Below are 55,673 nucleotides of genomic sequence, written 5' to 3'. Positions count from 1 at the left end.
TCGAGACGGCACGTGGACTCGTCGACCACCTCGATATCGACCAGGATGGGGATCTTTGCGGCGACCTGGGCGGCGGGAGCGTGCACGAGTACCTGGGCGCGGTACGTCCAGGCCGCTTTGCTGACGCGTCCGACGACGTAGTCGACGACATCGTCCGCCGGGATCACGCGCGGCGGGTACCGCGCGCCCGTCGGTGCGGGCGGACCCATGCGGTCGACACGAAAGACCCGCCAGTCGTCACGGTCGATATCCCACGCGAGGAGGTACCACAGCGGCCCCCAGGTCACCAGCCGGTGCGGTTCGGTATGGCGGGCCCCTGTCGTGGCTCCGGGTTTCGTGTATCCGAACCGGAGCCGTTCGTGGCTGCGGATCGCGGCAGCGACCGTGCCGAGAACCGAGAGATCGAGCGGCGGCTGCGTCCCTGGAACGACGCTCGTCGCCTCGCGTACCGCCTCCACGCGCCGACGCAGGCGCGAGGGCAGCACTTGCTCCAGCTTCGCGAGCGCGGTGAGCGATGTCTCTTCGACTCCGAGCCGTTGGGTCGCGACCGCACCCAGTCCGACCGCGACGGCGACGGCCTCGTCGTCGTCGAGCAGCAGTGGGGGCATCGCCGTCCCGGCGGCCAACCGGTACCCGCCCGCGACGCCGGCACGTGCGTCCACGGGATAGCCGAGCGAGCGCAGCTTGCCGATGTCGGCGCGCACGGTCCGCGTGCTCACCTCGAGCCGGTCGGCGAGTTCGGAGCTCGTCCAGTCGCGCTTGAGCTGGAGCAACGACAGCAGTTCGAGCAGGCGTGCCGAGGTTTCCAACATGTTTTCGATCATTGCAGTAATTGCGGAAGCTAGCCTGCCGCATTACCCGGGAAGGTGGGTGTCATGAACAAGAACAACGCACTCACCCCTTTCCGCATCGACATCCCGCAGGTCGACGTCGACGACCTGCGCACCCGGCTGGCACACACGCGCTGGCCGGACCCCGTGCCGGGCCGAGAGGATCGCACCGACTTCAGCCGAGGCATCCCGCCGGCGTACTTGAAGGAGCTTGCCGAGTACTGGCGCGACGGGTTCGACTGGCGCGTGCAGGAGGCGAAACTCAATGAGTACGAACAGTTCACGACGGTCGTCGACGGCCAGAGGTTCCACCTCGTCCACGCGCGATCGGCGAATCCCGAGGCCACCCCGCTGCTGCTGAACCACGGCTGGCCGGGCTCGTTCGTCGAGTACCAGCGACTCATCCCGCTCCTGGCCGACGAGTTCCACGTGGTCATCGCGTCGCCGCCCGGCTTCGGGTTCTCCACCCCGCTGTCCGGGACCGGCTGGGAGCTGGCGCGGACAACGGATGCCTTTGCCGAGATCATGACGCGTCTGGGCTATGAGAGGTTTGCGGCCCACGGCACCGACATGGGTTCAGGTATCACCGGTCGCCTGGCGGCGCTCTACCCCGAGCGTGTCATCGGCACGCATATCGGCGCCGACCCCCGGTGTCTCGGGTTGGTCGGCGATAAGTTCCCGCTCCCGGACGGTCTGTCCGATGACGAGATCGCCCAGCTCGAGGCGGTGCGCATCGCGGATGCGGCCGATCACGGATATCTCTTGATGCAGAACCACCGTCCTGACACGATCGGCGCGGCGCTCGCAGACTCGCCGGTCGGTCAGCTCGCGTGGATCGCCGAGAAGTTCAAGACCAGGCCCATCGGCGACCACCGGATGCCGGACGAGTCGGTCGACCGCGACCAGCTCCTCACCAATGTCACCCTCTACTGGTTCACCCGCAGCGGCGAGTCGAGCGCGCAGTTCTACTACGAGGCCGAACACTCCGAACTCGCTTTCGTCATGGCCTCCGGTGTTCCGTCCGGATGGGCCGTGTTCGACACCCACCCGCTCATCCGCCGCACGATGGACCCATGGAAGGCGGTCGGCCACTGGAGCGAGTTCACCGAGGGCGGCCACTTCCCCGCAATGGAAGAGACCGAACTGCTCGCGCACGACATACGCACCTTCTTTCGCGGCATTTCCTGACCCCGCGTCAGGGCCCCGGAATCCTGAAGCTGGCCTGAGCCGCAAAGTAGCATCGCGCGCAGGTTGATTCGTCTACTGTTGCCGGGCGTGCGTCAAGAGTGGTCGACCGAGGATTTGATCGGGTCGTGGACGCTGGTCGGGGATGACTGGCAGCGGGTGGGGAACAAGACAGGCGCGACTCGTCTCGGGTTCGGTCTGTTGCTGAAGTTTTTCGAGATCGAGGCTCGGTTTCCGGACGGGCCGGAGGAGCTGCCTGCTGTCGCAGTGGCGTATGTGGCGGAACAGGTGAAAGTCGATCCTGGCCTGTTTGGTGAGTACCGCTGGTCGGAGTTCACCCCGCCACGGTGCGCGGAGCTTGACGCGCTGCTGGTCACCGACGCCTCGCTGGGAGTTGGGTCGTGGGGTCCAGGCGGCCGGAATCCGGCGCTAAGGAGTTAGCGCAGACAAATGCCGATTATCTGCGGTAGCTCCGGCGTTGACCTGGGAAGATGCACCCGCCAGGCGGTGCCGACTCCGCGAATTATCTGCGATCGTGGGCTTACCGCCGGATTCCGGCGGTTTGGACCCCACGTGCCGTTACCCGCGCGTCCTACTTTGCGGCTTGTGACAGCTTCAGGAGTTCCGGGCCGAAAAGTAGTGATTCAGCAACCGCTCTTGAATGGGAAACGTCCGTGCTCATCGGTGGCCGGCCGTTCTACTCCGGCCTGCTGGGGGTCCCGGTAGACGGCTCGCCGTCTCGAAACCTTGGTAATGAGACTGTGGCCAGTCATCCGCACTGTCGGTGGGAGCTGATTAACTAGCCGGGTGTTCGAAACTCCAGACGAGCTCCACAGCCTCCAAGTCCTGCTCGACACGTCATTGGCCGCCTCCAGCAGCCATCTCAAGTCGATCATCCGGCCAGGTGAAAGCACCTTGGACGCCGAGCAGGTCGTCCGGGTCTGCCAAGGCATGTGCACCCTGGCGATTGCCACAGTCACCCGGCGCGGTGAACCACGCATCAGCGGCGCCGACGGGCACCTCCTGCACGGCCATTGGATCGTCGGCACCCACCGTCAGGCCGCTAAAGCTCGCCATCTCGCGGCGCGGCCCGGCATCAGCGCGACTTTCATGCGCGGAGAGCAGCTGGGCATCTTCACGCATGGACATGCCGTTCCGCTGAACCCGGAGGGAACGAGCAGCGACCCGACTTGGCCGACAATCCGCGACTACCTCGTCAACCACTACGACGGCGACGGTGACGACCCGTTCTGGGGCGAGAACGTCTGGTATCGCATCGACCCCAGTTGGATGGTCGCCTACAGCGCCGACCCCGTCGGGCTGCTCGACCAAGAACCGTCAGTCTGAAGAGAAGGCGTTAATCGAGGCCCGAGCAGTCGGCGGGGGTCGAGGAACATCGGGGCGAAACGTTCCGGTAGACACCTGCTCGGCCTTCCCGGAGGCCGAGAGCCGCGACGGACCGGGGCCGCTACCGCACATAGTTTGTTGAGTCGACCGTGGCACCTGGGGCAGTTGCGCCAGCTCGGAGACTGAGTTGCCGCACATAATATGTCACTATCTGCGGTAAATCCTTAGCGCCGGATCCCGCACGGATGTTCATTCCAGCACCGAAATACCAGGTCACCACCCGCCGAGCTGCTTCCCCAGCTCCCCTGCGGGTGAGATCCTGACCTTGGGGGCGTGGAATCGGAAGGAGAAGTGCGATGTCGAAGTCCCGCAGCAAAGGTGGTGCACACTCCGGCGGCGGCAAGATGACCGCCAGCAGGGCCTCCGCGATCCAGTCGGCGGGCGCGCGCAATCCTGGCAGCAGTACAGCCTCGTCAGGTTTTGCCAGCAGGGCGCAATCGGCGGCCGCGACCAACGCCAACAGCGGATCCGGAAAGAAATAGCAACGGCCACAATCATTTACGTGATGCTCCGGGGCCAACCCCGGAGCATCACTGCGTTAGAGCCGGATCCCGTTCAGTTGCACCACTACTGCCGTGCACGAGTGGAACACCGCCACGCACGTTCAGGACAACGAGTCCGATCCGAAGAAGCGAGCGTTCACCAAGGCAGAGCTGCACGCGTTCTTCGGCCACTGCTACGACGAGGTCGCCCGGATCCGGGCTTTCGGGCGCAAGGGTTGGCTGCCGGCGTTCCGCGACGCCACCATGTTCAAGACCGCCTACGCATTCGGGTTGCGGCGCAACGAAACTCGGATGCTGGATGCGGCCGACTTCGGCACCAACCCGCACGCTCCGGAGTTCGGGCAGTTCGGATACTGCCAGGTCCGGTTCGGCAAGGCCAAGAAGGGATCGCCACCGAAACGGCGCGGCGTTCTGACCATGTGGGACTGGACCGCCGATGTCCTCGACGAATGGTTCACCGAGGTCCGGCCGCTGCTCGGCGCCGACGGCAACCCGGCGGCCTGGCCGTCCGAGCGTGGGCTCCGGATCGGCTGCCAGCGCCTGAATTCCCGATTTGTCGCCTACCGTCGCACCCTGGACCTGGACGAAGGGCTCGATTTCCATTCACTGAGAAGGTCCTACGTCACGCATTTGATCGAGGACGGCTGGGATCCTCGGTTCGTGCAGGAACAGGTCGGCCATGAGCACGCGAGCACGACCTCGATCTACACCTGCGTCTCCTCGGACTTCCGCACCCGCACCCTGCGCCGGCGACTCGATGCCACCGTCGCCGCGGCCCTCGAATCCAGGAAAGGCGAACACGCATGAAACGAGCGATCGGCTACACCTGGCGACTGCGCGAAATCATGGCCAGCCAAGGCGTTTTCACCGCCACCGAACTCGTCCCGCTGCTGCGCGACCGCGACATCAATCTGCCGGCCTCCCAGGTACACCGACTGGTCTCCGGCACCCCAGAACGGCTGTCGTTGCAGTTGCTCTCGGCGCTCTGCGACATCCTGGCCTGCACACCCTCGGATCTGGTGATCACGACCGCCGAGAACGCCGGAGTCCGCAGGACCGGAACCACCGACGCCGCCGGAGGACCGCCGGTGGTCGCCAAGCTGCGGCCACGGCCAGCGCGGATCCTGCCGGACGAATGAGCAATCGCACCGCGCCCACCCGTGAGCAGTTGGAGCGGTGGCAGAAACGAGACTGCGCCCGCTGCGGTCGCCACGCCAACGCTGCCGCATGGTGGCCGGACGGGCAGGTCTGCCGGACCTGCTGCGACCGGGCACTGCGGATCCGGGGACGCTGCCCCAGCTGCGGCGCGGATCGGGCACTGCCCGGCATTCGGTCGGTTTACGAACGGCCGCAGCCGATCTGCGGCGACTGCGCCGGATTCGCCACCTCCTACCGCTGCTCACGCTGCGATTACGAGGGAAAGCTGCACGGCGGACGTCTCTGCTCCCGCTGCACCCTCTCCGACAAGCTCCACGAACTCCTCGATGACGGCACCGGACACATCAGCCCGAACTCGTTCCGCTCGCTGAACACCTCCTCGTCATGAACAAACCACTGTCGGGTCTGACCTGGCTCTATCCTCACAAGGGACACGGTCGGGCACCGGCCGAGCATCTGCGGGAACTGTTGATGGCCTGCGGTGTTCTACCTGCTATCGACAAGCAGATCTGCGGGTTCGAACGCTGGCTGATCGGCCACCTCGCCACCATCACCGACCCCGACCACGCCCAGGTCGTCCGCCGCTTCACCACCTGGCATCTGCTGCCCAGACTGCGCGCCAAGGCCGAGCGCAAGCCGATCACCCCACCCATCCGCCGCTTCGCTCGCGACCAGACCCGACAAGCAACACGCTTTCTGGAATGGCTTGCTGCACAAGGACTTACACTCGCCAGCTGCGGCCAATCCGACATCGACCTTTGGCATGCCGAGCACGGCGCTCACCACCGCGGCTGCCTGCGTTCGTTTCTGTTGTGGTGCATCGACAACAAGCTCACCCGACGATTCCACCTGCCCACCACCGAACCGCGCCGGGCAACCCCGATGCCACCTCAAGACCGCATCGAACTGCTCGGACGCATCCTGACCGCCGAAGACCAGCCACTGCGCTCCCGCACCGCGGCCGTGATCGCGTTCTGCTCTACGCCCAACCACTCACCCGCGTCGTCCGGCTCACCATCGACGACGTCATCCGTGACGACGACCAGGTGCTGCTGCGACTCGGCGAACCTCCGTCCCCGGTCCCGGAACCGGCCGCCGACATCCTGCTGGCCTGGATGAACAACCGCACCAACATGAACACCGCAACGAACCGTGATTCCCGCTGGCTGTTCCCTGGCAGACGGGCGGGGCAACCGATGCACCCTGAGACGCTGGGCGGGTTGCTGAAAGTCCTTGGCGTTCGGAATGTTCCGGGCCGGACATCGGCCATGCGCCAGCACGTCCAGCAGATGCCCGCCCCCGTCGTCGCCGACGCCCTCGGCTATCACCCCGTCACCACTACGAAACTCGCTGCCGAGGCCGCAACCACCTGGAGCCGCTACGTCACCGCACCCCGATTCCGATCACCCGAGGGCTGGAAGCCATCGACAACCCGCGACAGTTGAATAGGCGATCTCACCAGTCGGCGACCCCCGGTCGCGGGGAGTGCCTGATATCAATCGAGGTGTCCAGTGAAACGTCAGAACAGGGACTGGGCGTCCGCGGCGATCGTGAAGCCGTGCTTGCCGTTGTCACAGCGGACGCCGGATTCCATTGAGGTGCAAGCCATGGAACGGACGATTATGGTCTGGCCGTATTCGAGTACTTTGCCGCCGCCAGTGGTGCCGCCGTTCGGCGGTTGGCCGACGAAGACGCCCTGGTTCAGGCAGAGGTAGCGGGCCTCGCCGCTGTAGCCGACATCGGCCGCTACGGAGCGGTCCGGTTGCGAACCGCAGTCGGCTAGTTCGGCGGGTACCACCGAGGCGTGTGCGAGCTGGCAGCCGACGCCGAAGCCATCGGCATTGATGAAGCCGCACATGATATTTCCGTTCGGCGACTGGAAGTAGAACTTGTCGCCCTGTTGGTAGTCGCGCGCGTCGACATTCGCATCGTCGCGGTTCGGAAGCGCGCTTGCCACCGGCATGCCGATCTCGCCGTATCCGGCGAGTGCCCCCGTCACGGCGACCGCCGCGATCGCCACAGCCATTGCCTTCATGAACGTCCTCCCAGGTCGATGTCATGAACTCCATCAACCGCGGAAGGTGTCGATCACTGGGCCACGGAGGCTCCGGCGTTCCCGATCTCTCGGCGGACACCGTCGAATGGGAATACTCCGCCTGCGACGGTGACCTCGCCCGCGATCGAATTCCCCATCACGGTGGCCCGCCAGTCGGTTTCGATCCGGATGGGTTCGGTCGTCAGGGTCCGGCTGGAGATCCGGCTGCCGTCGACCGTCCCAGAGGTGATCGTCGCAGTAATCCCGTTCGCCTTGTTGGTCGCCGAACCGGCGACGCCGTCCTCGCCCGCGGTGATGACCAGGGTGAATTCCTGGGCGCCCGCCGGATGCCGCATAGTGACGTCCCACGTTCCCTCCGGCGAACCGAACCCCTCGGCGTCGGGATCCGGGCGGTCGGCCGCAGGTGGCGGGGCGAGATCGGGCAGTTCACCCAGCGGGGCCCGGCCTGGTTCGGGCTGCACACCGGCCGAGTTCAGGAAGCCGGCCATCATCTGGTAGTGGCCCACGACGTAGATGATTTCGATGATCTCGTCGTCGGTGTAGACCTCGCGCAGCGCTGTCCACGTGTCGTCCGATATGCAGTAGTCCGAGCACAATTCGTCGGCCGCGCGCAGCAGTGCCGCATCCCCCGCGGACCAGGTCGCGGATTCGTCGGCTACCGCGGCGATCTCGCTCATGGAGGCGCCGCCGGCGAGGGCACCCAGGACATGATTGCCCCATTCGTATGTCGATCGCGTGCGCAGCGCGACCCGCAGGATGGCCAGTTCCCGATCGCGAGCCGACAGTTGTCCCGCGGTCAGCAGCAGCGCGCCGATCGGCCCGATCGCCCCGAGGATGTCCGCGCGGCGCACGAGAGTGAGAATGACGTTTTGGGCCCCGATCCCGGCAAGCCGACGTTGGGCAGCGGTCAGCGAGGTCGGGTCGAGTGGGGTGATACGCGGTTCGGCGGGTCGGGCAATATCGCCGAATTGTGTTGGTGTAGCCATGGATTTCCTTTCTCAGGGGGTTGCGGGGCGTTGCGGTCAAGTGCGATACCCGGGTCGGTACGGCGCCAGGAGCTGATCCGCCGCGTCGACGAGTTCGTCGCCGATCGGTCGGCGCCCGGATACCGACCACGCCACCGAGGCGCCGAGCAGGCAGTAGTGGAGCTGGCGCGCCAGAACGGCCGCGTCGGCACCCTCGATCTCGCCGTGGTAGAGGGCGTGGTCGAGTAGTGCGGTGGAGCGGTCGATCGCGAGCGTGAAGCGTTCGTCGAGGACCCTTCGCAGGTCCGGGTCCTCCCCGACCTCGGTGAAGACCGACATCGAGTTGGCGATCTGCGCGGGCGTCGTCACGAATGCCACCGATTCGCGGATCATTTCGCGCAGTGCGTCGAGGGCTGACCCGTCCGGGGCGGGTTGCCCCGCGGAGATCTCCCGGATCTGCCGGGTACCCCAGGCGTGGAAGGCGGCAAGCAGTTCGCGCTTGGAGCCGAACCGCTGGCGCAACGCCGCCGGCGTGACCCCGACCTCCTCGGCGACCAGGTTGACGTTCAGCCGTGCGAGACCGACCCGCATCAGCACTGTCGCCATCGCGGCGAACACCACGTCGTCCTCCACCCGCCGTGGACGCCCCAGTTTCGCTGCGGCGGTACCCGAGTGTTCCGTCATACCCACCTCGCCATTATTTCTACCTACCTCAGTAGATAGTAATCCAAACCGGAGCAACAGCCAATGACAGTGCCCGCGCGGGCGCGGGTTCCTGGCGGCCGAGAAAGGTCTGCTGCACATCGACGCCGGATGTGCCCTGGAGAACCCCATCGTCACCCGCTACGCCGAAGTTGACCCTGACCTGACTCGCCCCGATCGAACAGCGGCAGAGGCAACCCGCCGACCTGTCAGCCCGTGGCTGACAGGTCGTCCCGCGTCGAGGTTGACGCCGGGGATTGCTTGCCGGGCCGTTCTACTGACAGGGCCGGATGATGATCGCCGCGCGCCTATACCAAAAATTGGCGGTGTTTCCTTCATTGCCCATATAACCCTCGATTTCCGACGCGAACGGCTCCGGCGTCGACTTCGATGTGCCCGTACACAACTCCTCATCCCGGACCTCTCGCACAGCGGGCTCACCAGCTGTCCCTGACCGGTCGATCAGCCACGTCAATGTGATGGTCGACCAGCGCAGCTCGCCGAGATCTTCCGATCCCGGGACCAAAGGAAGGCTCGAGCGCACCGGAAGGCTCGCGGGGTCATCGGGCACAGGCCCCACCATTTCCCCGTCTTCATCGAACTCCATGTCAGCGCTTTCGACGCATTTCCAGCCGTCCGCAACGCGCTCCCAACGCTGACGATAGATCCCCATCCACGAGGCGTAATCCTCCGCGTAGCAGTCCTCGACCTCCGCGAGCGCCAGCGACATGTCATATCCGGCGATGCCGGCCGCCGCGAGCATCATCCCAGTACGGGCAGCATCGCCGCCCTTGAGCTGATCCCACCCGAATCCGTGTTGGGAATACTGATGATCCAGCAGGTAGACGAGTTGATGGGGTGGGCATATCGCCGGCCCGCCGTGCAAACGCCACGTCGGCACTTCCACCGGTGTGGTGAAATGCGCCCGTAACTGCTCGGCCAGTAACGCGACCGACGGATGCATGGCGAAAGCGGCGGCGTCCGGGCCGGTACGCCCCTTCGCCACCAGGTTGTAGGTCAGCGTGATCCGGAAACCGTCGGTGACCGGCAGCACCTCATGCTCGCAGTCGCCATAGAACGCGACGAAGGACAGCTCCTCCGGCGAACCCTGGTCGGTGACCCTGGTCCCCCGCTGCTCGATCACCAGCTCCCCGCCGGTGAACGCCGAAGGCAGAGTCACCACCAACGTGCCGATCATGCCGTCGGCCTTCTCGAAATCCTGATGGCGCTTAAAGAATTGTCCCGACTCATACACCAGCATCGAATGCAGCTCCGCCGACAACTCGCAGTCCGGCGCCAGACCTAGCTCGGCCCGCAGTATGTCCAGCATGGGCAGCAACGTCTCGCGCCACTGCCGCTCGTCGACCGTTACCCGGTCCCGCGGAACCTCCCAGGTGTCGCGCACATTCGCGTCCAGTAGGGTCTGCTCGCGCAGACCATACCGCGCCGGCCGCGCGACCTCGCACAGTCGCCGCGCCTGAGCCGGCGTCACCGGCAACCGGATCGGCCCCACCCCATCTACCTCGATCACCAGGTTCTCCGCCGCGCCCGTCCGACGCGCAGCAAATGAACCCGCCGGCGGCACCGAACCCATGAGCTCGCCGATCACCCGTAAAGTCTTGTCCGTCATGCACTTCTCCCACGTTCGACAACGTTCGCGGGCATCCTCGCAGGACCCACCGACGATCCAGCCCCCGATGCCGCATCTTCGGGACATCGGGGACTGTGAGCTGATGGGGGACGCGGTACACGCGATGCCACCCCTGGGTGCCCACGGCGGCAATACCGCATTGCGCGATGCGGCCCCGCTGGCCGCAAAGCTGGAACATGCTGTCGCGCAAGGTGAATCACTTGAGCATGCGCTATCGGTCTATCAAGACGAGATGGTGCCGTACGCATTCCGAGCAGTCGACGACGCATCCAAACAGGTACGCCGGCTGACCGGCAGCAATCCGGTACAACGATGGATCCTGCTGCGAGCGCTACCTCGGCTACATCGTGTAACCGTCTCCTGAAGGCAGCGGACCTCGGACGTTCTGCGCGACATCGACCCGCGAAAATCATTGTGGCCGTGCTAATTCCGGTAGAATGATCAGCGCCATGCGTAGTAGGCGACCAGGGCTATCACGATGGCGAACTGCCCGAAGATCCCGAACAGATTGAGCATGTCCATGAAGGGCTCTCGGCGGTACCCGTAGCGGGGTCGGCGGCTCATGGCTGGAATCCTTCCGTCTGCCACGGGTCGATAGTGGGCACTCCGGCAGCCTCAAACGGTGACCGGTCGCGGGTGGCGACGGTGAAGCCTGCGGCGGCCGCCGTAGCGGCAATCATCCCGTCGGCGACGGCGATAGCGAGTCCGGCGGCGCGGGCCTGCGACATCAGGCGGGCGTATTCCACGGTGGCGTCCAGGTCGTAGGCCAGGATGCGCCCGGCGAACGCGGGCACGGTGTAGTTCTCGAGCCAATCGGCGAACTCGTCGCGGCGGCGGCCGGCGGGCATCGTCGCGATGCCGTACCGGAGTTCGCCGACGGTGACGGCCGCCAGGTAGAGGGTTTCGCTGGCCTGGGCGTCCAGCCACGCCGTGACCCGCTCGTCCGGGGCCTTGGTGGTGGATTCGCTGATGACGTTGGTGTCCAGGATGATCACTGGCCGAACACCATCGGCTCGTGCGGGGTCTTGTCGCGACCGAAGTAGGTTTCGCGTTCGTCGTCGGTGAGCCGGTTCTCTTCACTGATGACCCCGGACAGCAGCGTGCCGAGCTTGATCCGCTCGGGCGGTTGTACCGCCTCGGTGAGAATGGCGCGCATCTCGGCCTCGATGCTGCGGCCGTGCGCGGCCGCGCGCTGGTGAATGGCGCGATGTACTTCATCACTCAGTTTCCGGATGGTCACGTTCTTCATGCGCTATCATCGCCTTTCTGTACGCCATCATTGCTGGCAGCGTGACGCCATCGGCCATCAATGATGGCACCTAAAGCATACCTGCTATCACTCCCTCATGCCGGCCCCCTACAGGGCGCTTATAGGCGGTCAGCCATATGGGCACTATCGGCAATACCGGCGCTATTGTTCGACGATGGGATCGCGCGCCGGGTCGAGTTGACCGCCTCGGTCGACGTCACCACCCGCACGATCGCGGCCGGGCTGTTGCGCCCGATGGGGACGAAGGCGGTGGATGCGTGGCTGCTGCTGGCGCGGATGCTGGTGCCCGAGCCGATGCGGCCCGGCCGGCCCGAGGAGCCTGTAGCCGCCAGCGCCCGGGCGACGGGGATTGCAGAAAGTAGCGCAGTGCTCGCCGCCGGTGTGCGCGCGGGTGTTCGCGGACGAGGAGTTGGCGCGCCTCTATCGAACGACGTCCTCGGGCGGCGCCTATCTTGGCCTGCGCAGATTCCGACGCCGGCCGGGGGATCTCCAGACCCTCAACGTTCGGGGCCACGCCCATGCCCGACGGATGCAGCCCATCCAAACCCGCGACAGTTGAATACGCGATCTCACCAGTCCGGAACCCCGACTGCTACGAGTCCCAGACACCCTCTTCTGACCCATTTACGCAGCCGAATCCCACTGCCGCGAAAATCCTGAAGCACCGACGAGCGTGCGCTAGTTGTGGCGGAAAGAAGGGGTCCGATCACTCATTCCGTGGTGTCGATCGGTTGCGAGTTCACCCATGGGCGGACTGCTCGGCGTGCTGCCCTTCGGCAACCTCGGCGGGGGTGAAACGCATGAGCAGGACCACGAGCCCTGCGGCTACTGCGATCGCAGCGCAGCAGACGAATGCGACGCTGTAGCCGTCGGAGAGCGCTTGAATTTGCCGCTCGGATAGGTCGGGTGCAGGTCCGGTGACCCCACCGCTGGCCATGATTCGTGACGAGACGACGGCACCGACGGCCACCAAACCCACAGCGCCACCCAGATTCTGAGCGACCTGGGCCAGCGCGGATAGGGGGCCGATCTCGGTTGCCTGCACCCCGGCAACGATTGACAGCGTAAGGGGGACGACGGCGAAACCGACACCGAATCCGATAGCAAGGACCGGCGCCGCGATGTCAGGGAAGTAGTCAGGGTGCCCGTTGGTGACCGCGGCCGCGTAGAGGCAGCTCACGAGGATCACCGCGCCACCGGCGATCACGAGCCACCGCGGTTGGACCTTCACCGCCAGCCGCGACGACAGCGCAGCGGCCGCGCCGAACCCGACCGCGAACGGGATGACGGCAAAACCGCTATGTAGCGGTGAATACCGCAGCACGCCCTGCAGATACAGCGAGATGAACACCGCGAGGCACATGATCACCGCCCCGGCGAGAACGATCGCGGTCAGCGCCGCGCCTCTGCTCGGATTGTGGAACAACGTGAACGGCAACAGTGGATTGGCGGCTCGACGCTCGACCCAGATGAACGCATACAGGGTGATCGCCGCGACAGCAGCCGGAATGACCACGATCGGGCGGATCCAACCACCTGGCCCCTCGTTGATCGCGAACACCAGAAGGGTGATTCCCGCGGTGGCCAGAATGGCACCTACGAGATCGAGTTGCGCGCGAGGGCCTTCGGTTTCGCGAAGGCAGACGACAGCTCCGATCGTCACGAGGGCGCCGATAGGTACGTTGACGAGAAACACCAGGCGCCACGACATTTCGGTGAGTACGCCGCCGGCGATGAGACCGGCGACCGATCCGACCCCACTGAGCGCCGCATAGATCGCAAAGGCCTGGTTGCGCGGTTTACCTGGTGCGTAGGTCGTGGCAACCAACGCCATCGACGTTGGTGCCGCTACAGCGGCCGCCATACCTTGCAGCGCTCGCCCGGCCACCAGACTGGCTGGGTCCCAGGCAAGACCGCATAGAAGGGACGTGAGCGTGAAGAGCGCCACGCCCGCGATGAACACTCGTTTGCGCCCGAACGCGTCACCGAGCCGACCGCCCAGGAGCATGAGTCCGCCGAACGCGAGGACGTATGCGGTGATGATCCAAATTCCCGCTTGCTTCCGACAGGTCGAGTGCGTCGCGGATCCGGGGCAGAGCCAGAGCAACGACAGTCCCGTCGAGGACAGTCAGCAGTTGCAGACCGCCGAGGACGAGGATCGGTAACCCCCACACTCGGCTGTGTCCGGCACTGGTCGGCATGTCCGAAGAGACGATCACGACGGCTGACGCTACCTGCGATTCACCATCTTCTGAACCCCTGACCAATCTACAAAGCCCTTATCGCTGGGCGAAACCGACGGCCGTGCCCTGTTCCGCCGAGAGGCTGTCGATTTCCTTGCCCGAGCGCGAGCAGGAGTTGCAACTCGGGGTATCGGCACAACCCCCATATCCATCGAACCGCATGCGGCAGTGCGAGTCCGGTAGCCTCGCGAAGATGCTTGGACAACGTGTGTTCGCGGCGGCGAGGCTGCGACGGATCGCCGCCTTCGTCATCGGATCGACAGCGCTGGCTTCGACGGCGGTTCCGGCCGCCGCACAGGAACCGGACGCACCCGCGGTCACGAACGAACTTCGGGTATGCACGCCGGGTGACTACCCGCCGTATTCGGTGACCGACGGGGCAGGCGAATACCGTGGCATCGACATCGAGCTGATCCGCGGGTTCGCCGATCTGATGCGCCGCCCGGTCGCGTTCGTTCCGGTGACCTGGGCAACCCTGGCAACGGATTTCGCGTCGAAACAATGCGACGTCGCGGTCGGGGGCATCTCCGATCTGCCCGCGCGTCGCACATTCGCAGACTTCTCGATCTCCTATGGCACCGATGGGAAAACCCCGATCACCCGCCGCGCGAACGGCGCCGACTACTCGACGATCGAACAGATCAACCAACCCGATGTCCGGGTCATCGCGAATCGTGGTGGCACGAACGAAACTTTCGCGCGGGCAAACTTTCCCGACGCGCAGCTGACCCTATGGCCCGACAACCTCACCCTCTTCGATGAACTCGAGCAGGGACGGGCCGATGTTTTCGTCACCGACGCGGTCGAAGGGCGCTATCGGGTCCGCGAACATCCCGGTCTGCAGGTCATGCACCCGCAGTCCCCGTTCGATTCGTTCCAGAAGGTACTGCTGCTACGAAAGAATGCCCCGGCGCTGGCGGCATTGGTGAATGCCTGGCTGGTAGCCCAACTCGCCACCGGTGGCGTCGATCGCGCGTTCGCCGAGTGGATCGGCTGAGCGCGCCGGACTCGGTTAACGACCGAATGTTGTTGCGTCGCAGCGTTATCTCCTACTATGAGGACAGAAACGTTACCGGGACGAGGAGTACAGGAATGACCGACGGCGCGAATGTGATCGACCAGTCCAAGCCCAGTATCGCTCGCGTCTATGACTACCTGCTCGGCGGCAAGGACAACTACCTCGTCGACCGGGAGATCGGGGACCACTTCAAGGTCGATCTGCCGGGTTCGGTGGCGATCGCCGTCACCAATCGGCAGGCACTCATGCGCGCGGTGCGCGCCATGGCCGATGACGGTCTTCGGCAGTTCATCGACCTGGGCAGCGGTCTGCCGACCGCCGATAATGTGCACCAGGTCGCCGAAACGTACGCGGCCGACGCACGGGTCGTCTATGTCGACAACGACCCCATCGTGCTCGCACACGGCCGCGCGCTGCTGGCCACCAACGACAACACGACCGTCATCACCGCCGATGTCCGTGACCCGCAGTCGATCCGCAATCATCCCGAAGTGGCCAAGCTGATCGATTTCGATCAACCGGTCGCCGTCATCTTCAGCGCGATCCTGCACCACCTCAACGATGACGAAGATCCCGGGCAGGTCGTCCAGTATTGGAGCGACCAAATCCCTTCCGGCAGCCGCGTTTTCATCTCCCACTTCCGTTCCGGCCACAACGAGGAAACCAGCGCCGCCGAAGCGAAACTCCAATCCACCTTCGGGCGCGGACGCTGGCGCACCGATGACGAAATCCGCGCTCTGTTCGGCGAACTCGAACTCCTCGCCCCCGGCATTGTTCCTGCCGCCCGCTGGCGCCCGGACCTGGCCATCGTCGGGAACGCCGACCGCGAGTCCACCGTCTGGGAGCAACTCATCGCCTCCGGACTCGCCACCAAACCCTGAGCGAAATGGTCGCGCGGCGCTGCACATCCCGGCAACCGCATCCCGGAATGTGCAGCGTTCAGCGACGCCGAAGCTCGAAGATTCGGAATCGACGGCGCCCGGAGAGCTCGTATTCCATCTGGTACCCGGGCCAGAATTCCACGGCGAGGTCCCAGGCACGTTTGCGGTCCACGCCGGTGACCTCGGTGACAGTGACCTCGACGTATTCATTCCTGGTACGCACGGTCGCGGTACTCGCGGCGCGCAGATTCGCCGACCACACGGGATGGGTCTCGCCACCCCAATTAGAACCGAGAACCAGGAAGTTCTCGCCGTCCGGGACATAGAGCAGCGAGGTGGTGCGCGGCAGCCCAGTTTTGCGGCCCGCGACGGTGATCTCGATCGACGGCAACCCCGCCAAGTCCAGGATGCCCCACCTGCCCCGGCTCACACGCCGCACCAGTCGTTCCAGCAGCAGCACCACCGGCGCGGTGCGCATGACCCAGCGCTGCGCGGCGAGCCTACGGGCGAACGCGGACAGCGGATTGGGCGTCATGCTCGAATCCTGACAGAACTTCACAAACAGGGCCCACCTCGGGAGTGATCCACGTCACTGGCTAATGCTGTCAGGAATTCGGGGGCTGTCTCGTTCAGGGAGCACGCGAACCAGACAGGAGCCAACCATGCAGCACCGCATCGTCATCCTCGGGGCCGGATACGCCGGAACCTTCTCCGCCGGATACCTGGCCCGCCAACTCCACTCCGACGACTTCGAGATCACCGTCGTCAACGCCGAACCTGATTTCGTCGAGCGGCTGCGCCTGCATCAGCTCGCCGCCGGGCAGGATCTCCGCCGCCGGCCGCTGGCGGAGGTGTTCGCGGGCACCGACATCCGGCTACGGCTGGCGCGGGTAACCAACGTCGACGCCGAGCACCGGACTGTCACAGTCGCCGACGGCGACGGTATCGACCGGCTCGAATACGACACCCTCCTCTACGCGCTCGGCAGCACCACCGCAGACCACGGCGTTCCCGGCGTCGACGAGCACGCCTACCATGTGGCAGCGCGGCCGGCCGCGCTGCGCCTGCGCGCACGCCTGGACGAGCTGGACGAGGGCCGGCACGTACTGGTGGTCGGCGGCAACCTGACCGCGATCGAAGCCGCCACCGAGATCGCCGAATCCCGTCCAGGACTTCGGGTCAGCCTCGCCACCAGCGGCGAACTGGGCGGCTGGCTGGGCCCCAAGGCCCGCCGTCACATGCTGCGCGCCTTCGACCGATTCGGTATCACGGTCCACGAGCACACCACCATCGAGCTCGTCGAGGAGGCTGTGGCGATCGCCGCCGACGGCACCGCGTTCACCGCCGACGCGACCGTGTGGGCCGCAGGCTTCGCCGTTCACCCGATTGCCGCCGCCAGCGGCCTCGAAGTGGTAACCAACGGCCAGATCACGGTCGACCGTCAGATGCGGTCGATCTCGCACCCGGATGTCTACGTTGCCGGTGACAGCGCCTTCGTCATCGGCGAGAACGGTCGGCCGTTGCCGATGTCCTGCGCTTCCGCGGGAGTAACAAGTATGCAGGCGACGGCCGCGATTATCGGGGACCGGACCGGACGCAAGATCTCGACGACCTCGCTGTCGTATGTCGGCAACCACATCAGCCTCGGCCGGAAGGACGGGCTCTTCCAGCTGGTCGACGGTGACGCGCGATCGAAGTCGTGGGCCCTATGTGGCCGGACGGCCGCGCGCGTCAAGTCGGCAATCCTCGATACTGCCGCCTGGAGCCTGAGCCACCCGACCTTCGGAAGACCGGGTCACCAATACCGCTTGGCCACCACTCGAGAGCACTCGCCCGATGTGGTCGCCGCATAGAGTCGGGCTCATGGACACTGCCACCGTGGCGCATTTCGAGGCCAGCCGGAATCGGCTGGCCTCGCTCGCCTACCGTCTGCTCGGCTCGGCCGCCGACGCCGAGGACACAGTGCAGGACGCGTTCCTACGGTGGCAGGCCGCCGACCGGGAGTACGTCGAGGTGCCCGAGGCATGGTTGACCAAGATCGTCACCAACCTCGCGCTCGACCGGCTCCGTTCGGCGAAGGTGCGGCGCGAACGCGCGGTCGGCGCCTGGCTGCCCGAACCGCTCCTCGACGGCGACCCGATGCTGGGCCCGGCCGACACCGTCGAGCAGCGCGAATCGGTGACCCTGGCGGTGCTGACGCTCATGGAGCGTCTGTCGCCGGTCGAACGGGCCGTTTACGTGCTGCGCGAGGCATTTGCCTACAGCCACGCCGAGATAGCCGAGATTCTCGGCATCACCGAGTCCGGGAGTCAGCAACACACCCACCGAGCCCGGCGTCGAATCGCCGCCGCTGGCAACGGCACTGACATCGACCATGCCTCCGCGCGTCGAATCGTCGAGGCGTTCGTCGATGCCGCCTCCTCGGGCCGGACCGAACGGCTGGTGGCGCTACTGACCGACGACGCGACCGGCATCTCCGACGGCGCCGGGCTGGGCCTGGCCGAAAAGCTGATCCGGTACTCGACCCCGGAGCGGATCGCCAGCGCGATGCGGGCCGGCTTCAAACCGTCTCCGGCCAAGCGCAGACTCGCCGGTGGCTCACCCTCGATCCATGCCGTCGTGGTCAATGGCTGCCCGGCCATACTCGCCGCGCTCGACGACCGGGTCGTGGGCGTCGTGATCCTGGAGATCCGTGACGACAAGATCGCAGGCGTGCGCGGGATCGCCGCCCCGGACCGACTCGGTCGCCTCACCGAGGAATGGCAGCGGCAGCAGCATGATGTCCCACTGATCGAATCGTGGTAACCGGCCGTCCGACACTCGATCTCACGTTCGCCCGTCAATTCGGGGTCCCGGTAGTAACCGTGCGAAAAACAACGACAATGGCTTGACCAGCGGTGACGTCGGGCTTCCGCTCAAGGAGTACGGCGCGATGCGCCGCACCGTCTACGCCTGCCGATATCTGACCAATCCCGACTACCGACGCAAGATCTCCCGACAGCTCAACAACGGCGAATCCCTGCACGCCCTGCGCCGGGCCCATGGGAAGACTGGCGGTACGGCTACCTCGATCGGCGGCTACGGCGTTCCGAACCACTTCGCCAGGGTCTCATGCAGGCCGTCGGGGGCACCGTCCGCCCAGGCCAGGTATCCGTCCGGGCGGACCAGTGCGGACGGGCCGGAGCCAGGGGTTTCGGCCACATCGACCCATTTTCGCCACGGCCCGGTTATCGCGGCGAGTTTCCCGTCGTCCGTGCTATCGACGAGGACGGCCCTACCACCGCGCAGGGGCTCGATCAGTGCCGCCGCCATGTGCTCGTCCAGGGCGTCCGGCGCCCAGGTGCCGACCAGTGGGCCAGGCCCATAGGTCACGTCGGCGCCTTCCATAAGCGTCGCCAGGTGAGTCAACGGACTCGGGTATCGCAGCAGTTCAGCGAGGACTTCGCGCAGGGCGTCGGCGTTCTCGCCCGAACTCGACAAGGCCGCCTGCGCCCGGGTGTGTGTGATCGCGCGGCGGCCGGCGGGGTGGCGTTCGGCATGATAGGTGTCGAGCAGGCCCGCTGGGGCTGTGCCTTTTACCGCGGCGGCCAGTTTCCAGCCGAGATTGACTGCATCCAGTAGCCCGGCGTTGAGGGCGGTGCCGCCTGTGGCGAATAGGTGCGCGGCATCACCGGCGAGAAAGACCCGTTCGGCCCGGTAGGTGTCCGCTTGTCTGCTGTTGCCGACGGTGCTGCGCAGCCAGCGCGCGCCGGTGATCGGCAGGTCGGTGCCGAGCACGCGCCGGACACTGGCACGCAGCTCATCGAAAGTAAGGGTGTCCGGCAGGTGCGGCGGACGAGGTTCGGAGGTCGCCAGAATGTACACGTCCGGGTCGACCGACGGGTCGAGAATTGACTGCGGAGTAATGGTGATCGAGCCGGTCGCGGTGCGGTTGGGTCGCACCAGCGCCAGTTGGACGCCGCGCACTGCCAGTGTTCCATCGGCGATAGCGACCTCATCGGCCGGCATAGTCACCCGCGCGATGCGGGCGACCTCGTCGCTGGTGATGCCTGGGAAGGCTATGCCCGCGTGTTTGCGGACGAAGCTGCGGGCGCCGTCGCAGCCGACGAGATACCTCGCTGTGAGCCGGTATTCGCCGGTGGGGCCCTGAACTCGCACCACAAGCCCCTCGTCCTTCTTCTCGAACCCGACCACTTCGTGGCCACGCTGTACGGTCGCGCCCACTCCGGCTGCGGCGTCGTGCAGCAGTTCCTCGAGGTCGCGTTGTGGGATGGGCAGCACGTGCAGCGGGCTGGCTTCGAGCCTGTCGAGTTCCAGGGACAGCGGCCCGAACGGGAATCGGGGCACTGCCATGGGGTGGAAAGATGTGCCGTCGAGCAAGCCGCGATAGGCGAGCACTCGGGTGATCTGACCGACGAGCCCGTTGGCGCGGGGTTGTTCGTCGGGTCGTTGCGCCTTGTCCAGCACCAGGGCGGGTACGCCGGCAAGGCCCAGTTCGTAGGCGAGCAGCAGCCCGGTGGGGCCGGCTCCTGCGATAACGACATCGAGATTCACCGCAACCTCCTCCAAGAGTGTCAGTTTGAACTGACATGATCAAACTCCGTCAGTCTGTATTGACGCGCCACGGTTGTCAAGGCAGACTGACGGGCATGACCACCGAAGATCTATCAGCCCGGATCCGGACCACTGATCCGGCGGTCGGGCTGCGCGCTGTCGGCGCCCTGCATCGCCTCGCGGAGCAGGTCGAGGCCGTGCACGTTGAACTCGCGCGCCGTGAGGGCTGGTCATGGGAACAGATCGGCGACGCACTCGGCGTGACGCGGCAGTCGATACACGCCAAATACGGAAAGGGACGCTGAGATGTTCGAACGGTTCGCTGCGGCGGCGCGTTCTGTCGTACGAGAAGCCGCTGAAGAGGCTCGGCAGCGCGGCGATCGGCGGGTCGGCACCGAGCATCTGCTACTGGCCGCGCTGAACGAACCGACCAGCTCCGACCTGCTCGGTGTCACCGCTGAAACAGCACGCGCGGCAGCCGATGAGCTCGACCGGCAGTCCCTGGCCGCGATCGGTATCGACCTCGGCGACTTCCGGCCCATCGGCACCCCCGGCGCAGGCAAGCGTCCCCCATTCAACTCGGGGGCGCGTCAGGTCCTGTCACGCACGCTGACCCTGGCCGCAGCGGAGAGATCCCGCCGCATCGAGACACGACACCTGCTGGCTGCGCTATTGGAACGCGACCGACCCGATCCGATCGTCGCCCTGCTGTCCGCCCTGGGCATCGACCCGTCGGCAACACGAGCCCGGCTGCAGGGTTGACGAAAGAAGAAACCGAAGTCGGCAGCCAAGCCGACTCATGTCCGGTAACGATCATTCGCGAGACCCCCTCGGCCGTAGCGGGTTCCCGCAGGCCGGACCTGTAAAGGTTGCCGTGTACGCGCCAACGTCAACCTGTCGCGGGTTCGCAATACACTCCGCGCCATGCGAATCGGCTACGGGCTGGCCGCCGCCCGCGCCCGTGGCCGCAGCGGCGGGCAGAAACCGAAACTCGGCACCCGACAAGTGGCTCCGGCCCATTGTCGTTGTTTTTCGCACGGTTACTACCGGGACCCCACTTCCCGTCGGACCATTCGGCGAGCACCGCGGCTTAGCCTGGTCGACGTCGTGGGTGGCGGTGAGCAGGGTGACGTGGTGTTAGCGCGGCCACGCGAACGCGACACCGCAATCGGCGCCGATATCCGATGACCACGAATACAGGGCCGAGGCCGGCACTGCTCACATATGTTGAATCCCCCACTGCACGAGCTTTTCAACCGGCAGGTCCCATGCCCATACGGCTGAGTTGGGAACGAACGTCGTGATCTCCGGGATTTCGTCCAGTTCCGGGACCGTGGCGAGAAAGTGGAGATAGCGGCCATCTTCGAGCCGGGTCGAGAAGGGCTGATTGGGACGGTCGGGTTCGGCGTCGAATCGCACAGCCCCAGCCTGGCCTGCCACTCAAACCACACCGCCGTCACGGCACCACGCAGACTGGCGTACGTAGCAGCGAATCGTTTTCTCCCACACCTAAACTCACCTGAACTCGACGCCATCCGGATATCCAACCCGGCGCCGCCATAATCGCGATACCCGATCGCCGCGGCACACCCACCGGGCCAGACGAGCCACAATCAGCAGACCCACGCAATCCAGGCTCAGCAACATCGAAATTCGCCGGTTCGACGATGACCTCAGCGAGGTGTAATGCTGTTCAGCCCTTGGGATTCCCCTCATCGACGGTTGCCGGTGGCCGGTCGATGGCCGGCTCCGGCAACACGCTCCGATATGCCTCGATCTCGACGAGTGCGAGCTGGCCGGTGCAGCCCTGGCTCAGCGATGACGCACCGCGATCGGCGGTGAGCACGTTCGGGTTCCCGTGCCGACAGAAACTGGGGTCGACCGGGTCCGGGTCGTACCAGGCTCCCGTGGACAACTGCGCGACGCCGGGAGCGACCGCATCATCGCACACGAGGCCCGCCAAACAACTTCCGCGACTGTTGAAGATCCGAACGATGTCACCATCACACAACCCGCGCGCGCTCGCATCACCGGGATACAACCGAACCGGTTCTCGCCCACCAATTTTCGCGGATCGACTGTGCGCGCCGACATCGAGCTGGCTGTGCAGCTTGGTGCGCGGCTGGTTGGCGATCAGCTGCAGCGGGAACTGCCGGGCCAGCAAACCACCCAGCCATTCCTCGGGCTCGATCCACACCGGGTGGCCCGGACAGTCCGCGTAGCCGAAACCATCGATGGTCTCGGAGAATATTTCGATCCTGCCACTGGGAGTCGCCAGCGGATGCAAGTTCGGGTCCGCCCGGAAGTCGGCCAACAGCACCTGGTCCGGGTCCGGTACCGGCAACTCGATCCGCTCGCTGTCCCAGAACTCGTCGAACTCCGGCAGCTCCGCGCTCACCTGCGACTGCCACTCCTCATACAGGTGACGCAACCACTCGTGCGAGGTGCGGCCCTCCGTGAATTCCTTTCCGACACCGACCCTTTCGGCCAATTCGGTAAAGATCACATAGTCGTCACGCGACTGCCCATGCGGCCTGGTCAGCGCCTTCATCGGGAAGAACCCCCGATCGTTCTGCCCGGCCCCATAATCGTCACGCTCGATGGACATCGTCGCAGGAAGCACGATGTCAGCGTGCCGAGCCGTCGCTGTCCAGAAGCCATCGTGCACGACCACCGTCTGCGGGCGCGTGAACGCCATACGTAGTCGCGCCAGATCTTGATGGTGATGAAAGGGATTTCCGCCGCACCAGTAAACGAGCTTGATATCGGGGAAGGTCAGGCGCCTACCGTCGTAATCGAACGAAGCACCCGGATTCAGCAACATATCGGCAATCCTGGCGACCGGGATGAACCTATCGATCCCATTACCGCCCTGCGGGAATCGCGGCACCGAAACTCCACGAGACGGTTCACCGACATGCGAGCTCGAGCCGTAGCCGTGGCCGAATCCGCCGCCGGGTAACCCGATCTGGCCGAGCATCGCCGCCAGCACCACACCGAGCCACAACGGCTGCTCACCATGTTCGGCACGCTGCATGGACCAGCTCACGGTGACCATGGTGCGCGCGGCGGCCATCTCGTGCGCCAAACCACGGATCACCTCGGCAGGCACACCGGTGATCGCGGCCGCCCACCGTGGATCCTTGACGACCCCATCCGATTCACCACGGACATACCGCGCGAACCGCTGGTAGCCCACGGTGTATCGGTCCAGAAAATCATTGTCCGCCAAGCCATCCGCGTCCAATACCTGCGCCAGCGCCAGCATCAGAGCGGCGTCGCTACCCGGCCGGGGCGCAACCCACGTGGCTTCGGCCTCGGCGGGGATGTCGTCACGCAGCGGGCTGATCGAGACGAAACGGCAGCCACGGTCGCGCGCCGCCGCGATCCACGTCCTCGTATTGTGCCGCGACACACCACCCGGCGACACCGCGGAATTCTTCGGCGACAGCCCGCCGAAGGCCACCACCAGTTCCGAATGCTCGGCGAGCACCTTCTTCGACGTCGCATGGCCTTCGATCACCGACATGTCGGCGATGACATGCGGCATCAGCACACTCGCGGCACCGTAGCTATAGCTGTTCACGTGCCGCACGTATCCGCCCAGACAGTTCAGGAACCGATGCAGCTGCCCCTGCGCGTGGTGGAACCTGCCCGCACTGGCCCAACCGTAGGAGCCGCCATATACCGACTCCGCGCCGAATTCCCGATAGACACGGTTCAATTCCTCCGACAGCAGCTCGAACGCCGTCTCCCACGACACCGGCACGAATGGTTCATCCCCGCGCCCGGCGCCGCCCGGACCACGATCCAGCCACCCCTTGCGCACATACGGTTGATCGATCCGCGTCGGATGATGCTGCGCTGATGCCACATTATCGATCAGCGGCATCGGCTCCGGATCACCCCGCCACGGCCGAACCGATGTCAACCGCGTGCCGTCGCTGTCTGCCTCGAACACTCCCCAGTGCGTCAGATGCGTGGTCATCCGTCCACCGTAACCGCCACCACCGACAGTCCCGAACCCAGCAAGTGGGGCACCCCACCATCCAGAAGCCCCACATCGCGTAGTCAATTCACCAGAAACATCAACAGATCACAATTCAACCGCCCCCGATGCGTCAAATACCGCCCATGCGGCGCAATCTCATACACGACTCGAATTCCCTCCAGCAACCCAGCGTCCGCGCCGCCCGGGCGGTCGCGCACCGGACCACCGACGGCAATGTGGTGGCCACCAACCCCAGGCCCGCACCAGGTCGGAACCATGACGGGTCAGGTAGCGAACAATTTCCATCCCGCCCAAGGAGTGCCCGACCCAGCTCACCCCAGTCGCCACTTCCCCAATCGCAATCGAAGAGCTCGGTGTTGTCGTGAGCCCGGAAATACGGCATGTATCTGGTCCTTCGCAGTTCGGCGATACATGCGGGAAAGACCGAATGACCGTGCCGGTATTCCCATGGCCGCAGCCGAAGCCACCGGCTCGTCATTACAGTCAGTGACATGTCCCTCGTGCAGACCGCACTCGATCGCATACCGGAGCCATACCGCTCGAAGGCGATCCAGCACCGCGAACTACTGAAGTTCGCCATCGTCGGCGCCATCACCTGGTTCATCGACACCGGCCTCGTCTACACCCTGAAACTGACCGTTCTCGGCGACAAGCCGCTCACCGCACGACTCATCGGCGTCCTCATCGCGACCATTGCTTCCTACATCCTCAACCGCGAATGGTCCTTCCGCACCAGGGGCGGACGGCAACGCCACCACGAAGCGCTGTGGTTTTTCGCGATCAGCGCGCTCGGCGTCGGCGTCACGGTAGTGCCCCAAGCAGTTTCGCTGTACATACTCGATCTGAGAGTGCCCCACGTGAGCCCTCTCAACCAGGCCGTAGCCAACTTCGTGACGGGTCAGATCCTCGGCGTCCTACTCGCAATGGCCTTCCGCTTCTGGGCATTTCGCCGCTTCGTATTCCCCGACGACCTCCGCCAAGCCGAGCTGCACACGCCGATCGGCTGAATTCTCAAACGGTCCCGCTCCAAATCGATGAGTACCTTGGTGCAATCACCTCGCGAGACCCTAGGAGCCTATTGATGTTTACGCGGTGGGGCGACCTCGTCTACCGACTACGCTTCGCCGTGATCGGCATTGTCGTGGCCGGACTATTCGCACTCGGCGGCTACGGTCTCGGCGTCGAAGACCACCTCAGTTCCGGCGGCCTCGACGACCCCACCTCCGAATCAGCCCAGGCAGCGCGCCTGGCCGACAACGCATTCGGCCGCAATCACAACGTCGACGTCGTCGTGCTCTACACCGCGCCCGAAGGCAAAACCGTCGACGATCCCGAATTCAGTCGCAAAATCGTCGACAACCTCAACAGCCTCCCACGCGAACACCCCGACGAAATCGCGGGCATCAACGCCTCGTACTGGCGCACCGACAACGGCAAACTCAGCGGAGCCCAAGCATCCACACCGGACAAAAAGCACGCCGTCGCGGCCATCGCCATCGTCGGCGACAATGACACCGACACCTCGCGCAACTTCCGAAATATCAAGAACGCCTTCTACATTCCCGGCATCGACGTCCAAGTCGGCGGCCTCCAAGCCGTCGCCGGCACGCTCAACGACACCATGGCCGACGACGTCCGGCGCATGGAAGTTCTCGCCATCCCCCTCGTCGCGGTACTGCTGTTGTTCATCTTCGGCGGCGTCGTCGCGGCCGCGCTGCCACTGATCGTCGGTGGACTGACGGTAATCGGCGCCAACGGCATCGTCCGATTCCTCACCAACTACACCGAGGTCACCTCGTTCGTCTCCCCCGTCGTCTCCATGATCGGACTCGGACTCGCGATCGACTACGGCCTGTTCGTGGTGAGCAGATTCCGTGAAGAACTCGCCGAGGGCTACGACACCAAGGCCGCCGTCCGGCGCTCGGTCATGACCGCGGGACGCACCGTCGTGTTTTCCGCGACCATGATCATCGCCAGCCTCGGCGGCATGCTGCTGTTCCCCCAGGGCTTCCTGAAATCCGTTGCCTACGGCGCCATCGCGACCGTCTCGCTGGCCGCGCTCACCGCGATAACCGTGCTGCCCGCCATGCTCGCAATCCTCGGCAGACGTGTTGACATGCTCGGACTGGAGCGATTCCGCAAGACCAAAACCGCCGAGGAAATCGAGGAGGGCTTCTGGGGTAAGACCACCCGCTGGGTCATGCGGCGCCCACTGCAGGTCGCCGCCCCGATCTGCCTGATCCTGTTACTGCTCATCCTGCCGGTACGCAACCTCGTCTTCGGCGGATTCAGCGAACGCTATCTGCCACCGGACAACACCACCCGCCTGGCCCAGGCCGCGATCGACGAGATGTTCCCCGGAAAACGATCCGACCCCATCGAACTCATCTTCGTCTCCGAAGATCGCAACGCGATCGGGCAACTCCGCAAGCAAGCCAACCAGGCGCCCGGCCTCACCAGCGAGTTCGAAATTCCGGCCGGATCGACCACCGACCCGACTGTATACCGCACCAAGGCAACTGTCCCCGACTCCGACCACGCGGGCCCGACCATCGAATATCTCCGGTCACTCGACATCCCCGACGACGTCACGATGCTCGTCGGCGGCATGCCCGCCATGCAGAAAGACAGCATCGACGCACTGCTCACCCGAATCCCGCTCATGATCGCCCTGGTTCTGCTCGTCACCACAATGCTCATGTTCCTGACCTTCGGCTCGCTCGTGCTGCCGATCAAGGCCGCAGCGATGAGCGCACTCGGCCTCGGATCGACGCTCGGCATCCTGACCTGGATCTTCGTCGACGGACACGGCGCGGGGTTGCTGAACTTCACACCGCAGCCGATTCAGTCGAACGTCCTGGTTCTCATCATCGCGATCATCTACGGATTGTCCACCGACTACGAAGTCTTCCTGCTCTCACGCATGGTCGAGGCTCGCGCCAAGGGAGCGAGCACCAGCGAGGCCATTCGTACCGGAACCGCGCACACCGGCCGGATCATTACCGCCGCCGCGCTCATCCTGCTCGTCGTCACCGGCGCGTTCGCGTTCTCCGACCTGGTGATGATGCAATACATCGCCTACGGCATGATCGCCGCGCTGTTCATCGACGCGACCATCCTGCGCATGCTGCTTGTGCCCGCCATCATGAAACTGCTCGGCGACGACTGCTGGTGGGCGCCGGCGTGGATGAAGCGCATCCAGCGCACAGTCGGTCTCGGCGAACCTATCCTGGATGACGAACGCCCCGGCACGGACGAACTGCACGACATGGTCAAGTCCACTCCGTCACGGATCCGATCAGAATGAAGTTGCCCCGGTCATCGGGGCACACTCGGAGCAGGGCTGGTCCGGCAGCGCAGTCGTCGAAACTTCTCGACGACACGGTCGTGAGCGGTACGTTCACCGCCCGAAAGCGTCACCCCGGCCACTGGACCGAAGGACGACCACCGATGAGCAACCACCGACTCGATGCCGAATACGCCGATCCGATGCCGCTACAGGTGCGCATCGACACCCATCAGCGCTACTCCGAAAAGCCCGATGACCCGATCGCCGACGTACTGGCCGCAATCGAATTGACCGGCACCGAGCACTTGGCCGACATCGGTTGCGGAGACGCGCGATTCCTAGCCTGCCTCGCCGCCGCCGGGCATCGCGGCACGCTCGTCGGCGTCGACACCGCACCGGCTATGGTCGCGGCGGCAGCGGCGATTCCGCAGGTCACCGCCGTACTCGGCGCCGCGGAGCGGATCCCGTTCGATGACAACACCTTCGACGTACTCACCGCGCGCCACATGCTCTATCACGTGCCCGAACCGACAACCGCGCTCACCGAGTTCCGCCGCACCGTCAAACCCGGTGGCACGGTCGCGGTCGTCGTGAATCACCCAACCAACTGCGCGCGTACCGCTGAACTCGTTGCCGCCCACGCGGCCAGTTACGGCCTCACTGCCGCCCATGCCGAACACTTCACCGTCGACTCCGGCACACTACCTGCGATGATGTCGGAGATATTCGGCATGGTTCAGATCTATCGAACCGACAGCGCGCTCGTCTTCGACCGGCCCGCACCGCTTGCTCGTTTCGCCGAAGCACTGCTCACCTTCCACGGCGTCACCCCCGATCACCCACACCGGCAGGCGATTCTGGCGGACCTCCGCGCGGACATCGAGGACTGGTTCACCTACCATCCCGGCGCGAGCTGGCGAGACCCCAAGGGATACATCGTCGCAACGGCGACAGGCTGATCGCACCCGCACCACCCAGCGAAGTCGCTCACGAATACCGATGCCACACAATCGGATTCGCCTCCTCGTCTGTGCGCTTTTAGGTTTTGTGTAGTGCAGGTTGCTACAGAAAGGAGGTGAGGGTTCGGTTGAAAAACGGACTACATAGATAGATGCGCATATCTACGTAAGACAATTAATTTGGATGCACTCCTCCCGCCGTCTCGTTCACACAGTCGAATGGCCTTGGCGCTCACGAACTTCCCAACCACCGGCAAACCCAGCGCCACTGTCTGTCCCGCTCCCCTCTCGCGCTTCCCGAATCGGTGCGGGCAGCTCCCCCTAGAACCGGCCCGATCGTGGTAGCCCTGTCCCCCGGTTACTCTGTTCACGGGGTACCCGCCCGCCCCGGGGCGCCGGAGGTCCATGAGCCCCCGTCACCTTCCAGAAAGCAGGAGTTCGATGCGAGCGTCCACTCGTCGCCACGTTTTGGCCGCCGCCGCGGCCACGACCGCCGCACTGCTACTCAGCACCACGCCGGCCTCGGCGCGGCCCGCGCCGCCCGCTCGGGTAGCGCCGCTCGACGCCGACTTCCTATGGGGCGTGGCAGCTTCGGGGTACCAGTCCGAAGGACACGCACCCGACAGCAATTGGTCCAGGTACGTCTCCGCGGGTGGAACCGACGACCCCTACCTCGACTCCGTCGATTTCTACTCCCGCTATCGCTCCGATATCGACTTGGCCGCGAAGCTGGGAGTAAAGGTCTACCGCATCGGCATCGAGTGGGCGCGGGTGCAGCCCGAACCCGGGAAATGGTCCGAGGAGGGATTGCGCTTCTACGACAACGTCATCGCCGCGATCACCACTGCCGGAATGCGGCCGATGCTCACCATCGACCACTGGGTCTATCCCGGCTGGGAGGTCGACCGCGGCGGCTGGGGGAATCCCGCGATCGTCGAGGACTGGCTCGCCAACGCGCGTACCGTGGTGGACCGCTTCGCCCCCTCTGATCCGCTGTGGGTCACCTTCAACGAGCCGAGCGCCTCTGTCCTCAACGAACTGCTTCACGGCGGCCTCTCCCCCACCGACGCGCCGGCCATGTACGACCGAATCGCCCAGGCGCACAACGCCATCTACGACCACATTCACAATGTGCAACCCGGTGCCATGGTCACAAGCAACGTCGCGTATATCCCTGGCGGCGAAGACGCGGTGAACGGCCCGCTTATCAACAAGATCGCCGCCAAGCTCGACTACATCGGCATCGACTACTACTACGGCATCTCACCCGACAACCTCACCGGGATGGCCAACCTGACCGAGTTGTGGAAGAACCCGCTACAGCCCGAGGGTATTTACTATGCGCTGCAGCACTATTCGCACGCCTTCCCGGGCAAGCCGCTGTATATCGTCGAAAACGGCATGCCCACCGATGACGGCCTGCCGCGCGCCGACGGCTACACCCGTGCCGAGAACCTGCGCGACACCGTCTACTGGCTGCAACGAGCCAAGGCCGACGGCATGAACCTCATCGGCTACAACTACTGGAGTCTCACCGACAACTTCGAATGGGGTTCCTACCGACCACGATTCGGCCTCTACACCGTCGACGTGCTCACCGACCCGACCCTCACCCGCAGGCCAACCGATGCCGTCGCGGCATATTCCGGCATCACACGAGCGGGCGGTGTCAACCCCGACTACCGCCCGACCCGAGCCCCGGCTGCCTGCTCATTCGTCGACGCCATCGCCAGCTGCGCCGACCCTGTCACCGTGCCGCGGTGATATTACCCGAGGTTCACTTTGACAACCGGTCTACTTGTTGGTTGCGATGAACCCCCCTCGGGCTCAACCGTGAGAGCCAGCGCTTCGGATGGGTCGAATTCCGTCATCACCGGGCCACCCGTGGTCGGCACTTCGGGGAGCGCCGGGCCCGGACGAACGGTGCCGCTCGGCGCGACCAGCCACAATTGGTAGGCGTATCCGGGTGGTGGCGCGGATACCTCCGCGAAGGTGACCGCGGCGGCGCCTAGCCGCGGGGAGGTATTCACCGTCACCATTCCGCCGCCGGGGACCAGCACGGATGTGGCACGGGTATCGGGTTGTTCCAGCACCAGCTCCGCCGTCAGCTTTTGCGCGGGATGTTCGCCGGAACGGTCGGCAACCGCCGCTGTCCCGACACACGCGGCCAGCACGACAGCCGTGATGGTCGCCAACCAGCGCACCCGGTACTCACGCCGCACCAGCCGTGTCCGGCTGATCCAACGAGGCCGGTCGCTGACACCTGACGACTCGTCGAGTGCGCGCTGAATCGCCGCCTCGACCGATGGCGGCGGATTCAATGTGTCGAACGCCGTCATCGAGACCAATGTTTCGCGTACGCCATAGACGGTGCGGGCAAATTCCGTAGCGGTCGTCGCGCTCGCCGTTTCCAATCGTTCCTCGATCGCGCGACGTTCGTCGGGCGTGAGCGCGTCCAATGCATAGGGATAAGCCAGGTCGAGCAGGTCCTCGCCGGGCTGCTCGGGGTCGCTCATCTGGGCTCACTTTCTGTCAAACACGTCTGGAGCCGTTTGAGACCGTTACGAATGCGGGCTTTCACCGTGGACAGCGGGACTTCCAACTGGTCGGCCACCTCACGGTAAGTTCGTCCGCTGTAGTACGCCAATGCGACAGCCTCCCGCTGAATCGCGGTCAGCGTCGTCAAGCAATCGAGCACCGACTGCTCCTCGAGATGCTGGCCAACCTCCTCGGCGACGATGTCATGGTCACGACCCAAATGCGCGTGACCATAGACAATGTCCCGTTCGATCGCCGACTGCTGCGACCGCACCCGGTCCACGGCGCGACGATGCGTCAGCATCATCAGCCACCCGATCGGACTAGACAGCTGTGGGTCATATCTATCGGCGATCGACCAGACCTGGAGATACACCTCCTGGGTGACCTCTTCGGCCGCACTGCGGCTGCGCAGGACTCGCGTCGCGAGTCCATAGACCCGATCACTCGTTTCTCGGTAGAACTCTGTGAAGGCATCCCGGTCTCCTGAGGCAACCGCCCCGATCAGGCCCGCCAACCGCACTGCCCATTCCGCACCTTCGCCGTTACTCCGGCGAATCGGACAGCCGGGCAGCGCGGCCGGCGTGCGGTTGCCTTCGTCGCGATGAAGGCGGATCGGACCGAACTCCGGCTCAAAGGTCATAGAGATGTCCCTCCTGTACAAAAGGAGTTTCGGCTCACAATAGGGACTGAATTGGTATCGAAGACAAAGTCTTGCGCCTACCTGACGCAACGTTAGAGGCTGTGCCCCCACGGATGGATTTACGCAGTCCGTACCCTCATCCGGATTTCGCTCGAACACCTCACGCTGGTCGCAGAATATCGTGTCGACAACCACACGACACGCCTTTCGAACATGAATGTTCGCCGACTATTCGCTGTAGGCGGGCGGTTCCAGGGAACCAGGACGATTTTTCTGCGGACTCGGCCCGATTCGCTCAACTCCTGGGCCTTCGCCACCTCGACCATCGGCAATACCTGATCGATTTTCGACGCGGAAATCTCGGCAGTCGACGACTGCGGCGATCTCTTGCAGGTCAGCGCCCGAGGGCACAACATAATGACGGTGGTAGCGCGGGTCGGATTCGGCGTCATTGCCCTGAGCGTCGATGAGGCGACCTCCGGGCCGCAGAACCGTTAGGGAGTACTCGCTCACCGACCTGGGCGCCAGCCACGCCATGGGCATGTGGTCGTTGCAGCACAACGACGAAATCCTTGATGCGCGAACGCAGTTCGATGAACGAGCCACATGGGTATCCGAACCGCTGTCACCCAGGCAACGGTCGGCTGACGTCGCCGGAGCTTGTTTTCCGGACAGTTGTGACTACACAATAGTTGTGTGAACACAATCGTTGAGGAGCTGACGCCACGTCGGAAGATCCTGGTGCTGGCGACTTGTTGCCTGAGCCTGCTCATCGTGTCGATGGACTCGACCATCGTGAACGTGGCGATCCCGGCGATCGGTGACGATCTGGACGCACCACTGCCCCGGCTGCAATGGATCATCGACATCTACACCCTTACCCTCGCCAGCCTGCTGATGCTCTCGGGTGCGGCAGCCGACCGTTACGGGCGACGGCGGGTGTTCCGGATCGGGCTGGTGATCTTTGCCCTCGGCTCGCTGGCGTGCAGTCTCGCACCCACCATCGAAACACTGATCGGTGCGCGATTCCTACAGGCCGTCGGTGGTTCGATGCTCAACCCGGTGGCCATGTCCATCATTACCCAGGTCTTCACCGGCAGAGTGGAACGTGCTCGCGCCATAGGGATTTGGGGTGCGGTAGTCGGAATTTCGATGGCGCTGGGGCCGATGGTCGGCGGCGGCCTCATCGACCTGCTCGGTTGGCAATCGGTGTTCTGGATCAACCTGCCGATCTGTCTGTTGGCCCTGGTCCTCACCACAATCTTTGTGCCGGAATCGAAATCGGCTACCGCGCGCGGACTCGACCCCATCGGCCAGGCGCTGGCCATCGTCTTCCTCTCCGCGCTGGTCTTCGGGCTGATCGAACAGATCTCGGCGATCTTCCTCGCGGCGGCCATCGCGTTCGCGGCGTTCGTGTGGCACGAGTCGAGGCGCACCGATCCATTCATCGATCTGCGCTTCTTCCGCAGCGTTCCGTTCACCTCCGCCACCGTCATCGCGATATTCGCATACGCCGCCCTCGGCGCGTTCCTGTTCACCTGCTCGCTGTACCTACAGACGGTGCGAGGCTATTCCGCGGTGCATACCGGATTGCTCTACATGGCTATGGCGGTCGCCATGCTGTTCTTCTCGCCACTGTCCGGACGCCTGGTCGGCCGCTTCGGTACCCGGCCGTCGCTGATATCGGCGAGCATCGCACTGACTGTCGCCGCCGTGCTGTTCACCCGACTCGACGCATACACCCCGGTGTGGATGCTGATCGTCGTGTTCGCCGTCTTCGGGATCGGCTTCGGATTGATCAACGCGCCGATCACCACCTCGGCGATCAGTGGGATGCCGCTGGACCGCGCGGGCGCGGCGGCCGCGGTCGCTTCGACCAGCAGGCAAGTCGGCGTCAGTATCGGCGTCGCGCTGTGCGGCGCGCTGACCGGCGCGGGACTATGGTGGCTGATCGCGGCGTGCACCGCGAGCATCGCGGTGCTCGGTATCGTCTCGAACACCCGGTGGGCCGAACGATCCCGCGCCCGCGTCGCTCCCATGCTCGAACAGAAGGTTCCCGCCCATGCCGGATGACGATCCCGCCCCCGACGAGGTATGGGCACTGCTGACCCGTCTGGTGATGGACACGCGCGAGCCGTGGAAGCGGGCGGTCGCGGAACGAACGGGACTGCCGTTCAGTCGCATTCGCATTCTGCGCCGCTTGCTGCCGGGTCCGTTATCGCTCAACGATCTGGCGCGGACGCTGGCGATGGACGCGCCGGCCACCACGGTGGCGGTCAACAATCTGGAGGAGCTCGGCCTGGCGGTTCGCGAGGTCGACCTGACGAATCGACGCCGCAAACAGGTCTCCATCACCGCCGCGGGACGCGTAGTGCTGGCGCGGGCGATGGCGACGCCGGATCCCGCCCCCGCCGCTTTCGCCGCGCTCCCACCCGAGGAACTTCGGCAACTGCGCGCCGTACTGCGCAAGATCGACTACTGATCCACCGCAGTTGACGGCACCCCTGTTCAACGGCGGAAGCCCAGCAGTGACACCAGATTGTCGAGTTGCAGCTCGAAGACTTCGGCACGGTCGGCGAAGGTATCGGGGCCGTACATATTGAACACATCGAAGCTCACCGCACCGAACAGGGCACTCCACACCGTGACACCCCGCGAAATCAGCCAGTCCGGGACGTCGAGCTCGAATGAGTCCCGAACCCGCCCGAAACTCACTGCGAGCGCGGACGATAACTCGATAGACTGGGCCGGCTCGGCGAGCAACCCGGCACGATATGCCTGTCCGTAGATCTGTTGCAACGCGGCGATCACCCGCACTCCCGGCGTGACGGTCCGGTCAGCGGGAGCGTCATAGCCCGGCACCGGGGTACCGAAAAGCAGTCCGTACCAGGATGGTTCGGCCAATGCCCACTCGCGTACCGCACGTCCGAGCACCCGCAGACGTTGCTGCGGGTCGTCGGTGGGGGCCTGCGCCAGTGCGGCGTCGACCGCGTCGCCGAGCGCGTTGTACCCATCGACGACGAGCAGGGTGAGCAGTTCGTCCCGGCTGCGCACGTAGCGGTACACCGCGGAGGAGACTACTCCCAGGTCACGAGCCACCGCGCGCAGCGAAAGCGCAGCGGCGCCGTCGGTCGCCAAATGTTCGCGACCGATGCGCAAGATATCGTCCATCGTCTGCGCGCGCGCACGGGCCCGGGGGGTACTGGGGATATTCGCCATGCAACCACCTTCCGGGCTCGTGAGAGCAATGTCAACAATAGTGAGCATCGCTCTCAATCGCGTCTCGCCTCCGTCGATCCGCGGCGCCATCACCGCCACATACAGCGGAATACCGATAGTGAATCCGTACCTACTCGGGAGTAGTGTTACCGCTGTCATCGCCGACGCCGATCGAGGAGCACTGTATGAACCAACGGGAGACGGATTTCGATGTACTCGTCGTCGGTTCGGGATTCGGCGGCAGCGTGACCGCGCTGCGGCTGACCGAGAAGGGCTACAAGGTCGGCGTGCTCGAGGCCGGACGACGCTTCACCGACGACGAATTGCCGGACACCAGTTGGGATCTGCGGAAGTTCCTGTGGGCGCCGAAGCTCGGCTGCTTCGGAATCCAGCGCATCCACCCGCTGCGCAACGTCCTCATCCTCGGTGGCGCCGGTGTCGGCGGCGGCTCGCTCAATTACGCCAACACGCTGTACGTGCCGCCGGAGCCCTTCTTCCAGGACACGCAGTGGCGTGACATCACCGATTGGCGCGCCGAACTCACGCCCTACTACGAACAGGCGCAGCAGATGCTCGGCGTGGTGCGCAACCCGCACATGACACCGGCCGACGAGATTTTCAAGAAGGTCGCCGATGACATGGGGGTCGGCGAGACCTTCGTGCAGACCCCCGTCGGCGTGTTCTTCGGCGAGCCGGGAAAGACCGTTGCGGACCCATATTTCGGCGGTGTCGGACCCGAGCGCACCGGATGTCTCGAATGCGGCGAATGCATGACGGGCTGCCGACACGGCGCCAAGAACACGCTGGTGAAGAACTACCTGTATCTCGCGGAAAAGGCGGGCGCACAGGTGATTCCGATGACGACGGTCACCGATTTGCGGCCGCTGCCCGACGGCAGTTGGACGGTGTCCACCGAACGCACCGGCGCCTGGGTGCGCAAGCGGCCCACGACCTATACGGCCGGACATGTCGTGATGGCGGCGGGCACCCTGGGCACCCAGAAGTTGTTGCACGCTATGCGCGACAAGGGCGTGCTGCCCGAACTGTCCAGCCGCCTGGGTGAACTCACCCGCACGAACTCGGAATCCATTGTCGGCGCGGCAACCCGGAAGGTGACCCCGGGCGTCGACTTCACCAAGGGTGTCGCGATCACCTCATCCATCCACCCGACACACGACACCCACATCGAACCCGTCCGCTACGGCAAGGGCTCGAATGCGATGGGCCTGCTACAGACCCTGATGGTCGACGGCGGCGGCCGGTTTCCGCGCTGGCTGCGATTCCTCGGCGTCGTCGCGCGCCACCCGATCATGCTGCTCAGCTTCCTGAGTGTGCGGAATTGGAGCGAGCGAACCATCATCTCGCTGGTGATGCAGCACCTCGACAACTCCATCACCACCTATACCAAGCGCGGCGTATTCGGACGCAAGCTGACCAGCAAGCAGGGCCACGGCGAGCCGAATCCGACCTGGATTCCGGCGGGCAACGACGTGACCAGGAAAGTCGCCGACCAGATCGGCGGCATCGCGGGCGGCAGTTGGGGAGAGGTCTTCAATATCCCACTCACCGCCCATTTCCTCGGTGGCGCGGCCATCGGCGCCGACCGCGAAACCGGCGTGATCGACGCGTATCACCGGGTGTTCGGTTACCCGACGCTGAGTGTCGTGGATGGTGCGGCCATTTCGGCCAATCTCGGCGTGAACCCGTCGCTGACCATCACCGCGCAGGCCGAACGTGCCGCCGCCTACTGGCCGAACAAGGGCGAACAAGACATCCGCCCCGCACAAGACATTGCCTACCAACAGATTTCACCGATCGCCCCGCAGAGCCCGGTGGTCCCGGCTGGCGCGCCCGCCGCCCTGGTGCTCCCCATCGTCGAGATCCGCGGCAATCGGACCACTCCCGCCGCCGGATAACCGGAGCGTGGCACGGCGACTATTCGACTACTTCCCCGGCGACCGCGGCGTAGCTGCCGACCTTCGCGTCGATGGCCTCCGGCGGGGCGAAACCGTCGGGACCTGCTGAGCGACCTGACGCGGGTTCGGCTCGGTCGGAATACCGGTACCGATATCGAGGAACTGGCGGAACCGGCCTCGGCGACGAGGAAGCGGGGCGCGTGGCCTTACTCGGAGACGCCGACCACCTGCCCGTGCTCGACCAGTTCGTCCGCGGACTCGGCACGGCGCGCGTAGCGCCGCGCGAGGACAGCGCAGGTGAACAGCTGGATCTGATGAAAGATCATGAGTGGCAGGACGATCAAGCCGACCGGCTGCCCCGCGAACAATACGGCGGCCATCGGCAATCCGGTCGCGAGGCTCTTCTTCGAGCCGCAGAACACCAGCACGATCCGGTCGGGCGTCGAGAAGCCGGCCCTCCTGCCCACCACCATGGTGATCGTCAGGACCATAGCGAGCAGACCCGCACACACCGCAGCGGTGGCGAGTAGGCGCCCAGGCGACAGTCCGCTCCAGATGTGCTCGGTCATCCCGGCGCCGAACGCGGAGTAGACGACGAGCAACACCGAACCCCGGTCGACCACCTTCAGCGGTGTGGTGTGCCGCAACAGCCACCCCAACCGAGGTCGCAACAGCTGACCGATCAGGAATGGCAGCAACAGCTGAACCATGATCATCAATACCGCCGATGCGTCGACTGTGGCCTTACCGGTGGTATTCATCAGCAACACCACCAGTAGCGGTGTCACGAACACCCCGGCTAGGTTGGACAACGACGCGCTCACCACCGCACCCGCGACATTGCCCCTGGCGATCGAGGTGAAGGCGATCGACGATTGCACCGTGGAAGGCACCAGGCACAGGAACAACACCCCGGTGTAGAGATCGTCGGTCAGCACCGAGGGAACCAGCACCCGCAGCGCGAGCCCGATCAGCGGAAAGACCATGAACGTAACCGCGAAAACCGCCGTGTGCAGTCGCCAATGTCGCAGTGCCGCAATTGCTTCCCGAGGCTCGAGCCGGGCGCCGTAGAGCAGGAACAGCAGTCCGATCGCGACCTTCGTACCCTGCTCGACCACGTCGGCCATCGTGCCGCGAGCCGGAAAGAGGGTGGCCAGGACCGCGCTGGCCACAATTCCCAGCATGAAGCCATCGATGGAGAGCCGGTTGAGGTACTTCATTTTGATCACGCTACGTACCAGGCATTCATCGCAACATATGCTCAATGTGATATCTGTAAACAGATTTAGTGATAAGTTGTGGTGTGCTCGACCCAGAATTGCTGCGAACATTCCTCGTCGTAGAACGCGCAGGCGGCTTCACCGCCGCAGGACGGGTGCTCGGATTGCGGCAGTCCACGGTCAGCGGGCACATCGCCAGGCTCGAGAAGGCCGCGGGGCGGACGCTGCTGCGACGCGATACTCGAAACCTCGGGCTCACCGCGGACGGCGTGGCGATGGTCGGCTTCGCCCGCGCCATTCTGGACGCGCACGGCCAGGCCGAACAGTACTTCTCCCACTCGAACCTCACCGGCTTGCTCCGATTCGGCGCGTCCGACGACCTAGTGGCCAGCGAACTGCCCGATATCCTGCTGGAATTCCGGCGCTCCCATCCCGGTGTCGACCTCGAGTTGACCGTCGGGCTCAGCGAGAATCTGAAGACTCGCATGGAATCCGGCGAGCTCGACATGGTGTTCGGCAAGCGGCTACCCGGTGAACGTCACGGCGAACTGGTTTGGCGCGACCGGCTGGTATGGGCGGGCCCACCCGGCACGGCAGGCATCGAAGGACCGGTGCCGCTGGTCACCTACCCGGCACCGAGTCTCACCCGGCACATCATGCTGCGGTCATTGGAACGTGAGGGCCGGCTCTGGCGGACCACGTGTGTCAGCGATAGCCAACTCGGACTGCGCGCCGCCGCACTCGCCGGCCTCGGCTATATCGTGCACGCGCAGAGCCTGCTGCCCGACGGGCTGGTCACGATCGACGATCCACGCCTGCCTGACCTGAGTGATCTGGAGTTCGTCCTCATGCATCGACGCGGCCACCGTTCCCGCCCGGAGCAGGCGTTGCGTGACGCCATTGTCGCCAATGCCGATCGCCTGCACAGACATTGATCGCACCGCCGACTGCGGCCGAAGCTACTTGGTCAACGCTTCGAATATGAGGGGCCACGCATTGTGAAGGTCTTGTGGCCACTGTTCGAGGCAGCGATGTCGGAGCACCCGTGAATCGATGACGCGCAGGTAGCGCCCCATAATTGCGTTGATCCGAGATCGGTGGCAAAGGTAACGTCACCCCGGTTCGACAATCGAACAGAACGGAGTGAATGCCCATGAGACCGATCACCGAACGCGATGTCAGGTCGTCGTTCATCAACTGCTCCAAGAGCGAGGCCAAACGCCTACCGGTACCAAAAGATCTCGACGAACGCCCGTGGGAGGACCTCGACTTCCTCGGCTGGAGCGACCCGTCGGCGTCCGGGCGCTGCTATGTGGTCGTCGCCCAGGACGATGACAGCCTGGCCGGTATAGCCCTGCGGTACGAAACCGGCGGTTCCGGTCGAGCGCAGATGTGTTCGATCTGCCGCACCACGCACACCGGAAGCGGTGTGTCCTTGCTGACAGCTCACAAGGCAGGTGCATCCGGGCGAAACGGCAACTCGGTCGGCACCTATATGTGCACCGATCTGGCCTGCTCGCTGTATGCGCGAGGCAAGAAGACCCCGGCGCTGGGCAACCGATACCGGGAGGCCCTCAGCTCCGAGGACAAGATCGAACGCGTCCGGACCAATATCCAGGCATTCATCGCCAGGCTCCGCGCCTAAACCGCGCAGCAACACCTCGGTCCCGTCGCAGCTAGGACGGATCCATGCTCATACCGATACCGAAACCGGAGGTAGATGCCAATGAGCCGACATTTGACGACCGACCCGATGATCCCGCATCCCGAGTGCCGCCATTTCGACCAGTGCTCGGGATGCACGGGATTCCTCGCCGGTTGAGACGGCCTGGCTCCACAGCGGCCCTCGGCCCAGCCCGACCATCCCATCCGGCGAGGAACCCCGGCCCCATGGTTCGAGAAGAATCCTTCATCCGGCCCCCTGACACAGTTCGCGGTGCGCGACCACCGGCCGATTGCGCTCCTGTCCGTGCGGGATGCCGTTGCCGGTCAGTTCAACCATCGATTCGGGGCGCCCAGTAGACCTGTCTCGAATCAGGGTTCGCGTACCACAATCAACGGGCACTCCACTGAGCGCAAAAGCACGTTGCTGGTGGAGCCGAGGATCATGCCCGCGAATCCACCGCGACCGTGGCTGCCCACAACGAGCAGCTGCGCGTTCGACGATTCGTCCAGCAGCGAGCGAGCGGGCCTGTTGCACGTCACAATTCGGCGCACGGGAACATTCGGGTAGCGGTCGTTCCAACCGGCCATGCTCTCGGCGAGCACCGCCTCTTCCGATTCCCTGGCAGCATCCCAGCCTGGTACCGGCAGGTCAACGGAGCTGACATCACTCCAGGTGTGCAGGGCGATCAGGCCTACGTTGCGTCGCGACGCCTCCTCGAAGGCGACCTCGACGGCGGGCACGCTGTTGCTGGTTCCGTCGACTCCGACGAGTACAGGCCTGGTGCGCGATACCGGATCGGTCGCCGCGTTCTCATGCACGACCGCGACCGGACAGTGCGCATGATGAGCAATCGCGGTGCTGACCGATCCGAGCAAGCTTTCTCGAAACGCACCGAGGCCGCGGCTACCGACCGCCAGCAGCGCAGCGGACTTCGACCGTTCGATGAGGGTCGGGATGATGGCGTCGAAGCCCACTCCGGTAGTGAGGTCGAGTTCATCATCCGTGGCCTGGCGCGCGATGCGCGCCGCCTCGGTCAGTATTCGTTCACCTTCGGTACGCCGCAGGTCTCTTTCCTGTGGCTCCATTACCACGCCGGGTGCGTATGCGGTGGGTAGTGCCATCGAGGTGATCAGGTGCAGGCTACGTCGACGCAGCGCGGCGTCCAATGCCGCCCAAGCCGCTGCCTGATAAGAGCTCGCTGAGCCGTCGACCGACGCGATGATCGGATGGTCGTTCGTCATTGCTTGTCCCCTCTCAGTTCGCTATCGATAAGTCGCCATTCGCGGTCCCAGCCAGCGCTGTGTCGCAGGTACTGCAGCCACCACACGCCATGAACGAGTAGCCACCCGGTCAGCCATGTCGATACAAGCACCACCACAGCCGCACCGATTCCGGTGAAAACCGCGGCGCCGGGGTCCCTGGGCCGTGCCGTCGGGGCACCGTCCCGATCGAGCCAAACCCGCACGTTGTCGCCGATCACAGCCTGGCGCGCGACATTCGTGGTCGTGGTCGCCACGCCGCGGTCGGTGTGCCACTGCACGGTCGCTTCGAATCGATGAGCTGTGCTGGATTGCGGTTGCGGTCGCGACGTAATCGTCGCGTCGACGGCGGACTTTGTGGCCCGCTCGTTGGCGATGGCAGCCGCGTCGGCGGTGTACACCTGGGTCCCGAGTGCGCCTGCCACTGGGACAGCGAGCAATACGGCCAGCGCCACTACTAGCCGGAGCAATACAACGAACCGATCCGACGGCCGCAGTAGTGGATTCGGATTCCACGGCCGCATCTGCCATAAACGAACCGTTGCATATCCGGACACAGGTCGAGCATCTCCCTGTTCGCGAAGCGTAGGCAGAGAAAAAGGTCATCGCCAAGGTGGTCCTGCGTCCTCATGCTCACTGCCTATCCGGCCGGCAGTTCGGGCGGATAGGGATTCGGGTGGCTCAGCAATGTAGGTACGAAAGTCCCTGATCGTGGCGACGTTCGCCATCGCGCTGTTCCGCGGTAGGCCCTAGCTGTGTCCCTGACGCTGTACGAGGGTGGATTCATTGAACGGCACAAAAAGGTGGATCCGATGGTTAGCGAATCGTCTTCCGACACGACAGTGGCGGCTCGGCATGACACCGGAGCGCTCGCCGAGTATCTTTTCGCCCAGCGCTCCGCGATCCTCGCCGCCGAGAATGCTGTGCGCGGCGGCGATCTCGATGCGGTCGGCCGGACTGTGGTTGCTACACGTCGAGCTCGTAGCGCATTGTCCGCGCATCGGTCCGCGGTGGCACACCACCCCGATGTCCGCCGTTTGATCGAGGAGTTGCGGTGGTTCGGTTTCGGCCTCTCGATGATCCGTGACCTCGATATCCAGGGGACGCGCATCGGTGCCGTGATCGACACGCTGCGACCGAAATACGTTCGAGGCCCGGTCCGCAAACGCGTCGCATCCTACTTCGAAGCGCGGATCAGACCGGCCCGCGCCGACGCTCTCGATTCCCTCCGTTCCGATCGGTACACCACCATGCTCACCGATCTCACCGCCGAGGCGATGGCGCTGACGGCGGGAGACTCGAGCCGGCGCGCCGAGAACATGTCGGTTGTGCTCGAGGTGCTCGCGGAGCGAGTACGGAAGCGGATGATCACCGTCGGGACGATCTCGGACGAGGACGCGCACGACGCGGCCGTGCACGGGGTGCGCAAGGCGGCCAGACGCATTCGGTACTACCTCGAGTCGGTACGGGAGCTGGATCCACAGGATTGTGATATCGCGCTCGGCGAGCTCGTTGCGGTGCAGGATCTCCTGGGTGAACATCAGGACGCTGTCGTAGCGAAACATCATCTGCTGCAACTGACCAGAGAAGCGGAGCAGGCTGGGGAGTCCACTTTCGTCTATGGGCTGCTATGCCACCGCGAACTGGATGTCACCGCACGCTGCTCCGCGCAACTACCCGACGCCTGGCGCCGCGCATTGCCCGCCATCGAATCGGTCGGCGAGGACCAGCGGACTTCGGCCCCCTCGGTTCGTGACAAATGACAGGCGAGCGGGAACCCGCCGGATTCGTAACCCACGGCTAGTCGATCGAACCGCCCCGAAGGGACCTCTTGTCATGACCGTTCAGCGCCCAGATGATCCGCACCGGTCGGCCTCGGCACCGGTGGTAGTCGGCACCGACGGCTCGGAGGCCGCCGGGCTCGCGGTTGGCTGGGCGGCCGAAGTCGCGGCACAGCGCGGACGTCGGCTGATAATCGTGCACGGCCTCGATCTCGCCACCGCCCGTTCGGGTTTCGGCGTGGTCGACCTGATCGCGCCCGCTGTCTCCGACGCGATCAAACGCCGTGGGGCCGACCATGTCTCGGCCGCGGCGCGGCTCGCCCACGAGGTGGCGCCGGGCCTTTCCATCGAGACCATGGTCTCCGAAACCGGTCCGGCGTTATTGCTTATCGAGCAGTCCGCGTCGGCGAATCTTGTGGCAATCGGCTCGTCCGGCGAGAGCGGCACCATCGCCCACCTCGGTTCCACCTTGCTCGCGGTCGTCGGTCACGGACACGGCGCGATCGTCGTGGTCCGCGACACCGGGACCGAGCAACAGCCCCGTCATGACGGCCCGGTCGTTGTTGGTGTCGACGGCAGCGCGGCCGGTGCGGCTGCCGTCGCCGCCGCGTTTGCCGAAGCTGCCGAACGCAACGCTCGATTGATCGCCGTACACGCCTACAGCGACCTGAACTTCGACCGCTTCGCCGGCTTGCCGAACACCATCCGAGATCCCGCGGTTGCGGCGGCGGCCCAAGCGGTTCTCGCCGAACAGTTAGCGGGATGGCAAGAGAAGTATCCGGATGTCGAGGTCGTCCGCAAGGTGTATCCGTCGGGTCCTCGCCACCAACTCATCGAGTGGTCGAAATCCGCACAGATCCTCGTGGTCGGCAGCCGCGGCCGCGGCGGATTCAGCGGCCTGCTGCTCGGTACTACCAGCAATTCCCTTGTCCAACAAGCCCGGTGCCCGGTCATGGTTGTCCACCAACGGTAGCAACGGTAGTCGCGGCCGCAGGTCATCTCGTCGGTAGCTGGGGCCGCATCGGCGATGCTGGGTATTGAATTCCGAGGTACCTTGCGCGACAGACACTTTGGCGGGCATTCAGCCCTCGAAGAAGATACCGGCAATTCGGGCAGCTGTGCGCTCAGTGCGCCACGGCGTCGACCGGCAACCGGTCACGCATGGTGCTGGCAAGCCGACATGTTGATACTTGTCGAATAGCCAGAATCGCCTAACCCACGACATTGGTCCGATCGAGTGCGCAGCGGCAGATGGTTGCACTCATCCGGCTGAAACCCGATCCGCTGGCGGGGGCTGGTCTGAATCAGGCTGACGTGTTGAGGCAGATCGGGGTGCCTTCGGGATCGAGGACGACGGTCCAGACGGGTTGCCCTGCCCATTCGGGATCGGCTCCGGGCTGAAAGGACGGCAGCGTCGCACCCAGTTCGAGGGCACGTTCGGTAGCGGTGGCCAGGTCCTCGACGGCGAGGTCGAAGTGCACGCGTTTGGGCTGTTGCGGGTTGTCGGGCCAGGCGGGGGCGTGTGGTGTTCGACGGCGCCGAAGCACACGGTAGCGCCGTGCCGCAGAGCACGGCGGCACCCGTGATCGAACCCAGCACCACGACGGCCAGTGCGCCGACCACCCCCGCGGTGGTCCGCAAGGGCGCGTCCTGCACCGAGGCCCAGGCCGGGCTGATCGGCTCCGCTTCCGACGGCGGCACGCTGCTGTGCCTCGGAAAGTCCGGTAAGCACGAGTGGACCGGCCCGTACAACGTGGGCACCGGCCGCTACACCGAGGACGAGGCCTGCGACCCGTCCACCGCCAAGACCGGCCGCACCGCCGAGGGCCGCGCGCTGGTCTGCGAGAGCGGTGCCTGGGCGGCCTGGACCACCTAGTCGTGCAGCCGGAGGTGTTCCAGAACGAGGCCGCGGACGGGTTCGACGTCGGCCAGCAGGCCGTGCCCAGCACCGGGGAGAACCACCGTATGGGCCCCGGCACGCCGCGCGGCCTCCGCGGCCACCGCCGAATCGTGCACCTCGCTCGCCCCGGCCAGTGCGACCAAGGTCGGGACCGGCAGCTGGGTCAGCCCATCCGGCAGGTGCGGATAGACGATCGGCGAGGCCGGGAAGTGTGCGGCTCCGTGCGCGAGCAGATCGAGGTAGGCCTCCAGGTGCGCCGGTCCGCTGCCGGGGCCGTCCGGTGCCAGCATCGCGCGGGCGGCCTCGAATGTGGGGTGCGGGTCGCGGTTTCGGCCCAGCTCCTCGAATTCGGGACTGAGCCCGGCGAAGACCAGGGGCGGGTCGAGCAGGACCAGCCGTCGCACCCGTTCGGGATGGGCGAGCGTGAACCGGAGCGCGAGGTGACCGCCCAGGGACTGGCCGCACAGGTCGGCCGCGGGTAGCCCGAGCAGATCGAACGTTTCCGCCAGCCAGTCCACGAGATCGTCCATGCTGGTCAAGGCCGCGCCGGTATGCCGGCTGCGGCCCGGCTCGCCCATGATGTCCACGGCCCGCACGCGATGCTCCTCGGCCAGCGCACCGACGACCGGGTACCACATCCCGGACGTGCCACCGTATCCGTGCAGCAGGACCAGCGACTGCGCCGCGGCCGGGCCGGCGGAGGTGACCCGCGTCGTTCCGTACCGACCCGGAAGATCTACCGTCTCGACCGGTACCGGCCAGTGGGCCAGCACCGCGTCGTAGGCCCCGAAATATGCTGCCTCCAGCTCAGGGGTGGCGAATGTACTCATCGCATCTCCTTTTGCAAGTCAGCCGTATTATGTCAGACGTATGGAAACGAATGGAAGGGGTTCGGGTGCCGAAACAGGTCGACCACCGAGAACGTCGCGAAACCATCGCGCGCGCCCTGTGGCGAGTAGTCGAACAACAAGGTTGGGCCCGCGCAACGATGCGCGAGGTCGCCCGTGAGGCGGATGCCTCCCTGGGGCAGGTCCAGCACTATTTCCGTTCCCGGACAGCGATGCTCGTCTTCGCGATGGAATTCGCTGCCGAACAGACCGCACGGCGCGTCACCCAGGGCCTCGACCGTCTCGGCTCACCTCCGCACCCCCGAGACGTGCTGCGAGTGACGCTCATGGAGATGCTCCCCCTGCACCCGGACGCCCGCGCCACCAGCCGGATGAGCGCCGCCTACACCCTCGAGGCGCTCCACGACCCGGAGCTGCACGAGCAGGCCCGCCTCGGACTCCATGATGGCAGAGCACTCACCGAACGCCTGATCAGGCTGGCGATCGCCGACGGCCACCTCCCCCCGGATCGTGAACCGGCGATCGAGACGAACCTCCTGCTCGCGCTGACCGGCTTCACCCCGCTGCTCGAGTTCGACCTCATCGATCCCGAGGCCGCGCTGGCGGCCATCGATTACTACCTCGACCGACTCTTCGACTGCACCTAAGGCCCCTTCTTCGCCTTGCTGGGCTGCACCCGGGGCGGTTCGTTCGGCATCTTCGGATACACCGGCGGCCAGGGCGCATCCATCAGCCCGGCGGCCAGATCCCGTTCGGACAGCTCCAGCAGCGGCGCGAGCGACTGCGGGGTGCGATCGGCCCACGGGTCGCCGCGTTCGGCCAGGCGGGCGGGCACGGTCGCGATGGTCAGCTCCTCGGGCTCCACCTCGGGCAGATCGTCCCAGGCCAGTGGCGTGGACACCTGCGCGCCGACCTTCGGCCGCACACACCAGGCGCCGAAAACCGTTCGGTGCGGGGCGTTCTGGTTGAAATCGACGAAGACACGATGACCGCGTTCCACCAGGCCGCGGTGATCCGCTCGGGATGCCGCCGTTCGAGTTCCCGGGCCAGCGCCACCGCCGCGGCTGGTTGCGGTCGGGCCGTGCCGGTCGTGCGCCTGGTTCAGCTCTGTGGGTTCAGTCCGGCCACAGCCAGTCGGAACAGCCGCTCCGCCTGGGCGGCGGGGTCTGGGTGGTGCTCGGTGGCCAGGGCGATCCCGACGATCAGCGCGATCAGGTCTGCGACGGTGACATCCTTCGCGACCGCGCCGTCCTGAATTGCACTGCACAGCAAAGGTTTTCCAGCCTCTTCCAGCGACGCCGAGCAGGCGTTGTCGTGCACCGGGTCGGAGGTGGCAGCGTCGTGGGCCAGCGTGACCGCCAGGCCCCGGGCGCGAACGCAGTCGGCGACAACATCGGTCAGCCATTCCAGCAGTGCGCTCCTGCTGTCGCCCGTGCCGGTCAGGTCACGGGCGCGGACGCACAGGGCCTCGATCTGTTTCCGGGAGACCGCTTCCAGCAATGCCTGGCGGGTGGGAAAGTGCCGGCGCACGGTCGCCGAGCCGACCCCCGCGACGCGGGCGATCTGCTCCAGGGAGGCACCGGCCCCATGGGCGGCGACCTGTTCCTCGGCCACGGCGAGGACTCGCGCGTAGTTGCGGCGAGCGTCCGCACGCTGATGCTCGGACACGATGTCATCTCCAGTCTTGCCAAAGTGGCGGGGCCCGCCATATCCTACCGGAGCAGAAACGGCGGATCCCGCCGTTTATTGGATGAGCACCCGAGGAGCACCATGTCCACACAATCCGCACCCGTCCTGGTCACCGGCGCCACCGGCCGACAGGGCGGCGCGACCGCCCGCGCCCTGCTCGCGGCAGGCGTGCACGTCCGGGCCCTGGTGCGCGACCCCGCCACCGACCGAGCAAAAGCCGTCGAGGCACTCGGCGCCGAACTGGTCACCGGCGATCTCCATGACCGCGACTCGGTGATCCGGGCCGCCAACGGTGTCCGCGCTGTGTTTTCCGTACAGATGCCCACCATGACCGCGGACACCGTCGACTTCGACGCAGAGGTGGCCCAGGGCGTCAACCTCATCGAGGGCGCGAAGGCCGCCGGAGTTCCGCAGTTCGTGCACACCTCGGTCTCCGGCGCCGGCCAGCACACCGAAACGCCCGGCTGGGCCGAAGGCCGCTGGGCTGGGATGGAACCCTTCCTCGGCGCGAAAAGCGCGATCCAGGACCAGCTCCGCGCGGCCGGTTTCCCGCACTGGACGCTGCTCAAGCCGGTCTTCTTCATGGAGAACTTCCTGCCATCCATGGCCTACCTGTTCCCGCGCGGCATCGAGGGTGGCCTGGTCACTCTGCTGCGCCCCGAGATCCCGCTGCCCGTGGTCGCGGTGGACGACATCGGCCGGGCGGCCACCGCGGCCATCGCCGCGCCGCAGCGATTCGACGGGGTCGAACTGGAACTGGCGAGCGACTACCTGTCGATGACAGAGATCGCCGAGATCCTCTCTCGCACGCTGGGTACGCAGCTGTCCGCCCCGGACATGACCGAGGAACAGGCCATCGCCGCGGGCATGCCAGCGATGGGCGCCTCGCACGAGTGGCTGAACGTAGCTGGTCAGCCGGGCCGCCCGCAGTTCGCGAGGGACCTCGACATCCCGCTCACCAGCTTCGAGGAATGGGCACAGCAGCACATGCGGGCCGATGTCTGAGCGTCCGCCACCACCCGACCACGCTCGCGCCGTCGGCCAGAAGTACTGAGACACTGGCCAAGATGTACGACGACGTTGCCCAAATTGACTGAGACTTGGCCAGATTCATTGAGTCAGGACAATTTGAGCCGTTTTGGGGGCTGCAATTCGTGTTGTCTCATTTGAACCGCTACACCTGAGTGGTTGTCTCGTGAGATCAGCTCCGTTAGGAAGCGATCGGAACTACAGTGCACGTATGGATTTCGGGTGCGCGGTGGTGCGGGAGGGGCGTTATGGCGGCGCTGGCCGAGCGGGGCGCGTTGGAGGTCGATCCGTGCCGGTTCGAGGTCGGGTTCGTGCCGCCGGACGACAGTGGCTATCAGCGGCTGACGCTGTCTCGGTGCTGGAACGAGAAGTTCGAATGCGCGCAGCGCCGCTTCACGCGCACGCAGACCGTAGGCGTAGATCACCTTGAACAAGGTGGCGTCCCGATACGCCGCCAACGCCCCCTTGCGCCGGCGCCGTATCGCGAACTCGACCTGGTCGTCGGCGTAATCGAAGAACCGCTGCAACTCCTGGCGCGTCATCGGCCGCCGCTCCGCGGCGCCTTCGTAGGCGCTCAGGTGCGCCAGCGTGTTCCACTCGAAACAGACCTGCACCGGGTGCGTGCCGAACCGGTCCTCGCATCCACGTGCCCACCCATACTCCGGGCGAATCAGGTACTCGCAGAACAACTTCACCGCGGACTGGTAGTTGCTGATCGTGGACTTCGCTCGGTCGCGGCCGCTGATCAAATCCACCGACCACTCGTCGACGTGCGCGGGTGTCCACTGCCACGGGTAGGCGTTGGTGTAATCCACGAACCGGCGGACCACTCCCAACTGGTTGCGCACATACGATCGCGTCAGGCATCGGCCGCAGACCTGCTGTGCCTGCCTCCCATCCCCGCAACATCGCATGCAGCACAGCGTCTCCGGCCGCAGCAGGGCCACACCCTCGACCAGCTCCAACCCCGCCGACCCCACCGGTAGCCCACCTTTATTGCACATCCATCTCCCATCGCTGGACGGGCGAATCATGCAATAGATGAGTGTTTCTTGGCAAGGATGCAGGTCAGAGCTCCGCCCGAAACGCTGGTTCGCGTACCGTAATTGATGCTGTATCAGCCGTTTTCGAGGCCGCTATCGTGCATCCGCTGCAATTCTTCGTAGAATGTGCAGCCGAGCGCACAGCACTCGACAGGCAAACGTGGTCCTCGGCGGCCAGGCCGGCGGTGATACGGCGCAGCCACCCCCGCGCAGTAGGCATTTGCGTGGGCGAACGGATCGTAACGGGCATTATCGCCTCCTAATCCGGGTGTACGACCATGACAGGGCAGAATGCGTGCTGCACAAGGAAATTGCTGGTCGAGCCGAACAGCAGCCCCCGGAATCCCCCGCGCCCGCGACTGCCGACCACGATCAGCCGGGCGTCTTTCGACAAGTCGATGAGGTGCTGGCGAATCCCGGAAGGGTAGACCTTGCGGGTCACCTCGACGTCGGGGAACTTCTGCTGCCAATTCGCGAGTCGCTGTCCCAGCAGCACATCCTCCGCGGACTCGATGGCCTCGACTGGGATGTCCAGGACGGGGTATCCGGCGAACTCCGCGAAGTCGAGATCACTCCACACATGTACCGCGACCAATTCGGTCGCGCGGTCGGCAGCTTCGGCGAAGGCCGCGGCGACCGCGGCCGCGCCTGGCGGGGTCCCATCGAATCCGACCACGACCGGACCGCCGGCCGGTGGCGTGGGTATCGCTTCGGCCGACCGTACGACAACCACCGCACCACTCCCGTGGGCGACGACCGCCAGTAGCGTCGAGCCGACATGCGCGCAGGCACAGACGCCGGGTGTCACCCCGAGGACCACCACGTGCGCCGTCTGCGAGTGGCTGATCAGCAATGCGGCCGGATTTGCGTCGGACACCTCGGTGGCGACGGTCAGATCGGGTGCGATCTCGTGCGCGAGCCGTCGGGCTGCGGCAACGAGATGGGTTCCGCGCATACGAATTTCGGCGATCAGCGACGGTGCGGTCGTGGCATATCCGCCGAGGGCCGCGTGTACCGAACTCACGTCGAGGCCATGGGCGATGAGCAGCGCGCGTCCGCGTTGTGACGCGGTCTCGGCGGCCCAGCGCACCGCGAGGAACGAACCCTTCGTGCCGTCGACGCCGACGACTACTGCGGCCGATTCAGCCCAGCGCGGATCCGGCCGGGTCGAATCCGCGGAGTCGGCCGCAACAGGCGGATTGCCGGTGGGCTGGACGGACATAATCGGCATCCCTTCAGGTTTTCGGCGTACCCGTAGGTTAGGAACTCCGCCGCCGCATCGACCACGGCCCAGTGACAGCAATACCAGGGACCAAGGACCCTGCCGTCGATCGCCCGCATCACACGGTTGATCAGGACGGGATCCACCGCATCCTTGGTGGCACACATGCCTTCCGCAGCTGTCCCGGTCGACCACAGCTCGGATGTAGGCACTCGGCAACCCCTCTCGGCGCAGCACCTCAGCAGTCTCACCGTGCCGCGACAGCGGGGAACACTCGGGCAGCGCGGGCCAGCGACATGTCCACACTCGTGCCTCGTGGCCGAGGCATGGAAATGCTTTATGACGCCGGTCAACTCGCGTAAGTGAGGCTGGCTGCGCCGTCATTCACCCCGCACGACAGTGATCGGGCACTCCACCGAGTGCAGCAGTGCGGTGCTCGTCGAACCGAGCAGCATGCCCGCGAAGCCGCCGCGCCCGTGGCTGCCTACCACCACCAGTTGCGCGTTCTCCGACTCCTCTAGCAAGGAGCGAACGGGGTTATCGCACACCAGAACTCGACGTACGGAGACCTCCGGATGCCGCTCGGTCCAGCCCGCCAGGCTTTCGGCGAAGAGTGCGTCTTCCGATTCCCGTATCCCCGCCCAGCCCGCCGCAGCCACGTATCCGATCGCGTCGCTCCAGGCATGCAGAGCGATGAGACCAACCTCGCGCCGGGACGCCTGATCGTAGGCCAATTCGATGGCGGCCATGCTATTTCGGGAGCCGTCCACTCCCACCAGCACTGGTTTGCACGCCGTGATCGCGTCGGTCGCCGAGTTCATGTGCACCACCGTGACCGGACACTGCGCGTGCCGGGTAATCGCGGCGCTGACCGAACCCAGCAGCACACGGCGTGCGGCACCGAACCCACGGCCGCCGACGACCAGCATCCGGGCCTGCCTTGATCGGGTCAACAGCGCCGGGATGATCGGCTCGTCGACCACTCCGGTCGAGATGGCCAGGGTGGCATCGGGCGCCGCGGCCCGCGCGACCCCAGTGGCCTCCTCGAGTACCCGTCCAGCATTGCCGCGCAGCTGGTCGATATCGCCCTGAGTGACCGTCACCGACGGCCCGAAACCGAACGGAACAGCGAACGACATCACGATTTCCAGGCGGCACTGATGCACCGCGGCGTCGACCGCCGCCCACGCGGCCGCGTGCTGGGATATGGCCGAACCATCGACCGCAACCACAATCGGCGGGTTGATCGGCGCGTGCGCCAGGGTTTCGCTGGGCATCATCGTCCTCCTGGTCAGTTCTGCCGCCATTAGCCACACTCACAGCGTGGGCTGTTCGGCAACAGGGCCGAAAAGACCTGATCGGCGGGCCGATCGGTCCGGGATCCAGGTACCGGCCACCGGCTGAGCGTCGAAGGTCATCTCCCCTGCTGCCGAACGCCCCTGTCCCCACCACCGATTCCAAAGGACCGTAGCGGGTATGAAGACCGCTACCGCTACCGCGACGGGCATCGGCATATATCTGGTCGGATTGGCAGTGGGCTATCAGGTGATCCTGCGTGATCGCTGCCTCAACTGGGGCTCCGGCAAGGATGAAGTAGCACGTACCATGCCCGGCGACGACCTACTCACCGCCCCGGATATCGTTGCCACCAGGTCGATTACGATCGACACCGGTCCCGAGCGGATCTGGCCCTGGCTGGTTCAGATGGGCCCCGGTCGGGGTGGCGCCTACACATATGACTGGATCGAGAACCTGCTCGGGCTGAGCATGCACAGCGCTGACATGATCCTGCCGGAGTTCCAAAATCTCAGCGTCGGTGACACTTTCGCGCTCGGTGAGACGGGTCCACGCATGCGGGTAGCCGTCCTCGAGACCGAGCGGGCAGTGGTGTTCGCCTCGGCAGACGGCCACTGGGTATGGGCGTTCGGGCTCTATCCGAGCGATGAAGGCACCCGGCTGGTGAGCCGCAATCGCATCACGCTGCCCGATGCGGCGGCGCCCACCCGCCTGGTCAAGCGGTTGATCATGGAGCCGGGCAGCTGGGTCATGGAGCGAAAGATGCTGCTCGGCATAAAACAGCGCGCCGAGAGCGACCCGAGCGAGAAGACCCCATCGTCACCTCGCGTGGCGCATCGGCCTCATTCGACGGGCGACCAGGGCCTCGAGAAGAGGCGTTAGGCGATCAGCTGTGGTGTGAAACAGCAGCCCAGTTATCACGGTGATCCGGTTACCACGTGGCTGCGCAGCGTCGCAAGGCGGTCCGCGTATTCCTTCTCATCGATCTCGCCGCGCGCGAAGCGTTCGGCCAGTACATGTTCGGCTGCCCGCTCACTACGGTCCACCGGCGAACGATCAGGCCGAGTCGCAAGCCGGACCAATATCACGACGGCCGCGATCAACAGACCCCAGAACAACACCATCCCGATGGTCATCCAGGCATATCCCCAGCCATTGAGATCGTGGTCATACCAATACATCATGTCAGCGTCTCCTCAGCTCGCGAACCGGGCGCCAGGTGCGATTGGTTCGACGGTCCACCTCAACTGTGAACCCACGCACTCACCGCAAGAAGGGCCGATCGCCCCATCTACCAGATACCAACGGCCCGGAAGTGCCTGCATCCGCGCAGGGTGGTCAGCCATCCGAGCGAGTGATCTGGGGCTGCGGTGACCATGGGCCCTCGAATCGGTGCGGTGTGGCCGTCGTGGTGAACAGGTTTCAGGGTCGAAACTCGAGCAATGAACGCGAACGATCGTGTGAGCACACCCGATCTGCGGACCGTGCGAATGGCACTGATGCTCGCCTGTCGGGCCCCATCCCTGCACAACACCCAGCCGTGGCGCTGGGTGTTCGATGGCACGCGCTTGCATCTATTCAGCGATACCGATCGGCTGTTGCGGTCAGCAGACCCGCTCGGCAGACAATTGGTGATCAGCTGCGGCGCCGTACTCGATCACGCGCGCATTGCCTTCGTGTCGAAGGGCTGGTTCGCCGATGTCACCCGACTCCCCGATCCTGACCTCCCGGGGCACTTGGCCACGCTCAAATTCCGACCTTGGCCCAGCGCGCTGAATACGACGGCCGCCCGGGTCCGCGCCATCCGCCGACGCCGCACCGACCGGTTGCCGATGCTGGCGCCGCCCGGCTGGTTCGACGTGCTCGACACCCTACGAGAACTGGCGAGTCCACATCATGTGGCGGTCGACGAGATCGCCGACAGCAACCGGTCCCGACTGGCCGCGGCCACCGAGCACGCCACCGCGTTGCGCCGCTACGATATGCCGTATCAGAACGAATTACGTTGGTGGACTGGACATTTGAATTTTCAGGGTGTTCCGGACACCGCGCTGGTGTCGGAAGATGAAGCGGCGAAGGTGGACGTCGGCCGCCGCTTCCCGTCCGCGCCGTACTCGGTCCGCCGCGCGGAGCTCGAGGACCGGTCCCGGCTGGTAGTCCTCAGCACCCTCGGTGACACACCCTCGCACTGGCTGCATACCGGCGAGGCGCTGTCGGAGGTGCTGCTCGAAAGCACCGCCCGTGGCCTGGCCACCTGCCCACTCACCCACATCACCGAACTCGTCACCAGCCGTTTGGTGATCGCCGAGGTGATCCCGCATCGGGACCGACCCCAGGTCGTGATCCGGATCGGCACCGCGCCCGAGGACGCGGGTCCGACACCGACACCGCGGCGCTCGCTCGACGAGGTACTCGAGGTCCGCGCCCATTGATTCCTCGGTCGGCGAGCTCGGCGCTGACCATGAGCTCGCCGAATGCAATGTGGGATAGCCGTTCTCGGCGGTGAACTCGGCGCGGTCACCTTCGGCCGCGGACCATCCTGCTCGGCCGGTTCCTACCCAGGGACACCGCCACCGCCGCGGTGGCGAGGCGCGATGAACGTGACCGTAGTGACGCGATGTAGCGCCATCGCTTCGTGGTGGTCGATGCGGGTAACCACGGACGCCATCGTCGGACTTCAGCCGATCTGAATCCTTCTGCCATACAACGGTATTGGCGATACAGTGCCATCGAGGCTCTCAGCCGAGTATCCCCAAGATCGTCCGAGACGTAGCGAGCGATGGAGGCGCAGGACATGAGCCGCGTGCGGTGACCGAGGGCGACATCGTTGACATCGATCAGAGTTTCCTGCTTGCGCTGCATATTCCACGCCGCGTAGTCGGTGTACCGAGGGATGGTCAGATCCCTACAGTCACCGGGACCCTGCTGTTTGCACCCGTCCTGTGCCTTGACGGAGGTTCCGGGACGGGTTGACGATAGATCGATGACCGGCGATGCCGAATTGCTACAGGTCGAACAGGTGATCGAACGTCTGATCACCGGGTACCTACCGATTCACCCCACCACCACACGCGGCCCCGGGTAGCCAGCGGGGCGAACGGTGAACCGTCCGGACGACGCTCGGACCCGGTGTTGGTCGGCGCGGGCAGCGTTCTTCTTCGCCGCCGCCGCGGCCGTAATGCCGGTGTTGTTCGCCGGGGTACTGGGCACGCTCGGACTGCTCATCGTCGGAACCGGAGGCATGGTCGTCACGGTTGCGGCGCTGTACTGGTTCCTGACCAGGCGCGGAGTACCCCGGTGGGTGTCGCTGGGAGTCGCGGTGCTCGCGCCGATCGTAATCGTGGTCCTTTTCGTGCGCGCACAAATGTTGTGGGTGGTCCTGCTCTCGTACGCGGCGGCGCTGCTGGCCGTGATCTGTGCGCGCGTCGCGCTGCGTCGCGGAAATCCTTCGACACCTACGATCGAATACCCGACTCCGCCACCTGAACACCCATTCCTGATCATGAATCCGCGCTCGGGTGGCGGAAAAGTCGCGAAATTCGACCTCCGTCGCAAAGCCGAAGAACTCGGCGCCGAAGTCGTGTTACTGGAAGGCCCGGGCACCGTCGACGTCGCGGCGGTGGCCCGGCAGGCCGTCGTACGAGGCGCGGACTTACTCGGGGTGGCGGGCGGTGACGGAACGCAAGCTCTCGTGGCAGGGGTTGCGGCCGAACACAATCTC

59 protein-coding genes and 3 pseudogenes (2 of these 62 running past the window's edge) are annotated in these 55,673 nt (G+C 65.2%); 34 read left to right on the top strand and 28 right to left on the bottom strand.

Going from position 1 to position 55,673, the window contains the following annotated elements:
* Positions 1–812: the 5' portion of a helix-turn-helix transcriptional regulator gene (locus tag LKE06_RS15795; RefSeq protein WP_372477387.1), read on the bottom strand. 151 nt of this gene lie to the left of the window's left edge; only the first 812 of its 963 coding nucleotides appear in the window; the start codon lies at positions 810–812; the stop codon falls past the left edge of the window.
* Between the two features lie 63 nt (positions 813–875).
* Here LKE06_RS15795 and LKE06_RS15790 point away from each other — a divergent pair, with 63 nt between their 5' ends.
* The 9 genes from LKE06_RS15790 (at position 876) to LKE06_RS15750 (ending at position 6,528) form a co-directional block, all read left to right on the top strand.
* Complete coding sequence (locus tag LKE06_RS15790) at positions 876–2,018, top strand: epoxide hydrolase family protein (RefSeq protein ID WP_227999725.1); 1,143 nt, start codon at positions 876–878, stop codon at positions 2,016–2,018.
* 87 nt (positions 2,019–2,105) lie between these two features.
* Entirely contained in the window at positions 2,106–2,456 is a 351-nt protein-coding gene (locus LKE06_RS15785) for a DUF4158 domain-containing protein (RefSeq protein ID WP_227999724.1), read from the top strand.
* 366 nt (positions 2,457–2,822) lie between these two features.
* Entirely contained in the window at positions 2,823–3,362 is a 540-nt protein-coding gene (locus LKE06_RS15780; RefSeq protein ID WP_227999722.1) for a pyridoxamine 5'-phosphate oxidase family protein, read from the top strand.
* Positions 3,363–3,718: 356 nt separating this feature from the next.
* Complete coding sequence (locus LKE06_RS15775; protein WP_227999720.1) at positions 3,719–3,904, top strand: hypothetical protein; 186 nt, start codon at positions 3,719–3,721, stop codon at positions 3,902–3,904.
* Positions 3,905–3,997: 93 nt separating this feature from the next.
* Positions 3,998–4,732 carry a tyrosine-type recombinase/integrase gene (locus LKE06_RS15770; protein ID WP_308188375.1) on the top strand — a complete coding sequence of 245 codons (735 nt, stop codon included), beginning with the start codon at positions 3,998–4,000 and terminating at the stop codon, positions 4,730–4,732.
* Entirely contained in the window at positions 4,729–5,064 is a 336-nt protein-coding gene (locus LKE06_RS15765; protein WP_227999717.1) for a helix-turn-helix domain-containing protein, read from the top strand. The genes LKE06_RS15770 and LKE06_RS15765 overlap by 4 nt, the downstream gene beginning before the upstream one ends.
* Positions 5,061–5,471, top strand: a complete 411-nt coding sequence (locus LKE06_RS15760; RefSeq protein WP_227999716.1) for a hypothetical protein — start codon at positions 5,061–5,063, stop codon at positions 5,469–5,471. Before LKE06_RS15765 ends, LKE06_RS15760 begins: the two co-directional genes overlap by 4 nt.
* Positions 5,468–6,202 carry a hypothetical protein gene (locus tag LKE06_RS15755; protein WP_227999715.1) on the top strand — a complete coding sequence of 245 codons (735 nt, stop codon included), beginning with the start codon at positions 5,468–5,470 and terminating at the stop codon, positions 6,200–6,202. Before LKE06_RS15760 ends, LKE06_RS15755 begins: the two co-directional genes overlap by 4 nt.
* Positions 6,199–6,528, top strand: coding sequence for a hypothetical protein (locus LKE06_RS15750; RefSeq protein WP_227999713.1), 330 nt, complete (start codon positions 6,199–6,201; stop codon positions 6,526–6,528). The genes LKE06_RS15755 and LKE06_RS15750 overlap by 4 nt, the downstream gene beginning before the upstream one ends.
* A 74-nt stretch (positions 6,529–6,602) precedes the next feature.
* On the opposite strand, the gene LKE06_RS15745 is transcribed toward LKE06_RS15750, so the two are convergent.
* The 4 genes from LKE06_RS15745 to LKE06_RS15730 form a co-directional block, all read right to left on the bottom strand.
* The gene (locus tag LKE06_RS15745) at positions 6,603–7,118 is read right to left on the bottom strand and encodes a DUF6636 domain-containing protein (protein ID WP_227999711.1); all 516 of its coding nucleotides are present in this window, start codon (positions 7,116–7,118) and stop codon (positions 6,603–6,605) included.
* Between the two features lie 53 nt (positions 7,119–7,171).
* Positions 7,172–8,125, bottom strand: a complete 954-nt coding sequence (locus LKE06_RS15740; protein ID WP_227999709.1) for a carboxymuconolactone decarboxylase family protein — start codon at positions 8,123–8,125, stop codon at positions 7,172–7,174.
* 36 nt (positions 8,126–8,161) lie between these two features.
* Positions 8,162–8,788 (bottom strand): TetR/AcrR family transcriptional regulator, encoded by a 627-nt coding sequence (locus tag LKE06_RS15735; protein ID WP_227999708.1) that lies wholly within the window; start codon positions 8,786–8,788, stop codon positions 8,162–8,164.
* A gap of 292 nt (positions 8,789–9,080) precedes the next feature.
* Positions 9,081–10,436: a 2OG-Fe(II) oxygenase gene (locus LKE06_RS15730; RefSeq protein ID WP_227999707.1), complete on the bottom strand. Its 1,356-nt coding sequence runs from the start codon at positions 10,434–10,436 to the stop codon at positions 9,081–9,083.
* Positions 10,437–10,539: 103 nt separating this feature from the next.
* Here LKE06_RS15730 and LKE06_RS15725 point away from each other — a divergent pair, with 103 nt between their 5' ends.
* Positions 10,540–10,821: an FAD-dependent oxidoreductase gene (locus LKE06_RS15725; protein WP_255649225.1), complete on the top strand. Its 282-nt coding sequence runs from the start codon at positions 10,540–10,542 to the stop codon at positions 10,819–10,821.
* A 77-nt stretch (positions 10,822–10,898) separates the two neighbouring features.
* Here LKE06_RS15725 and LKE06_RS32575 read toward each other — a convergent pair whose 3' ends face one another.
* The 4 genes and pseudogenes from LKE06_RS32575 to LKE06_RS15710 form a co-directional block, all read right to left on the bottom strand.
* A complete protein-coding gene (locus LKE06_RS32575; RefSeq protein ID WP_255649224.1) occupies positions 10,899–11,021 on the bottom strand; it encodes a hypothetical protein in 123 nt (40 codons plus the stop codon).
* On the bottom strand, positions 11,018–11,452 hold the full coding sequence (locus LKE06_RS15720; RefSeq protein WP_227999705.1) for a type II toxin-antitoxin system VapC family toxin: 435 nt from the start codon (positions 11,450–11,452) through the stop codon (positions 11,018–11,020). The genes LKE06_RS32575 and LKE06_RS15720 overlap by 4 nt, the downstream gene beginning before the upstream one ends.
* Positions 11,449–11,706: a FitA-like ribbon-helix-helix domain-containing protein gene (locus LKE06_RS15715; protein ID WP_227999704.1), complete on the bottom strand. Its 258-nt coding sequence runs from the start codon at positions 11,704–11,706 to the stop codon at positions 11,449–11,451. Before LKE06_RS15715 ends, LKE06_RS15720 begins: the two co-directional genes overlap by 4 nt.
* Before the next feature lie 760 nt (positions 11,707–12,466).
* Positions 12,467–13,928 (bottom strand): annotated as a pseudogene (locus LKE06_RS15710) (MFS transporter).
* Positions 13,929–14,163: 235 nt separating this feature from the next.
* On the opposite strand from LKE06_RS15710, the gene LKE06_RS15705 reads away from it, so the two are divergent.
* Both LKE06_RS15705 and LKE06_RS15700 read left to right on the top strand, forming a co-directional pair.
* Positions 14,164–14,967: a transporter substrate-binding domain-containing protein gene (locus LKE06_RS15705; RefSeq protein WP_227999703.1), complete on the top strand. Its 804-nt coding sequence runs from the start codon at positions 14,164–14,166 to the stop codon at positions 14,965–14,967.
* Between the two features lie 95 nt (positions 14,968–15,062).
* Positions 15,063–15,869: an SAM-dependent methyltransferase gene (locus LKE06_RS15700; RefSeq protein WP_227999702.1), complete on the top strand. Its 807-nt coding sequence runs from the start codon at positions 15,063–15,065 to the stop codon at positions 15,867–15,869.
* Positions 15,870–15,927: 58 nt separating this feature from the next.
* Here the strand turns inward: LKE06_RS15700 and LKE06_RS15695 are convergent, their stop codons facing one another.
* A complete protein-coding gene (locus LKE06_RS15695) occupies positions 15,928–16,404 on the bottom strand; it encodes a nitroreductase family deazaflavin-dependent oxidoreductase (RefSeq protein WP_227999701.1) in 477 nt (158 codons plus the stop codon).
* 127 nt (positions 16,405–16,531) lie between these two features.
* On the opposite strand from LKE06_RS15695, the gene LKE06_RS15690 reads away from it, so the two are divergent.
* The 3 genes and pseudogenes from LKE06_RS15690 to LKE06_RS33200 form a co-directional block, all read left to right on the top strand.
* A complete protein-coding gene (locus LKE06_RS15690; protein ID WP_227999700.1) occupies positions 16,532–17,722 on the top strand; it encodes an NAD(P)/FAD-dependent oxidoreductase in 1,191 nt (396 codons plus the stop codon).
* Positions 17,723–17,732: 10 nt separating this feature from the next.
* Positions 17,733–18,674 carry a sigma-70 family RNA polymerase sigma factor gene (locus LKE06_RS15685; RefSeq protein WP_227999698.1) on the top strand — a complete coding sequence of 314 codons (942 nt, stop codon included), beginning with the start codon at positions 17,733–17,735 and terminating at the stop codon, positions 18,672–18,674.
* Positions 18,675–18,783: 109 nt separating this feature from the next.
* A pseudogene (locus LKE06_RS33200) lies at positions 18,784–18,906 on the top strand (Tn3 family transposase); the annotation flags it as partial.
* Positions 18,907–18,947: 41 nt separating this feature from the next.
* Here LKE06_RS33200 and LKE06_RS15675 read toward each other — a convergent pair.
* Complete coding sequence (locus LKE06_RS15675) at positions 18,948–20,423, bottom strand: FAD-dependent monooxygenase (protein WP_227999697.1); 1,476 nt, start codon at positions 20,421–20,423, stop codon at positions 18,948–18,950.
* Between the two features lie 95 nt (positions 20,424–20,518).
* On the opposite strand from LKE06_RS15675, the gene LKE06_RS15670 reads away from it, so the two are divergent.
* Both LKE06_RS15670 and LKE06_RS15665 read left to right on the top strand, forming a co-directional pair.
* A complete protein-coding gene (locus LKE06_RS15670; RefSeq protein WP_227999696.1) occupies positions 20,519–20,728 on the top strand; it encodes a helix-turn-helix domain-containing protein in 210 nt (69 codons plus the stop codon).
* Between the two features lies 1 nt (position 20,729).
* Positions 20,730–21,185: a Clp protease N-terminal domain-containing protein gene (locus LKE06_RS15665; protein ID WP_227999695.1), complete on the top strand. Its 456-nt coding sequence runs from the start codon at positions 20,730–20,732 to the stop codon at positions 21,183–21,185.
* A gap of 456 nt (positions 21,186–21,641) precedes the next feature.
* Here the strand turns inward: LKE06_RS15665 and LKE06_RS15660 are convergent, their stop codons facing one another.
* Both LKE06_RS15660 and LKE06_RS15655 read right to left on the bottom strand, forming a co-directional pair.
* Entirely contained in the window at positions 21,642–21,842 is a 201-nt protein-coding gene (locus LKE06_RS15660; RefSeq protein ID WP_227999693.1) for a hypothetical protein, read from the bottom strand.
* Between the two features lie 274 nt (positions 21,843–22,116).
* On the bottom strand, positions 22,117–24,411 hold the full coding sequence (locus LKE06_RS15655) for a molybdopterin guanine dinucleotide-containing S/N-oxide reductase (RefSeq protein ID WP_227999691.1): 2,295 nt from the start codon (positions 24,409–24,411) through the stop codon (positions 22,117–22,119).
* Positions 24,412–24,926: 515 nt separating this feature from the next.
* Between LKE06_RS15655 and LKE06_RS15650 the strand changes: the two genes are divergently transcribed.
* From LKE06_RS15650 to LKE06_RS15635, 4 genes are all read left to right on the top strand, one after another.
* Positions 24,927–25,442, top strand: coding sequence for a GtrA family protein (locus LKE06_RS15650; RefSeq protein WP_227999689.1), 516 nt, complete (start codon positions 24,927–24,929; stop codon positions 25,440–25,442).
* 74 nt (positions 25,443–25,516) lie between these two features.
* Entirely contained in the window at positions 25,517–27,742 is a 2,226-nt protein-coding gene (locus tag LKE06_RS15645) for an MMPL family transporter (protein ID WP_227999687.1), read from the top strand.
* A 143-nt stretch (positions 27,743–27,885) separates the two neighbouring features.
* Positions 27,886–28,683, top strand: coding sequence for a class I SAM-dependent methyltransferase (locus LKE06_RS15640; RefSeq protein WP_227999685.1), 798 nt, complete (start codon positions 27,886–27,888; stop codon positions 28,681–28,683).
* A gap of 441 nt (positions 28,684–29,124) precedes the next feature.
* Positions 29,125–30,447 (top strand): family 1 glycosylhydrolase, encoded by a 1,323-nt coding sequence (locus tag LKE06_RS15635; protein WP_227999683.1) that lies wholly within the window; start codon positions 29,125–29,127, stop codon positions 30,445–30,447.
* A 2-nt stretch (positions 30,448–30,449) separates the two neighbouring features.
* On the opposite strand, the gene LKE06_RS15630 is transcribed toward LKE06_RS15635, so the two are convergent.
* Together LKE06_RS15630 and sigK are read right to left on the bottom strand one after the other, a co-directional pair.
* Positions 30,450–31,199, bottom strand: a complete 750-nt coding sequence (locus LKE06_RS15630; protein ID WP_227999681.1) for an anti-sigma factor — start codon at positions 31,197–31,199, stop codon at positions 30,450–30,452.
* Positions 31,196–31,864 (bottom strand): ECF RNA polymerase sigma factor SigK, encoded by a 669-nt coding sequence (sigK, locus tag LKE06_RS15625; protein ID WP_227999679.1) that lies wholly within the window; start codon positions 31,862–31,864, stop codon positions 31,196–31,198. The genes LKE06_RS15630 and sigK overlap by 4 nt, the downstream gene beginning before the upstream one ends.
* 696 nt (positions 31,865–32,560) lie before the next feature.
* Here sigK and LKE06_RS15620 point away from each other — a divergent pair.
* Together LKE06_RS15620 and LKE06_RS15615 are read left to right on the top strand one after the other, a co-directional pair.
* Positions 32,561–33,937 carry an MFS transporter gene (locus LKE06_RS15620; RefSeq protein ID WP_227999677.1) on the top strand — a complete coding sequence of 459 codons (1,377 nt, stop codon included), beginning with the start codon at positions 32,561–32,563 and terminating at the stop codon, positions 33,935–33,937.
* Positions 33,927–34,346, top strand: coding sequence for a MarR family winged helix-turn-helix transcriptional regulator (locus LKE06_RS15615; protein ID WP_227999675.1), 420 nt, complete (start codon positions 33,927–33,929; stop codon positions 34,344–34,346). The genes LKE06_RS15620 and LKE06_RS15615 overlap by 11 nt, the downstream gene beginning before the upstream one ends.
* 26 nt (positions 34,347–34,372) lie before the next feature.
* On the opposite strand, the gene LKE06_RS15610 is transcribed toward LKE06_RS15615, so the two are convergent.
* Positions 34,373–35,074, bottom strand: coding sequence for a TetR/AcrR family transcriptional regulator (locus LKE06_RS15610; protein ID WP_228000636.1), 702 nt, complete (start codon positions 35,072–35,074; stop codon positions 34,373–34,375).
* Between the two features lie 194 nt (positions 35,075–35,268).
* Between LKE06_RS15610 and LKE06_RS15605 the strand changes: the two genes are divergently transcribed.
* Complete coding sequence (locus tag LKE06_RS15605) at positions 35,269–36,999, top strand: GMC oxidoreductase (RefSeq protein ID WP_227999673.1); 1,731 nt, start codon at positions 35,269–35,271, stop codon at positions 36,997–36,999.
* A gap of 27 nt (positions 37,000–37,026) precedes the next feature.
* On the opposite strand, the gene LKE06_RS33195 is transcribed toward LKE06_RS15605, so the two are convergent.
* Together LKE06_RS33195 and LKE06_RS15595 are read right to left on the bottom strand one after the other, a co-directional pair.
* On the bottom strand, positions 37,027–37,140 hold the full coding sequence (locus tag LKE06_RS33195) for a hypothetical protein (RefSeq protein WP_372477386.1): 114 nt from the start codon (positions 37,138–37,140) through the stop codon (positions 37,027–37,029).
* A 65-nt stretch (positions 37,141–37,205) separates the two neighbouring features.
* On the bottom strand, positions 37,206–38,219 hold the full coding sequence (locus tag LKE06_RS15595) for a bile acid:sodium symporter family protein (RefSeq protein WP_227999671.1): 1,014 nt from the start codon (positions 38,217–38,219) through the stop codon (positions 37,206–37,208).
* Positions 38,220–38,302: 83 nt separating this feature from the next.
* Between LKE06_RS15595 and LKE06_RS15590 the strand changes: the two genes are divergently transcribed.
* Both LKE06_RS15590 and LKE06_RS15585 read left to right on the top strand, forming a co-directional pair.
* Positions 38,303–39,154: a LysR family transcriptional regulator gene (locus LKE06_RS15590; RefSeq protein WP_227999670.1), complete on the top strand. Its 852-nt coding sequence runs from the start codon at positions 38,303–38,305 to the stop codon at positions 39,152–39,154.
* A gap of 218 nt (positions 39,155–39,372) precedes the next feature.
* Positions 39,373–39,864: an FBP domain-containing protein gene (locus tag LKE06_RS15585; protein WP_227999669.1), complete on the top strand. Its 492-nt coding sequence runs from the start codon at positions 39,373–39,375 to the stop codon at positions 39,862–39,864.
* Positions 39,865–40,253: 389 nt separating this feature from the next.
* On the opposite strand, the gene LKE06_RS15580 is transcribed toward LKE06_RS15585, so the two are convergent.
* A complete protein-coding gene (locus LKE06_RS15580) occupies positions 40,254–41,126 on the bottom strand; it encodes a universal stress protein (protein WP_227999668.1) in 873 nt (290 codons plus the stop codon).
* On the bottom strand, positions 41,123–41,701 hold the full coding sequence (locus LKE06_RS15575) for an Rv1733c family protein (protein WP_227999667.1): 579 nt from the start codon (positions 41,699–41,701) through the stop codon (positions 41,123–41,125). The genes LKE06_RS15580 and LKE06_RS15575 overlap by 4 nt, the downstream gene beginning before the upstream one ends.
* 255 nt (positions 41,702–41,956) lie before the next feature.
* Between LKE06_RS15575 and LKE06_RS15570 the strand changes: the two genes are divergently transcribed.
* Together LKE06_RS15570 and LKE06_RS15565 are read left to right on the top strand one after the other, a co-directional pair.
* Positions 41,957–42,907 carry a CHAD domain-containing protein gene (locus LKE06_RS15570; protein WP_227999665.1) on the top strand — a complete coding sequence of 317 codons (951 nt, stop codon included), beginning with the start codon at positions 41,957–41,959 and terminating at the stop codon, positions 42,905–42,907.
* A gap of 73 nt (positions 42,908–42,980) precedes the next feature.
* The gene (locus LKE06_RS15565; protein ID WP_227999664.1) at positions 42,981–43,898 is read left to right on the top strand and encodes a universal stress protein; all 918 of its coding nucleotides are present in this window, start codon (positions 42,981–42,983) and stop codon (positions 43,896–43,898) included.
* A 331-nt stretch (positions 43,899–44,229) separates the two neighbouring features.
* On the opposite strand, the gene LKE06_RS32910 is transcribed toward LKE06_RS15565, so the two are convergent.
* Positions 44,230–44,472, bottom strand: a complete 243-nt coding sequence (locus tag LKE06_RS32910) for a VOC family protein (RefSeq protein WP_308188373.1) — start codon at positions 44,470–44,472, stop codon at positions 44,230–44,232.
* 11 nt (positions 44,473–44,483) lie between these two features.
* On the opposite strand from LKE06_RS32910, the gene LKE06_RS32905 reads away from it, so the two are divergent.
* Entirely contained in the window at positions 44,484–44,801 is a 318-nt protein-coding gene (locus LKE06_RS32905) for a hypothetical protein (RefSeq protein ID WP_228000689.1), read from the top strand.
* Here the strand turns inward: LKE06_RS32905 and LKE06_RS15550 are convergent.
* On the bottom strand, positions 44,798–45,655 hold the full coding sequence (locus LKE06_RS15550) for an alpha/beta fold hydrolase (RefSeq protein ID WP_227999660.1): 858 nt from the start codon (positions 45,653–45,655) through the stop codon (positions 44,798–44,800). The two genes, LKE06_RS32905 and LKE06_RS15550, sit on opposite strands and share 4 nt — an antisense overlap.
* Positions 45,656–45,720: 65 nt before the next feature.
* On the opposite strand from LKE06_RS15550, the gene LKE06_RS15545 reads away from it, so the two are divergent.
* Positions 45,721–46,320 carry a TetR/AcrR family transcriptional regulator gene (locus LKE06_RS15545; protein ID WP_227999659.1) on the top strand — a complete coding sequence of 200 codons (600 nt, stop codon included), beginning with the start codon at positions 45,721–45,723 and terminating at the stop codon, positions 46,318–46,320.
* On the opposite strand, the pseudogene ligD reads toward LKE06_RS15545, so the two are convergent.
* Together ligD and LKE06_RS15535 are read right to left on the bottom strand one after the other, a co-directional pair.
* A pseudogene (gene ligD, locus LKE06_RS15540) lies at positions 46,317–46,738 on the bottom strand (non-homologous end-joining DNA ligase LigD); the annotation flags it as partial. The gene LKE06_RS15545 and the pseudogene ligD overlap by 4 nt on opposite strands.
* A 36-nt stretch (positions 46,739–46,774) precedes the next feature.
* Positions 46,775–47,341 (bottom strand): TetR/AcrR family transcriptional regulator, encoded by a 567-nt coding sequence (locus LKE06_RS15535; protein WP_227999654.1) that lies wholly within the window; start codon positions 47,339–47,341, stop codon positions 46,775–46,777.
* 102 nt (positions 47,342–47,443) lie between these two features.
* Between LKE06_RS15535 and LKE06_RS15530 the strand changes: the two genes are divergently transcribed.
* Positions 47,444–48,367 (top strand): NmrA family NAD(P)-binding protein, encoded by a 924-nt coding sequence (locus LKE06_RS15530; protein WP_227999652.1) that lies wholly within the window; start codon positions 47,444–47,446, stop codon positions 48,365–48,367.
* A gap of 113 nt (positions 48,368–48,480) precedes the next feature.
* On the opposite strand, the gene LKE06_RS15525 is transcribed toward LKE06_RS15530, so the two are convergent.
* The 3 genes from LKE06_RS15525 to LKE06_RS15515 form a co-directional block, all read right to left on the bottom strand.
* On the bottom strand, positions 48,481–49,371 hold the full coding sequence (locus LKE06_RS15525) for a site-specific integrase (RefSeq protein WP_227999651.1): 891 nt from the start codon (positions 49,369–49,371) through the stop codon (positions 48,481–48,483).
* A 322-nt stretch (positions 49,372–49,693) separates the two neighbouring features.
* The gene (locus tag LKE06_RS15520) at positions 49,694–50,656 is read right to left on the bottom strand and encodes a universal stress protein (RefSeq protein WP_227999650.1); all 963 of its coding nucleotides are present in this window, start codon (positions 50,654–50,656) and stop codon (positions 49,694–49,696) included.
* Between the two features lie 380 nt (positions 50,657–51,036).
* Positions 51,037–51,933 carry a universal stress protein gene (locus tag LKE06_RS15515; protein WP_227999649.1) on the bottom strand — a complete coding sequence of 299 codons (897 nt, stop codon included), beginning with the start codon at positions 51,931–51,933 and terminating at the stop codon, positions 51,037–51,039.
* A gap of 199 nt (positions 51,934–52,132) precedes the next feature.
* Between LKE06_RS15515 and LKE06_RS15510 the strand changes: the two genes are divergently transcribed.
* The gene (locus LKE06_RS15510) at positions 52,133–52,834 is read left to right on the top strand and encodes an SRPBCC family protein (protein ID WP_227999648.1); all 702 of its coding nucleotides are present in this window, start codon (positions 52,133–52,135) and stop codon (positions 52,832–52,834) included.
* 35 nt (positions 52,835–52,869) lie between these two features.
* On the opposite strand, the gene LKE06_RS15505 is transcribed toward LKE06_RS15510, so the two are convergent.
* Positions 52,870–53,136, bottom strand: a complete 267-nt coding sequence (locus tag LKE06_RS15505; RefSeq protein WP_227999647.1) for an SHOCT domain-containing protein — start codon at positions 53,134–53,136, stop codon at positions 52,870–52,872.
* A gap of 258 nt (positions 53,137–53,394) precedes the next feature.
* On the opposite strand from LKE06_RS15505, the gene LKE06_RS15500 reads away from it, so the two are divergent.
* Both LKE06_RS15500 and LKE06_RS15495 read left to right on the top strand, forming a co-directional pair.
* On the top strand, positions 53,395–54,384 hold the full coding sequence (locus LKE06_RS15500; RefSeq protein ID WP_227999645.1) for an Acg family FMN-binding oxidoreductase: 990 nt from the start codon (positions 53,395–53,397) through the stop codon (positions 54,382–54,384).
* 668 nt (positions 54,385–55,052) lie between these two features.
* Positions 55,053–55,673: the 5' portion of a diacylglycerol kinase family protein gene (locus LKE06_RS15495; RefSeq protein WP_372477368.1), read on the top strand. It continues 720 nt past the right edge of the window; only the first 621 of its 1,341 coding nucleotides appear in the window; its start codon is at positions 55,053–55,055; its stop codon lies beyond the right edge, outside the window.

It is taken from the genome of Nocardia australiensis (assembly GCF_020733705.1).
Lineage (GTDB): Bacteria > Actinomycetota > Actinomycetes > Mycobacteriales > Mycobacteriaceae > Nocardia > Nocardia australiensis.
The sequence above is the reverse complement of the archived record's forward strand: the minus strand, read 5'-3'. Positions and strand labels throughout refer to the sequence as shown.

Bases quoted from the DNA above. Each gene is read 5' to 3' on its own strand.
- LKE06_RS15790 (WP_227999725.1), top strand. From the start codon at position 876: ATGAACAAGAACAACGCACTCACCCCTTTCCGCATCGACATCCCGCAG.
- LKE06_RS15775 (WP_227999720.1), top strand. From the start codon at position 3,719: ATGTCGAAGTCCCGCAGCAAAGGTGGTGCACACTCCGGCGGCGGCAAG.
- LKE06_RS15765 (WP_227999717.1), top strand. From the start codon at position 4,729: ATGAAACGAGCGATCGGCTACACCTGGCGACTGCGCGAAATCATGGCC.
- LKE06_RS15760 (WP_227999716.1), top strand. From the start codon at position 5,061: ATGAGCAATCGCACCGCGCCCACCCGTGAGCAGTTGGAGCGGTGGCAG.
- LKE06_RS15755 (WP_227999715.1), top strand. From the start codon at position 5,468: ATGAACAAACCACTGTCGGGTCTGACCTGGCTCTATCCTCACAAGGGA.
- LKE06_RS15750 (WP_227999713.1), top strand. From the start codon at position 6,199: ATGAACAACCGCACCAACATGAACACCGCAACGAACCGTGATTCCCGC.
- LKE06_RS15745 (WP_227999711.1), bottom strand. From the start codon at position 7,118: ATGAAGGCAATGGCTGTGGCGATCGCGGCGGTCGCCGTGACGGGGGCA.
- LKE06_RS15740 (WP_227999709.1), bottom strand. From the start codon at position 8,125: ATGGCTACACCAACACAATTCGGCGATATTGCCCGACCCGCCGAACCG.
- LKE06_RS15735 (WP_227999708.1), bottom strand. From the start codon at position 8,788: ATGACGGAACACTCGGGTACCGCCGCAGCGAAACTGGGGCGTCCACGG.
- LKE06_RS15730 (WP_227999707.1), bottom strand. From the start codon at position 10,436: ATGACGGACAAGACTTTACGGGTGATCGGCGAGCTCATGGGTTCGGTG.
- LKE06_RS15725 (WP_255649225.1), top strand. From the start codon at position 10,540: ATGGGGGACGCGGTACACGCGATGCCACCCCTGGGTGCCCACGGCGGC.
- LKE06_RS32575 (WP_255649224.1), bottom strand. From the start codon at position 11,021: ATGAGCCGCCGACCCCGCTACGGGTACCGCCGAGAGCCCTTCATGGAC.
- LKE06_RS15715 (WP_227999704.1), bottom strand. From the start codon at position 11,706: ATGAAGAACGTGACCATCCGGAAACTGAGTGATGAAGTACATCGCGCC.
- LKE06_RS15705 (WP_227999703.1), top strand. From the start codon at position 14,164: ATGCTTGGACAACGTGTGTTCGCGGCGGCGAGGCTGCGACGGATCGCC.
- LKE06_RS15700 (WP_227999702.1), top strand. From the start codon at position 15,063: ATGACCGACGGCGCGAATGTGATCGACCAGTCCAAGCCCAGTATCGCT.
- LKE06_RS15695 (WP_227999701.1), bottom strand. From the start codon at position 16,404: ATGACGCCCAATCCGCTGTCCGCGTTCGCCCGTAGGCTCGCCGCGCAG.
- LKE06_RS15690 (WP_227999700.1), top strand. From the start codon at position 16,532: ATGCAGCACCGCATCGTCATCCTCGGGGCCGGATACGCCGGAACCTTC.
- LKE06_RS15685 (WP_227999698.1), top strand. From the start codon at position 17,733: ATGGACACTGCCACCGTGGCGCATTTCGAGGCCAGCCGGAATCGGCTG.
- LKE06_RS15670 (WP_227999696.1), top strand. From the start codon at position 20,519: ATGACCACCGAAGATCTATCAGCCCGGATCCGGACCACTGATCCGGCG.
- LKE06_RS15665 (WP_227999695.1), top strand. From the start codon at position 20,730: ATGTTCGAACGGTTCGCTGCGGCGGCGCGTTCTGTCGTACGAGAAGCC.
- LKE06_RS15655 (WP_227999691.1), bottom strand. From the start codon at position 24,411: ATGACCACGCATCTGACGCACTGGGGAGTGTTCGAGGCAGACAGCGAC.
- LKE06_RS15650 (WP_227999689.1), top strand. From the start codon at position 24,927: ATGTCCCTCGTGCAGACCGCACTCGATCGCATACCGGAGCCATACCGC.
- LKE06_RS15645 (WP_227999687.1), top strand. From the start codon at position 25,517: ATGTTTACGCGGTGGGGCGACCTCGTCTACCGACTACGCTTCGCCGTG.
- LKE06_RS15640 (WP_227999685.1), top strand. From the start codon at position 27,886: ATGAGCAACCACCGACTCGATGCCGAATACGCCGATCCGATGCCGCTA.
- LKE06_RS15635 (WP_227999683.1), top strand. From the start codon at position 29,125: ATGCGAGCGTCCACTCGTCGCCACGTTTTGGCCGCCGCCGCGGCCACG.
- LKE06_RS15630 (WP_227999681.1), bottom strand. From the start codon at position 31,199: ATGAGCGACCCCGAGCAGCCCGGCGAGGACCTGCTCGACCTGGCTTAT.
- sigK (WP_227999679.1), bottom strand. From the start codon at position 31,864: ATGACCTTTGAGCCGGAGTTCGGTCCGATCCGCCTTCATCGCGACGAA.
- LKE06_RS15615 (WP_227999675.1), top strand. From the start codon at position 33,927: ATGCCGGATGACGATCCCGCCCCCGACGAGGTATGGGCACTGCTGACC.
- LKE06_RS15605 (WP_227999673.1), top strand. From the start codon at position 35,269: ATGAACCAACGGGAGACGGATTTCGATGTACTCGTCGTCGGTTCGGGA.
- LKE06_RS15595 (WP_227999671.1), bottom strand. From the start codon at position 38,219: ATGAAGTACCTCAACCGGCTCTCCATCGATGGCTTCATGCTGGGAATT.
- LKE06_RS15585 (WP_227999669.1), top strand. From the start codon at position 39,373: ATGAGACCGATCACCGAACGCGATGTCAGGTCGTCGTTCATCAACTGC.
- LKE06_RS15580 (WP_227999668.1), bottom strand. From the start codon at position 41,126: ATGACGAACGACCATCCGATCATCGCGTCGGTCGACGGCTCAGCGAGC.
- LKE06_RS15570 (WP_227999665.1), top strand. From the start codon at position 41,957: ATGGTTAGCGAATCGTCTTCCGACACGACAGTGGCGGCTCGGCATGAC.
- LKE06_RS15565 (WP_227999664.1), top strand. From the start codon at position 42,981: ATGACCGTTCAGCGCCCAGATGATCCGCACCGGTCGGCCTCGGCACCG.
- LKE06_RS15550 (WP_227999660.1), bottom strand. From the start codon at position 45,655: ATGAGTACATTCGCCACCCCTGAGCTGGAGGCAGCATATTTCGGGGCC.
- LKE06_RS15530 (WP_227999652.1), top strand. From the start codon at position 47,444: ATGTCCACACAATCCGCACCCGTCCTGGTCACCGGCGCCACCGGCCGA.
- LKE06_RS15520 (WP_227999650.1), bottom strand. From the start codon at position 50,656: ATGTCCGTCCAGCCCACCGGCAATCCGCCTGTTGCGGCCGACTCCGCG.
- LKE06_RS15515 (WP_227999649.1), bottom strand. From the start codon at position 51,933: ATGCCCAGCGAAACCCTGGCGCACGCGCCGATCAACCCGCCGATTGTG.
- LKE06_RS15510 (WP_227999648.1), top strand. From the start codon at position 52,133: ATGAAGACCGCTACCGCTACCGCGACGGGCATCGGCATATATCTGGTC.
- LKE06_RS15505 (WP_227999647.1), bottom strand. From the start codon at position 53,136: ATGATGTATTGGTATGACCACGATCTCAATGGCTGGGGATATGCCTGG.
- LKE06_RS15500 (WP_227999645.1), top strand. From the start codon at position 53,395: ATGAACGCGAACGATCGTGTGAGCACACCCGATCTGCGGACCGTGCGA.